The sequence below is a fragment of the Sphingobium sp. FW305-3-2-15-F-TSA7 genome, assembly GCF_058787155.1.
The window spans coordinates 71,109-113,093 of record NZ_JBYSZM010000023.1 but is presented as its reverse complement, the minus strand read 5'-3'; the positions used below and the strand labels follow the sequence as shown (position 1 = coordinate 113,093).

At 64.2% G+C, this 41,985-nt stretch carries 36 protein-coding genes; 20 read left to right on the top strand and 16 right to left on the bottom strand.

Going from position 1 to position 41,985, the window contains the following annotated elements; genetic code table 11:
- Positions 1–131: 131 nt before the first annotated feature.
- Entirely contained in the window at positions 132–326 is a 195-nt protein-coding gene (locus tag AC3WN8_RS18510; RefSeq protein ID WP_492670944.1) for a hypothetical protein, read from the bottom strand.
- Positions 323–730, bottom strand: a complete 408-nt coding sequence (locus AC3WN8_RS18505; protein WP_492670943.1) for a DUF983 domain-containing protein — start codon at positions 728–730, stop codon at positions 323–325. Before AC3WN8_RS18505 ends, AC3WN8_RS18510 begins: the two co-directional genes overlap by 4 nt.
- Before the next feature lie 93 nt (positions 731–823).
- On the opposite strand from AC3WN8_RS18505, the gene AC3WN8_RS18500 reads away from it, so the two are divergent.
- The 4 genes from AC3WN8_RS18500 to AC3WN8_RS18485 all read left to right on the top strand — a co-directional run bounded on the left by AC3WN8_RS18500 (position 824) and on the right by AC3WN8_RS18485 (position 5,983).
- A complete protein-coding gene (locus tag AC3WN8_RS18500; protein ID WP_492670942.1) occupies positions 824–2,203 on the top strand; it encodes an aminotransferase-like domain-containing protein in 1,380 nt (459 codons plus the stop codon).
- 352 nt (positions 2,204–2,555) lie between these two features.
- On the top strand, positions 2,556–4,115 hold the full coding sequence (gene guaA / locus AC3WN8_RS18495) for a glutamine-hydrolyzing GMP synthase (RefSeq protein WP_492670941.1): 1,560 nt from the start codon (positions 2,556–2,558) through the stop codon (positions 4,113–4,115).
- 254 nt (positions 4,116–4,369) lie between these two features.
- A complete protein-coding gene (locus tag AC3WN8_RS18490; protein WP_492670940.1) occupies positions 4,370–5,158 on the top strand; it encodes a hypothetical protein in 789 nt (262 codons plus the stop codon).
- Positions 5,159–5,323: 165 nt separating this feature from the next.
- Positions 5,324–5,983 (top strand): hypothetical protein, encoded by a 660-nt coding sequence (locus AC3WN8_RS18485; protein WP_492670939.1) that lies wholly within the window; start codon positions 5,324–5,326, stop codon positions 5,981–5,983.
- A 99-nt stretch (positions 5,984–6,082) separates the two neighbouring features.
- On the opposite strand, the gene AC3WN8_RS18480 is transcribed toward AC3WN8_RS18485, so the two are convergent.
- Complete coding sequence (locus tag AC3WN8_RS18480; RefSeq protein ID WP_492670938.1) at positions 6,083–6,673, bottom strand: hypothetical protein; 591 nt, start codon at positions 6,671–6,673, stop codon at positions 6,083–6,085.
- Between the two features lie 363 nt (positions 6,674–7,036).
- Here AC3WN8_RS18480 and AC3WN8_RS18475 point away from each other — a divergent pair, with 363 nt between their 5' ends.
- On the top strand, positions 7,037–8,350 hold the full coding sequence (locus tag AC3WN8_RS18475; RefSeq protein WP_492670937.1) for a DNA cytosine methyltransferase: 1,314 nt from the start codon (positions 7,037–7,039) through the stop codon (positions 8,348–8,350).
- Here AC3WN8_RS18475 and AC3WN8_RS18470 read toward each other — a convergent pair.
- The 3 genes from AC3WN8_RS18470 to AC3WN8_RS18460 form a co-directional block, all read right to left on the bottom strand.
- Positions 8,273–12,370, bottom strand: coding sequence for a bifunctional RecB family nuclease/DEAD/DEAH box helicase (locus AC3WN8_RS18470; RefSeq protein ID WP_492670936.1), 4,098 nt, complete (start codon positions 12,368–12,370; stop codon positions 8,273–8,275). The two genes, AC3WN8_RS18475 and AC3WN8_RS18470, sit on opposite strands and share 78 nt — an antisense overlap.
- A 247-nt stretch (positions 12,371–12,617) precedes the next feature.
- Positions 12,618–13,397 carry an SDR family oxidoreductase gene (locus tag AC3WN8_RS18465; protein WP_492670935.1) on the bottom strand — a complete coding sequence of 260 codons (780 nt, stop codon included), beginning with the start codon at positions 13,395–13,397 and terminating at the stop codon, positions 12,618–12,620.
- Positions 13,394–13,723, bottom strand: a complete 330-nt coding sequence (locus AC3WN8_RS18460) for a nuclear transport factor 2 family protein (protein WP_492670934.1) — start codon at positions 13,721–13,723, stop codon at positions 13,394–13,396. The genes AC3WN8_RS18465 and AC3WN8_RS18460 overlap by 4 nt, the downstream gene beginning before the upstream one ends.
- Before the next feature lie 110 nt (positions 13,724–13,833).
- On the opposite strand from AC3WN8_RS18460, the gene AC3WN8_RS18455 reads away from it, so the two are divergent.
- From AC3WN8_RS18455 to AC3WN8_RS18440, 4 genes are all read left to right on the top strand, one after another.
- Positions 13,834–14,745 carry a LysR family transcriptional regulator gene (locus AC3WN8_RS18455; protein WP_492670933.1) on the top strand — a complete coding sequence of 304 codons (912 nt, stop codon included), beginning with the start codon at positions 13,834–13,836 and terminating at the stop codon, positions 14,743–14,745.
- 115 nt (positions 14,746–14,860) lie between these two features.
- Positions 14,861–15,271, top strand: a complete 411-nt coding sequence (locus AC3WN8_RS18450) for a YciI family protein (RefSeq protein ID WP_492670932.1) — start codon at positions 14,861–14,863, stop codon at positions 15,269–15,271.
- Between the two features lie 256 nt (positions 15,272–15,527).
- Positions 15,528–16,208, top strand: coding sequence for a response regulator transcription factor (locus AC3WN8_RS18445; protein ID WP_492670931.1), 681 nt, complete (start codon positions 15,528–15,530; stop codon positions 16,206–16,208).
- Complete coding sequence (locus AC3WN8_RS18440; protein WP_492670930.1) at positions 16,205–17,584, top strand: sensor histidine kinase; 1,380 nt, start codon at positions 16,205–16,207, stop codon at positions 17,582–17,584. Before AC3WN8_RS18445 ends, AC3WN8_RS18440 begins: the two co-directional genes overlap by 4 nt.
- Here AC3WN8_RS18440 and AC3WN8_RS18435 read toward each other — a convergent pair.
- Both AC3WN8_RS18435 and AC3WN8_RS18430 read right to left on the bottom strand, forming a co-directional pair.
- On the bottom strand, positions 17,575–18,780 hold the full coding sequence (locus AC3WN8_RS18435; protein ID WP_492670929.1) for an MFS transporter: 1,206 nt from the start codon (positions 18,778–18,780) through the stop codon (positions 17,575–17,577). The genes AC3WN8_RS18440 and AC3WN8_RS18435 overlap by 10 nt on opposite strands.
- A complete protein-coding gene (locus AC3WN8_RS18430) occupies positions 18,777–19,520 on the bottom strand; it encodes a 3-oxoacyl-ACP reductase family protein (protein ID WP_492670928.1) in 744 nt (247 codons plus the stop codon). The genes AC3WN8_RS18435 and AC3WN8_RS18430 overlap by 4 nt, the downstream gene beginning before the upstream one ends.
- 103 nt (positions 19,521–19,623) lie before the next feature.
- Here AC3WN8_RS18430 and AC3WN8_RS18425 point away from each other — a divergent pair, with 103 nt between their 5' ends.
- Positions 19,624–20,244, top strand: coding sequence for a TetR/AcrR family transcriptional regulator (locus tag AC3WN8_RS18425; protein WP_492670927.1), 621 nt, complete (start codon positions 19,624–19,626; stop codon positions 20,242–20,244).
- 81 nt (positions 20,245–20,325) lie between these two features.
- Here the strand turns inward: AC3WN8_RS18425 and AC3WN8_RS18420 are convergent, their stop codons facing one another.
- Both AC3WN8_RS18420 and AC3WN8_RS18415 read right to left on the bottom strand, forming a co-directional pair.
- Positions 20,326–21,624 carry a metallophosphoesterase family protein gene (locus AC3WN8_RS18420; RefSeq protein ID WP_492670926.1) on the bottom strand — a complete coding sequence of 433 codons (1,299 nt, stop codon included), beginning with the start codon at positions 21,622–21,624 and terminating at the stop codon, positions 20,326–20,328.
- Between the two features lie 23 nt (positions 21,625–21,647).
- Positions 21,648–23,987, bottom strand: a complete 2,340-nt coding sequence (locus AC3WN8_RS18415) for a TonB-dependent receptor (RefSeq protein WP_492670925.1) — start codon at positions 23,985–23,987, stop codon at positions 21,648–21,650.
- 117 nt (positions 23,988–24,104) lie between these two features.
- On the opposite strand from AC3WN8_RS18415, the gene AC3WN8_RS18410 reads away from it, so the two are divergent.
- The gene (locus AC3WN8_RS18410; protein ID WP_492670924.1) at positions 24,105–24,713 is read left to right on the top strand and encodes a TetR/AcrR family transcriptional regulator; all 609 of its coding nucleotides are present in this window, start codon (positions 24,105–24,107) and stop codon (positions 24,711–24,713) included.
- Between the two features lie 9 nt (positions 24,714–24,722).
- Here AC3WN8_RS18410 and AC3WN8_RS18405 read toward each other — a convergent pair whose 3' ends face one another.
- The 4 genes from AC3WN8_RS18405 to AC3WN8_RS18390 all read right to left on the bottom strand — a co-directional run bounded on the left by AC3WN8_RS18405 (position 24,723) and on the right by AC3WN8_RS18390 (position 28,471).
- Entirely contained in the window at positions 24,723–25,373 is a 651-nt protein-coding gene (locus AC3WN8_RS18405; RefSeq protein WP_492670923.1) for a Vgb family protein, read from the bottom strand.
- Positions 25,374–25,403: 30 nt separating this feature from the next.
- Complete coding sequence (locus AC3WN8_RS18400) at positions 25,404–26,624, bottom strand: helix-turn-helix domain-containing protein (protein ID WP_492670922.1); 1,221 nt, start codon at positions 26,622–26,624, stop codon at positions 25,404–25,406.
- 542 nt (positions 26,625–27,166) lie between these two features.
- A complete protein-coding gene (locus AC3WN8_RS18395; RefSeq protein WP_492670921.1) occupies positions 27,167–27,382 on the bottom strand; it encodes a hypothetical protein in 216 nt (71 codons plus the stop codon).
- Positions 27,383–27,433: 51 nt separating this feature from the next.
- The gene (locus AC3WN8_RS18390) at positions 27,434–28,471 is read right to left on the bottom strand and encodes an AraC family transcriptional regulator (protein WP_492670920.1); all 1,038 of its coding nucleotides are present in this window, start codon (positions 28,469–28,471) and stop codon (positions 27,434–27,436) included.
- Between the two features lie 148 nt (positions 28,472–28,619).
- On the opposite strand from AC3WN8_RS18390, the gene AC3WN8_RS18385 reads away from it, so the two are divergent.
- The 9 genes from AC3WN8_RS18385 to AC3WN8_RS18345 all read left to right on the top strand — a co-directional run bounded on the left by AC3WN8_RS18385 (position 28,620) and on the right by AC3WN8_RS18345 (position 39,674).
- Positions 28,620–29,948 carry an acyl-CoA dehydrogenase family protein gene (locus AC3WN8_RS18385; protein WP_492670919.1) on the top strand — a complete coding sequence of 443 codons (1,329 nt, stop codon included), beginning with the start codon at positions 28,620–28,622 and terminating at the stop codon, positions 29,946–29,948.
- A 71-nt stretch (positions 29,949–30,019) separates the two neighbouring features.
- On the top strand, positions 30,020–31,231 hold the full coding sequence (locus AC3WN8_RS18380) for a thiolase family protein (protein WP_492670918.1): 1,212 nt from the start codon (positions 30,020–30,022) through the stop codon (positions 31,229–31,231).
- Positions 31,224–32,858, top strand: a complete 1,635-nt coding sequence (locus AC3WN8_RS18375) for an AMP-binding protein (protein WP_492670917.1) — start codon at positions 31,224–31,226, stop codon at positions 32,856–32,858. The genes AC3WN8_RS18380 and AC3WN8_RS18375 overlap by 8 nt, the downstream gene beginning before the upstream one ends.
- A 2-nt stretch (positions 32,859–32,860) precedes the next feature.
- Complete coding sequence (locus AC3WN8_RS18370) at positions 32,861–33,973, top strand: saccharopine dehydrogenase family protein (protein ID WP_492670916.1); 1,113 nt, start codon at positions 32,861–32,863, stop codon at positions 33,971–33,973.
- Between the two features lie 32 nt (positions 33,974–34,005).
- Positions 34,006–36,606, top strand: a complete 2,601-nt coding sequence (locus AC3WN8_RS18365) for a TonB-dependent receptor (protein ID WP_492670915.1) — start codon at positions 34,006–34,008, stop codon at positions 36,604–36,606.
- 24 nt (positions 36,607–36,630) lie between these two features.
- On the top strand, positions 36,631–37,401 hold the full coding sequence (locus AC3WN8_RS18360) for a glucose 1-dehydrogenase (RefSeq protein ID WP_492670914.1): 771 nt from the start codon (positions 36,631–36,633) through the stop codon (positions 37,399–37,401).
- The gene (locus AC3WN8_RS18355) at positions 37,398–37,862 is read left to right on the top strand and encodes a DUF3237 domain-containing protein (RefSeq protein WP_492670913.1); all 465 of its coding nucleotides are present in this window, start codon (positions 37,398–37,400) and stop codon (positions 37,860–37,862) included. Before AC3WN8_RS18360 ends, AC3WN8_RS18355 begins: the two co-directional genes overlap by 4 nt.
- A 10-nt stretch (positions 37,863–37,872) precedes the next feature.
- A complete protein-coding gene (locus AC3WN8_RS18350) occupies positions 37,873–38,661 on the top strand; it encodes a methyltransferase family protein (protein ID WP_492670912.1) in 789 nt (262 codons plus the stop codon).
- An 11-nt stretch (positions 38,662–38,672) separates the two neighbouring features.
- Positions 38,673–39,674, top strand: a complete 1,002-nt coding sequence (locus tag AC3WN8_RS18345; protein WP_492670911.1) for an MDR family oxidoreductase — start codon at positions 38,673–38,675, stop codon at positions 39,672–39,674.
- A 43-nt stretch (positions 39,675–39,717) separates the two neighbouring features.
- Here the strand turns inward: AC3WN8_RS18345 and AC3WN8_RS18340 are convergent, their stop codons facing one another.
- Both AC3WN8_RS18340 and AC3WN8_RS18335 read right to left on the bottom strand, forming a co-directional pair.
- Complete coding sequence (locus AC3WN8_RS18340; protein WP_492670910.1) at positions 39,718–39,903, bottom strand: hypothetical protein; 186 nt, start codon at positions 39,901–39,903, stop codon at positions 39,718–39,720.
- Positions 39,904–40,000: 97 nt separating this feature from the next.
- Positions 40,001–41,944: a lipoxygenase family protein gene (locus AC3WN8_RS18335; RefSeq protein ID WP_492670909.1), complete on the bottom strand. Its 1,944-nt coding sequence runs from the start codon at positions 41,942–41,944 to the stop codon at positions 40,001–40,003.
- Positions 41,945–41,985: the final 41 nt, after the last annotated feature.

The following is a 41,985-nucleotide window of genomic DNA, read 5'->3' as shown; positions in this document are numbered from 1 at the left end:
CCCCCCCCAAACGCTCCCCCTAAAGGGGGCGAGGGAATTCATGCTATCCAGCCTAAGCCAATCGAAGTCCCGGACACCAATGAGCGCTCGCGGGGATGGCAGGGTAGAGGTTTGCCAGGCCCGTGCGGTCCCTAGTCCCGATGCCATGCAACCGCGCCGCCGCGGCGGCGGGCGATTCGGTCTTCTTGTGCGATCAGGGCGAGGGCGATTCTGACTTCGGCGAAATCGTCGCCTTCGCCCGAAGCGGCGCGTTTCGCCTCGTCGCCATAGCCGCGCGACGCCAAATAGGCGGCCGCGGCGTCGCGGGCACGTTCGATCGGGGTCATCGTTCTGGAACGTGCCAGCCGATCTGCCGGGCTTCGCGCGCCTTGTAGAAGAACTGGCTGCACACCAGCCAGCCCTTGAGCGGCCTGAGCGGCAAGGTGCAGGTCAGGAGGAGGAAGGGCAGCGACGTGACGAGATGGACCCAGAAGGGCGGCTGGAACAGGATCTCGATCATCAGCGCGACGACCACGGCGGGGACGCAGCCGAAGCAGATCACGAAGAATGCCGGGCCGTCGGCCGGATCGGCGAAGCCGTAATCCAGGCCGCAATGGTCGCAGCTTTCGCGCAGCGTCAGCAGTCCCGTGAACAGCGCACCCTGGCCGCAACGCGGGCATTTGCCGCGAATGCCGGTCTCGACCGGCTTCAGCGCCGGCCACTCCACCGCTTGCGTGTTCCCGTCTGTCATGCTCGATCGTCCCGACTCGTCGGATGCGGCGGTTTGCCGCACGGCGTGGAATTATGTATGGTGTCGATACCATGCAAAGTCAAGGTTTGAGACATGCAAAGCTGGGTGCCCGATCTGGCGGCGGAAGCCGCGCCTATCTATATGGCGATCGCCGGCGCGCTCGCGCGCGATATCGAGGCCGGCGTGCTCAAGCCCGGCGACCGGCTGCCCCCGCAGCGGACGCTGGCCGAGCGGCTGGCGGTCGATCTCACCACCGTGACCAAGGCTTATAATGAAGTGCGGCGGCTGGGCCTGATCGAAGGCGGCGGGCGGCGCGGCAGTTTCGTGCGTGCCGGGGTGGGCGGACAGGCCGAGGCGACCGGGGCGGTGCTGACCGATACCGGCATGAACCTGCCCCCCGAACCGCTGGCCGGACGCTTTGCCGCGCGCTTTCGCGAAGGGGTGGCGGAATTGCTGGCCGGGCCGGGGGCGGCCGGACGCTTTCAATATCAGCCGAGCGGCGGGGCGCAGGCGGATCGCGCGGCCGGTGCGGCCCTGCTCGCGGCGCGGGGAATCGATGCGAGCGAGGATAATGTGCTGGTCGCGAGCGGCGGCCAGAATGCACTCCATGCGATCCTGGGCACCATCTTGTCTCCGGGCGACGTGATCTGCGCCGGACGCTTCACCTATCCCGGGCTGCTGGCGCTGGCGCGGCGATTCGGCCTGATCGTCCGCGCGATCGATGCGGATGGCGAAGGGCTCGACCCGGATGCGCTCGACCAGGCGTGTCGCGTCACGCGCGCGCGCGCGATCTATGTCGTGCCGACCAACGACAATCCGACCGCGGCAACGATGGGCGAGGCGCGCCGCCGCGCGATCGCCGAGGTCGCGCGCGCGCACGACCTGATCGTCATCGAGGACGATGCCTATGGACTGTTGCCCGCCAAGCCCCTGCCGCCGATCGCCGGTTTCGCGCCCGAGCGGACCTGGCATGTGACGAGCCTGTCCAAGATCATCTCACCCGCGTTGCGCATCGCCTATCTGCGGGCGCCGTCGGCGCGGGGCGCCTGGCGGCTGGCGGCGGAGCTGCATGAGACCGCGGTCATGCCGCCCCCGGTGAATGCCGCATTGGCAAGCCTGTGGTTGCGCAATGGCAGCTTTGCGGCGCTGGTCGACGAGGTCCGCGCCGAGGCGGTGGCGCGGCAGGCGATCGCGGCCGATATCCTGCGCGATCTGGATTATGCGACGCATCCGGAGGGTTATCATCTCTGGCTGGCGCTTCCCGCGGGCATTGTCGCGGCCGATCTTGTCGGCGGATTGCGCCCGGCGGGGCTGTCGGTGGTGACCTCGGATGCCTTTGCGGCGGACGCGGGGACTATGGAGCGGGCGCTGCGCATCTCGATCGGCGGTGGCCTGTCACGCGAACGCCTCGCGCGGACGCTGCACATGCTGGATGCGATGCTCCAGGGCGGGGGCGGGGCGGCGATCGTCTGACAATCCTGGGGCCGGCAGGGTCTTGAAGTCGAGGGTTCACGCGGAGCCGCGGAGGTGAGAATGCCGGCTCGTCCGGCCCAACCGTTCGGGCTGAGCTTGTCGAAGCCCTGTCCTTCTTCTCTGCTTCGGTGTCCAAAAAGGGCAGGGCTTCGACAAGCTCAGCCCGAACGGTGATCAGGCTCCCCGCCGATCTGACCTACGTCTTCTCTGTCATTGAGATCCCGAACGGTATGTCCGCGCGGGACGGGCGAAGGGGATTATGCGAAGGGCGGGATTTTGCGAAACTGGACAGCGCGCGCTGTGCCACCTAGTGCCGCGCGCATCCCTTTCTCGCACAGGAGCCGCCGACTCGATGTCCGCAGATCATCAGGATTCCATCCTTATCGTCGATTTCGGAAGCCAGGTGACCCAGCTCATCGCCCGGCGGGTGCGCGAGTCCGGCGTCTATAGCGAGATCGCACCCTTCAATAACGCCGCCGAAGCGTTCGAGCGGCTGAAGCCCAGGGGCATCATCCTGTCCGGCGGGCCATCGTCGGTGATGTGGGACGACAGCCCGCGCGCGCCGCAGCATTTCTTCGACGCCGGCCTGCCCATTCTCGCCATCTGCTATGGCCAGCAGACGATGGCGCATCAGCTGGGCGGCACCGTCGCGCCATCGGACAGTCGCGAATTCGGCCGCGCCTTTATCGAGGTGATCGACGATTCGGCGCTGTTCGACGGGCTGTGGAGCGTCGGCGACACGCATCAGGTGTGGATGAGCCATGGCGACCGCGTCGAGGCGCTGCCCGACGGTTTCAAGATCGTCGCGCGTTCGGAAGGCGCGCCCTTCGCGATCGCGACCGACGAGGCGCGGCGTTTCTATTCGATGATGTTCCACCCCGAAGTCGTGCACACGCCCGATGGCGGCAAGTTGCTGGCGAATTTCGTCCGCCATGTCTGCGGCCTGCCCGGCGACTGGACGATGGCCGAGTTCCGCGAGACCAAGATCCAGCAGATCCGCGACCAGGTGGGCAAGGGCAAGGTGATTTGCGGGCTTTCCGGCGGCGTCGACAGCGCGGTCGCCGCGGTGCTGATCCATGAGGCGATCGGCGAGCAGCTGACCTGCGTGTTCGTCGACCATGGCCTGATGCGCAGCGGAGAGGCCGACCAGGTCGTCAGCCTGTTCCGCAATCATTACAATATCCCGCTGGTCCATGTGAGCTGCGAGACGCTGTTCCTCAACGGCCTCGCGGGCGAGACCGATCCGGAGAAGAAGCGCAAGTTCATCGGCAAGACCTTTATCGACGTGTTCGAGGCGGAGGCGCGCAAGATCGGCGGCGCCGAATTCCTGGCGCAGGGCACGCTTTATCCCGACGTGATCGAAAGCGTCAGCTTCACCGGCGGGCCGAGCGTGACGATCAAGAGCCACCATAATGTCGGCGGCCTGCCCGAACGCATGAACATGAAGCTGGTCGAGCCGCTGCGCGAGCTGTTCAAGGACGAGGTCCGCGCGCTGGGCCGCGAACTGGGCCTGCCCGACATCTTTGTCGGCCGTCATCCCTTTCCGGGGCCGGGCCTGGCGATCCGCATTCCGGGCGAAGTCACCAAGGAACGCTGCGACATCCTGCGCAAGGCCGATGCGATCTATCTGGAAGAGATCCGCAATGCCGGGCTGTACGATGCGATCTGGCAGGCATTCGCCGTGCTGTTGCCGGTCCGCACGGTCGGTGTGATGGGCGATCATCGCACCTATGATTCGGTCTGCGCGCTGCGCGCCGTCACCTCCACCGACGGCATGACCGCCGACGTCTACCCCTTCGACGCCAGTTTCCTGACCCGCGTCGCGACGCGGATCGTGAACGAGGTGAAGGGGATTAATCGGGTGGTTTACGATTATACGTCGAAGCCGCCTGGGACGATCGAGTGGGAGTAAACCGGAATCAATGATCGTCCTGGGGACGATCATCCGGTTTACTCGGCTCCGCAAGGAGCCGCAGAACGCGAGATAGAGAACGTCCGGGGGACGTTCGCCCGGTTCACTCGGCGCTGCAAAGCATCGCAAGGCCGGAAATAGCAGACGTCAGCCACCGTCCGCCCGACGCAATCTGCTCCATTCCCGACCATTCCCTCTCGCTTTCCATACCCTCTCTCGCCACACTCACCCGGATCGAAAAGGGGAGTTTGGAAATGAGGCTGCTGCTGATTGGGCTTTTGCTCGCCCTTGCGGGGTGCTCGCTGTCCGACTGGAACGAGCGGGTCTCCTCACCCGAGGATCGCGCCCTGGCGCTTCGAACGATCGACAGCCTTCGTTCCGGCAAGCTGGACACGCTGAAGGCGCATATGGAGCCCACGGTGTTTGCCCAGACCGTTGCAGGCAGGGATCAACTCGCGGCGTCACTGTCCGCCCCCGGCACGCCCGAACTCGTCACGGTGAGTTCCAACACCGTCTCGGACAGCCACGGCACTGTCACCACCAAGGCGCTGAATTATGAATTCGGTGCCGGGAAAACCTGGGTGGTCATGCAGATCGTGTTGCGGACGACGGCGCAAAGGCTGGAGGTGATCGGCTGGAACGTGAGGCCTGCGAACGCGCGCCCGTCGACCATCGGGGATTTTTCGTTCAGCGGAAAAGCCCCGATCCATTTCGCCTGGATCGCCGCGATGATCGCTTCGGTGCTCGTGATCCTGACGGCTCTTGTCCAGGGCGCTCGCAGCAAAGGCATCAAGCGTCGTTGGCTCTGGATGCTCGGCAGTGCTTTCGGCCTCGGCCAGTTCAGTCTGGATTGGGCGACGGGCGCCTGGTCGATCAAGCCGATCTATGTGTCGCTGCTCGGTGCCGGCTTCTTCAGACCTTCACCGTTCGATGCGTGGATATTGAGCTTCTCGCTGCCGATCGTCGCGGTCATATTCCTGATACGGCGGCGGAGCCTGATGGCTCAATCAGGGGATGGTGCAATTGATCCGCTCGTTGCGTAAGGCGCTAAATCGCGGCGATTATGTTGCGAGCTTGTTAAATATATGATTGCGTTGGGTCAGATGTGTGCCACGCACCTCGCGCGTCAGAAGGCGAGGTCGGACACAAAATCTTGATCCGATTATTTAGTAAACTGGCACCATAATTCGGTGGAAGGAGCGTGCGAGTTGAATAGGACATTGCGCGATCAATGCCGCAACCTGCTCGAAATGTGGCTGGCGCAGATTAAGAGCGGTCAGCCGATGTCGCCCTTCTTCATGAATCGCGAGTTCGAAGCAACGCTTGAGCACGTCTGTACGAAGTTGCAGGCAGAGGACGAACTCGGCGCGAGCCTTGTAGAAGAGCCCGCAATGGTTCTCGAACTGATTGTATCGGGAAACCCCGATTCCGGCGGCGACGCCTTTTCGCTCCTGCGCAAGTGGCTGGCGGGCGCGGTGGAGGTCGCGATCTGCGATCCCTATTTATTTCAGTTCCGCCCCACGGGCATGTTCACCAATGTGGAGGCTTATGTTCGGTCGCTCAAGGGCATCTTCCCGCAGTCGGTCAAGCGGATCGACCTTTACACAAATGGCTGGGCTAATGCCGTCAAAACGCCCGTGCTCGATGCGCTCAAGGATGGACGTCGTGTTCGCCACTTTAGTTCTGATGATCTGCATGATCGCTTCATTATAAAGGATCGCCGAGAGGCGAAGGCGATGGGAACCTCTTTTGGTGGTTTCGGAGCCAAGTTTTTTACGCTGCTAGATCTATCGCCCCAGGATTCTGTTGAGGTTCGAGCGCAGCTCAGCAGGCTTTGCCGTTTTCCCACGCAGCTCAACCGAGGTTGAAAATATTCTGGGACTGCGGTGACGGATTGCGGTAGCAGTGCACTTGATCACCTGCCCAGCAAGGTGGTGCACATATTAAGTACACTGTTGACAAAATGCTTAAACCTGATCCGAAAATGGGGTCATTCCATTAAGCTCGGCAATCGCAACCTCGCACTCGCGGATGATATCAGCCGTCATCTGAGGAAAGCTTCGTTCATCTAAAGGGTCAAGGTCGCCCTCGGTATTCGCATCTGTCCAGAACCGTAGATATTGATCAATCGTGAATTGCACTCGTCGCACTGCGGCGCGATGAACGAACGAGAGAGCCTTCCCATGCGCGATGGCCTCTGCAGCTATTGTGTGTACGTTACCTGCGACTTCAGCGAGACTGTAAAGCAAGGGGCGGTATTCTTTTGGCCAAGCCATTCCCGTACCGGGTTCTATTTCTTGTGCCGCCAGTGCCTTCTTTAGCAGTTTGCCGTATTCTTTAACGAGCAACGAGACTTCCGCGTCTCTCTCGACGACACGGTTACGATCTGCTAGCCAAGCGGCGCCCGCGATTGTGGTGGCAGCGCCAATAATCGCTCCGACCAGCGCGAACAGAGCTTCCTGTTTGACTCCGAATTTCACCATGAAGGTCAGCGCAAATCCCGTGGCCGAGGCGCCGACTGCGATCACGCACGCCAGCACGATGTCATCTTTTTTCACGGTGCCTCCTCCTAGGGTTACGCACAAGTAGCTTTTACACGCCTTTGACGCTGGCCGCAGATCACACGATCACGGACCCAATGTAACCAACTCGGTAACATGCGTACTTCCACTATCAGGTTCGATCAGCGAAGTCGTGAACACCTGCAACTAGACCGCATTTTGACAGGCAGGCACTGGAGTCGGCTGCCGTCGAGCGGGCTCATCCACGAGGAGGCCCCTGACGATATCGATTCCTTCAAGTTTTCGTTCTATCTTGAGGGTTAGCAGATATCCAAGAGCATTTCTCGTCACGGTTCAGATTTCGCGAGCTCCGCCGGGAAGCCTGTGTTAGGCTTGACAAAAGGGAAAAGTGGGAACGCGATGAAAAGCCGGTCTAAGACCAGCGCGAAGCTGACACTGATTTCACTCTACACCGGCGCGGGCGGCCTCGATCTCGGCTTCGAGGCGGCGGGATTTTCGACGAAGGTCGCCGTCGAACTCGATGCGAACGCACGGGCAACCCTTCGGGACAACCGCCCCGCTTGGAAGCAGCCGGAGCAGGGCGACGCGCTGAAACTCGACGCGGGCGACCTGCTCAAGCTCGCCGGGCTGGAGCGGCGACAGGTCGACGCGCTGATTGGCGGACCGCCGTGCCAACCATTCTCGAAGTCCGCCTTCTGGGCCGCGGGCACCACCCGTCGGCTGGACGATCCGCGCGCGCGAACGCTTGGCGTCATGCTCGACTTGGCGGAGGCGATCCTTCCACGCGTGCTCGTGATTGAGAACGTTAGAGGAATAGCCTACCGGGAGAAGGACGAGGCGATGAAGCTCGTCGAGGAAAGGCTGGCGCAGATCAACGAGCTTCACGGCACCTCCTACATGACGACGGTCTGCTATCTCCAGGCCACAGATTTCGGCGTTCCGCAGATCAGGGAGAGGGCGTTCCTAGTCTCATTCCGCGATGGCGACAACTTCGAGCCGCCCGACCCCATCACCGGCGAGGGATTGACGCGTCCGGTCGCGACCGCATGGGACGCGATCGGCGACCTGGCGCCCGAACCTGAACTGGTCAAAAAGCTAGCGACGCGCGGAAAGTGGGCCAAGCTGCTGCCGTCGATCCCCGAAGGCCAGAACTACCTATGGCACACCGACCGGGGCGATGGCCTGCCGCTGTTCGGCTGGCGGACCCGCTTCTGGTCGTTCTTGCTCAAGCTTGCCAAGGACAGGCCCGCATGGACGATTCAGGCCGATCCCGGCCCGGCCACTGGCCCGTTCCACTGGGATAGCAGACTGCTCTCCATCGCTGAGATGGCAAGACTTCAGAGCTTTCCGTCAGGCTACCGGTTCACCGGGGAATACCGGGCGGCGCGCCGGCAGATAGGAAACGCCGTTCCGCCGGCGCTGGGCGAGGCCGTGGCGCGCCGTATTGCCGCAACGCTGCAGAAGAAGAAGTATTCGCCTAAGCTCACGCTCGCGATCGCCTCGCGCGGCAAGCCGCCCCCCGCCGTCAAGCCGGCCGTGGTGCCGCCCGAGTTCCGCGGCATGGTTGGCAAGCACGCGGCGCACCCAGGCACCGGCATGGGGCCAGCGGCCGTGCTCAGGCCGGCACCGGAAGCGTCAACCGCGGAGCGAGGGGGCAAGGACTCTGACCCGCATGCCAGCGACATCGGTCACGAAAAGCGTGCGGCTGCATAGGTTGCGCAGTGACTTCCAGAGCATCGCCGATTCATAGTCCTCGAGGTCAGACGGGACGTGGTCGAGCAGGGTTTCGGCACAGACGACGATGAGCCGCTCCTGCGTGCGCGAGAAAGCGACGTTCGCCCGGTTCAGGTTGAGGATGAAACTCGCGGCCGCGCCAATCGCGTGCGGGTCGCTCTCGGTGCCTGACACGATAATGACCGGGCGTTCGCCGCCCTGGACCTTCTCGACCGTGTCGATGATCGACGCCGCACGCGCGAACGGCTCTAGCCGCCCCTTAAGTAGCGCGCGCTGAGCTCGGTGAGGAGTGATGACCGCAACGGAGTTATCCGCGAGTTCGCCACGCGAGCGCAGGATCGTCTCGATGAGCTGGGCCTCGAGGGGATTGCTCTGCCGCGAACCACGCTCGTCATGAACCACCAGTATCAACCCCTCACCCTCGCGCCAGATGTCGTCCCAAGCGCCGACCACCGGTGAAGGGACGTGCGCGTGGTCACGGTCGGGGCCCTCGAGTTCGATGTTGTCCAGGCCGCCGTATATGCGTGAGATTAGCTCGCGAATGATCGGCGGCAGGCGGAACGTGTAGGTCAGGGGTGACTGGAGAGATTCCGTCCGCAACGGCCTGCTCTCGGTGATGATCCTCAGCACCGCCTCGTAGGCACTCTTGAACGGCTGGTAGTGCTGCGCCGGCGGGCGATCCTCGTTGTCCCAGTCGTGCGAGACTATTGGTGCGAGCTGCCGGTTGTCGCCCGCCAGCATGATCTCGCCATCCGGCTTCACCACAGTCGCGAGTGCCAGGAAGTGCGGGAAGACCATCATGCTCGCCTCATCGACGACAAGCGCATCTGCCATGAATCCACCCGCCTGCTCCACATACGGCTTTTTCTGCGAAAGCTCCCTGGCCATCTTCAGAATCGCGTTTGTAGTGCCACCGATCACGACCGCACCTTGTGCGCGCCAATTCTTTACGCGCGTCGCGCACGACGTTGCCGAGAAGTTGCTGATCGCGTCGATGTCGGTCGGGGCGGTGCTGCTATGAACGCGTGTCAAGGCAACCTCGGGCATCGAGATGCCTTGAAGCGCGGCCTCGGCACGGAATGAATCACGATATCGCAGCAGGCGCTGCATCAACGTCTCAACGGCCAGGTTCGTGTGGGCCGACACTAGGATCACGGATCCCGGACCCAGTCTCGCGGCAATCCGCGCGTAGATGGACGCGGCGGTGGTGACCGTCTTGCCTGTGCCCGGTGGTCCCTTGAGGAGCTGGACACGCGTCGAGATGCCGTCGCGAACCGCCTCGGCCTGGTCGGCGTTCAGCGATGACGAGGCGAGTGCGTGCGGGACCTGCCAAGACGAGAGCAGCGCGGTGATGCGCTCCATGCGTGCCGGAGGGATGGGTGGCAGGGCGGGGATGCGCGGGCGCGACGGCTCGAACCATTCGAAGACATGGCTGCCACGCGCACTCGACAATCGGTCCTCGACATTGCCGGCTACGAAGTCGGACGGGCTTTCGTCCACCGACGCAAAGTCGAACACCGCCTCCCCGGGGTTCGGACTTCTACTGGCGAGTACGTAGGTCCCGCCACGGCCGACGAGTGGCTTCATCCGGATGAAGCCGTTCACCCAATCGACGTCGTCGACCACGCAAGTCGAACCGCCGATGGTCAGTTGTCGAAGCGTCTGCCCACGCATCACGTCGCCGGAACGCGGGCTGAGACGCACGAACGAGCCGGCGTCTATCGACGTGCGCAGCGAGATCTCGCCCGGCGTCAGCCCGAACGGGGCCACGTCGAAGTCCGCTACGATCGTCCTGTCCCACTCGGTGCGGACGTCTCGGACGGCGATGGTGCGCCCTGACTGGACACGGGCGGACAGCGGCTTGATGTTGGCGGTGAGCCAGTCGGTCATCCCGACGTGGTGGTCGAGCTTGAGGAAGTCGATGCCGGCCCGCGCCGTCGTGTCGATGCCGAGTTCGAATTCTTGGAGGCGCGCGACCTCGAGCGGGGGCTTGTCGATCTCCTCATTCTTGAAGCGGATCCGCTCGTCGAGCCAACGTAGCGCATGAACGCGCGCGTGCAGGTAGCTGCGAATCACTCCAGGCGCCTCGGCCCGGCGATAGCGGTCGATCGCCGCGCGCGTGCGTTGATCCGCGACATTGGTTGGCAACGACCTCCAAACCGCGCGCCAATACGGAGCACTTAGCGTGTCGTGGAATCTGCTTCGGATCTCAAAGCGCCGACGCGTCGAGCCGGGCGCGTTCGCAGCTGTCCAGTTGCCGGCGGCGTCTACGTCTAGCGTGCTGCGGAAGTCGAAGATGTCCTGCTCGAACACGCGGTCGAGTTCGAGGGGCGCGCCGGTAACGGTCCGCGTCCAATGATACCGCTGACCGAACCAGGTGAGCGACGTTGCGACGGCTAGGCCTCGACCGGTCCATCCGAGCGCGAACCGGTCATCTACCTCGTCCTGGATGCAGGAAAATATCAGCTGCTCGAGGTTCTGCCGCGAACCGAGTAGCTCGCGCAGGTGCGACAGCAGCGTCGAGCCCGCCCGAGTGCACGCTTCGACGAGCTGCGTCATCTCCGAACGCGAGTAGACGTAGAAGTGGATCGGGACGGACGGTGCATCCGCTACCGTCGCGATCGCCTCGATGAGGTCGTATAGGAACTGCTGGATCATCTGGCGTTCGGCGCCGGTGTCTTGGTCGCCGATGCCGGACCACGGCGCCGTCTGGAAGTGCATGACGTCGCGCCCGCTGACCTCGGACAGGACAACGTCGCCGCCGCCCGGGCTCTCTACGGCCTCCGCGATCCCGGGCACTGGCCGGAAGTCTGCGCCCCACGGCGTATGGATCTGCCCGGTGCTGTTCGTCACGTGCGCCGCGAGCGCGCCAACGCGGTTCTCAGTGTAGTCGTAGTCAACCTCCATGTAGACGCGGACAAGCCGCTGCCCGTTCATGTCGTGCCTTGGTAGCTGGCCTTGGCCGGAGTGGGGCAGCGACTGGACCTGGTAGTCGCGCGGATCGTCGTCGCCGCGCGGCAGCGTGGAGCGCCGTGCACTGGCGAGCGCGACGAGCTGGTTGAGATCTGCGTCGAAGCCGGGAGCGCGCCTGACTTGCTCGCCCACCGATGAGGCCGGATCGAGATCCGCCAGCCTGTCGATGGTGGGTACGCCGACGCTCCGCAGAATCCGGCAGGTCGTTGGCGCGATGCCGACGAGTTCGAGCCGGCGCTGCCTCGCGCTCTCGGGCAAGCAATGCACGCTGAATACGCATCCGTCACACTTGGAATCGAGCTGAAAGTCGAGAATGTCGAGGTCGCGATCGACGACGGTGGCGAGGAGCCCCTCGTCGCTCAGCATCCGCTCGACATCGGCGAGTTCGGTGTCGAGGTTCAGGGCCTGCCGGGCAAGCATGTCCTGCGGTTCGTTCGTGGATTCATCGATGCGGACGACCGTTCCCTCCACTGCGTCGACATCGAGGACAAGGCCCGCGACCATAAGAGGCGCGGCCGAGAGACGCTGGCGGATAAGCAGCAGATATGCGGCGAGCTGGATGCGGTGATAGGTACGGTCCTTACGGCTCGCCTTGCCCTCGACGATCCTCAGCCGCGGCACGCCATCGTCCCAAAGCAGCACCACGAAGTCCATGCGGCCCTCAAGGTCGAAGCGTCCGACCCGTCCGGCCACCTGGACCTCGCGGCAGTAGACCGGAACGCCCGGCACGGCTGTCGCGACGGCGGCCTCGAACGCCGCCCATGGGACGACGTTAGTTTCCGGATGGGCCGCTGCTCCCAGTGCACCCACGCCCTGCGCGGCGAGGGCGCGCTCCCAGGCATGCTCAGCCTCCTCGCCGACCGCCTGAAGCACCGGATCCAGACTGTTGAAAAGACGCTCGGAGAAGGGAACAGCCCGGGCAAGGGTCCGATTGGAGAGCCCGAGCTTGAAGCGCCGCTCGCATGACTGGAAGCGGATGAACTCGCCGATCTCGCTGACGCGGATCGCAACTGGAGAAACCGGCACCCTTTACTCCCCCTACGCGCGCCATAAGGCGTTTGTGATTAGTTTTCTGCAATGTTCGCAGTGTGCAGGCGAACTAAGCGAGAGTCCAAGAAAACAAGCATCCAATTCGGAGAGTTGGGAATTTCGGTGACACTGCACTCAATAAGAAGGCAGCTTAAAATAGGCCATGCGCTGGACACCTCCGAGTTTAGTCCCCTCTCACCATAATTTAATAGACCTGCATCCACCAAGCCCTGGCTGCGCTCTATCAAACCGTCGGCACCGTCCCCCCGTCGATCACATATTCAGCACCCGTGATCGTCCCGGCACGATCCGACGCAAGGAAGGCGATCAGGCTGGCGACTTCCTCCGGCTTCGAGGGCCGGCCGATCGGGATTCCGCCGAGCGACTCCATGATCATCCTTTTGCCCTCTTCGATATCGGCGCCATGCTCCGCGGCCAGCCGGGTTGCCAAGCCCACCGACGCCTCGGTCTCGATCCAGCCGGGCGACACGCGCACGACGCGGACGCCCTTGGGCGATACCTCCTTGGAGAGGCTCTTGCTATAGGTCGACAGCGCCGCCTTGGCGGCCGCATAGGCCGTGGTCGCCTCGGGCAGGGGCAACTGGCGCTGGATCGAGCTCACATGGATCACGACGCCGTTGCCGCGCGCTGCCATATCCGGAACGAGTTCGCGATCGAGGCGCACCGCCGGCATCAGGTTGAGATCGAGTTCCCGCTGCCATTGCGCATCGTCGAGGGCGGCGAAGCCGCCGGCGGGCGAGGACGAGCCGCCGAGCATATGGACGATAATGTCGACGCCGCCCAGACGCTCGCGCACGGCGTCGGCCAGGATCGCGCAATCCTCGGCGCGGGTGAGGTCCGCGGCGACGAAGTGCGCCGCGTCCAGCGTGTCGGGCTTCGTCCGCGCCGTTGTCAGGATGTTGGCGCCCAGCTGCTGGAACAGCGCCACCGTGGCGGCGCCCGCGCCGCGCGTGCCCGACGTGATCAGCGCGCGCTTGCCGGTGAGATCGACGAACGGGGTCATGCCGTGATCTCCAGCTCGGCGATGCTGTCGCCATCGAGGACGAAGGCGTAGCGCAGGTCGAGGGGGCTGCCGGGGAAGTCGCCGACGCAATGGCTGGTGACGATCGTCCGGCCGCCGTCTTCGGCGATCGCGACCGGCTCGGCGGTGTAGCTGTATTTCGATGCGGTCTCGGTCTTCCACCGGCCGATCGCGTCGCGCCCCGCATAGGTGTGGCCATCGTCCCTGACGATCGCCGCCGGGGTGAAGCATGCGGCGAACGCCTCGGCGCCCTGCGCCTTGTCCGCCTCGAAATAGTCCGCGATTGGTTTTGGCAATTCGATCGCCATGTGCTGTCTCCTGACGAAGCGGGCTGCTCCGTGCTGTCACCAATCTAGCTATCGACAAGCACGCCGATAATCGGGACAAAGGTGGATGAAGCGTTGCGATTAGCGGGATAATGATGCGGCAGGGTCTGGTCGAACTGGATGCGGTTCTTGCGATCGCGCGACGCGGGTCGTTCCGCGCCGCGGCGCTGGAACTCGACATGTCGACGACCGCGCTCAGCAATGCGATCGGCAAGCTGGAGCGCGCGCTGGGCGTGCGCCTGTTCAACCGGACGACGCGCAGCGTTTCGCTGACCGATGCCGGGCGGCGCTTTGTCGGGCAGGTCGGGCCCGCGCTGCAGGACATTCACGACGCGATGAACGCCGCGCGGTCGCAGCAGGAGACGCCGTCGGGCGTGCTCAGGATCAATGCCTTTGCGACGGGCGCGCGCGAAATCCTGTCGCCGCTGATCCTGAAATATCTGCGGCTTTACCCGCAGGTGCATATCGATCTCGTCACCGAGGGGCGGCTGGTCGATGTCGTCGCCGACGGGTTCGATTTCGGCGTCCGGGCCGGGGATCTCGTGCCCAGCGACATGATCGCGGTGTCGCTGGGGCCGGCGCGGCGCAATAAGGTGGTCGGATCGCCGGCCTATTTCCGGAAACACGGCAAACCGCTGGTTCCGCCGGACCTTCTGCGTCACGCGTGCATCCGCGTCCGGCTGCCCAATGGCGCGCCCTATCGCTGGCAGTTCGAGAAGGATGGCCAGCCCGTGCAGATCGACGTCGCCGGGCCGATCACGCTCGACGAAGCGAGCCTGTCGCGGATCGCCGTGCTGGAGGCGATGGGCATCGGCTATGTCATGGAATCCGACGTGCGGGACGATCTTGCGGCCGGGCGGCTGGAGGCCGTGCTGGAGGACTGGACGCCGCCGCTCGCGCCGCTGTCGCTCTATTATCCCGGCAGGCGACATCCATCCGCCGCGTTCAAGGCCTTTATCGACCTTGCCCGCGATTTCTCGAAGGAAGCCACTGGAGCGAGATAGTCGGCTGGTGAAGGCCCCCCCGATTAAAATTTGCCCAACCCTGTCGATTTCCGACACACTGGTTCGTCGTCCCGATGCCAGGCCGATGCGGCCGGCTGAGACAAGGAGACAGACGATGCGGGTGATGGTGTTCGTGAAAGCGTCCGAGGACAGCGAAAAGGGCGCGGCGCCGACGATGGAGGCGTTCGAGGCGATGGAGCGGTTCAACGAGGAGCTGGCCAGTGCCGGCGTCCTGCTGGCCGGTGCGGGCCTCAAGTCCAGCGCCGAGGCGAAGCGCATCGTCTATGACGGGCCCGCCCGCACCGTCACCGACGGGCCGTTCGCCGAGACGCGCGAGCTGGTCGCCGGCTTCTCGATCTGGGAGGTCAAGGACATGGACGAGGCCGTGGCCTGGGCGAAGCGCTGCCCCAATCTGATGCCGGGGCGCAGCGAGGTGGAGATCCGGCCGTTCCTGGAGGAGACCGACATGGCCGAGCTTCTGGGCGCGCTCGGCGACGGGGCGCGCGAGACACTCGGCGTCGCCTGACGTCGCCGGCCGGGGCCGGCGCCGCCCGTGCGGCTCTGGCGGGGCCGGTAAGGCGGGCGCGCGCCTTTCTTACGGCCCGCGCGATGACAGTTTCGCTCAATGGAGATGTGTTAGGGATCGCCCGCGCCGGGACTGTGCGCTGGAGCATGCTGTGATCCGCCGGAAGCGGATCGCAGCATGCTCCAGGCTTTTGTTTTGTCGCGATTTTCGAGTCGTTCGATGAGTCCATCGAACTATAAATCGCTCTAGGAGAGGCATGTCCATGCGGGTGCTGCTGGTCGAGGATGAACGGGATCTCGCGGACGCCCTGAAGACCGTCCTGAACCAGCACAGGATGGTCGTGGATCATGCACGCGACCTGTCCGAAGCCGCATTCGTCCTGAACGACGCGGTCTATGACGTGGTCATCCTCGACCGGCGGCTGCCCGACGGGGACGGGCTCTCGCTGATTCCCGCCATACGATCGCGGGGCAATACCGTGCCCGTGCTGGTGCTGACGGCGCTGGACGATCTTGCGGATCGCGTCACCGGGCTGGATGGCGGCGCGGACGATTATATCGGCAAGCCCTTCGCATTCGAGGAGCTGCTGGCCAGGATCCGGGCGCTGTCCCGCCGGCCGGCGGCGTTGCAATCGGATATCGTGACCGCCGGCCGCCTGTCGTTCGACCTGGTGCATCGCGAAGCCAGTATTTCGGGCGTGTCGATGACATTGCCGCGTCGCGAATTGCTCGTGCTCGAGGCGCTGGTCCGCCGCATGGGGCGGATGGTGCTGCGGACGGTGTTGATGGAAGCGGTGTTCGGGCTCGACGACGAAATCCAGTCGAACGCGCTCGACACCCATATCTCGCGCGTCCGCCGCAAGCTGCTCGATGCCGAGGCGGGCGTGATCATCAACGGCATTCGCGGCGTGGGATATCTGTTGCGGGAAACGCCATGAGCGCGGGCGGCACCCCGTCCTTCAAATGGCGTCTCGTCCGCTGGCTGATGATCTTCGAGGCCGGGGCGATCACGCTGGTCGTCGCCGTCGCCGTCGCGCTGCTATGGGGGACGGGCTATCTCATCGACGGTTATGAGAATGGCAATATCGACGTTCTGAAGGACGCCATCATACGCGGTCCGCGCGGCGAGCTGGTCCTGAGCGAAACCCCGGAGCTCACGCGGCTGCGCAAGGAAGCGGGCGATATCTGGTTCATCGCGCGGGACGGCGCGGGCCATAGCCTGTCGGAAGGGACGGTGCCCGCCGCATTCGCGTTCGCGACCGCCGGGCTCGGCCGGATGAACGATGCGCGCTTCAGGCTTTCGCCCGACAAGAATGCGCGACCCGAGGCCATCGTCAAATGGGTGGAAGCGCCCGCAGGCAATGTCCAGATCTTCACCGGAACCGAAGGGCATCTGACTCTCGCCCGCCTGCTGCTCGGCACCTCGGGGGCCTTTCTTTCCATCTTCGTGCCGATGCTGTTGCTGCTGGCGCTGGCGACCGTCATCGTCACGCCGATCGTCGTCCGGCGCATGCTGGCCGGGCTGGCGCAGGCGGCATCCAATGCGGCGCGCATCGAATTCGACCGGCGCGGCGTGCAGATGCCGGTGGACGATATCCCCGGGGAATTCCTGCCGCTGGTCAGGGCGGTCAACGACGCCCTTATCCGCCTGGACGAAGGATATCGGCGTCACAAGCGCTTCCTGGCGCAGGCCGCGCATGAGCTGCGCACGCCGATCGCCATATTGAACACCAGAGTGGCAGCGCTGCCCTTCACCAGCGAGAAAGCGCGTCTGACCGAGGATGCGGCCCGGCTTGCCGTGCTCGCCGGGCAATTGCTCGATCTCCAGCGGCTCGACCAGCGAACCGATACATTCTCATCCATCGATCTGGGCGCATTGGCCCGGCGCGTCGTCGTCGATCTGGCGCCGCTCGCCTTTGCCGCGGGATATGACGTGTCGTTCGAACCCGGCGATGACGGTGTCGCGGTCCTCGGCGATCATTCCTCGCTGGAGCGGGCGCTGATGAATCTGGTGCAGAATGCGATCGAGCATGGCGGGCGGCAGGGGAAGATCACCGTTCGCGTGACGGCGCCGGCAAGGATGGAGGTCTGCGACGAAGGCAGCGGCATTCCGCCCGAACAGCGCGAACAGATTTTCGAGCCGTTCAGCCGGCTGCATCCGGAGGGCAGGGGGGCTGGCCTTGGCCTCAGCCTGGTCCGGGAAATCGTCCAGCTCCATGGCGGTCAGGTCGTCGCCGTCGACGGATCGTCGGGCGGCGCATGCCTGCGGATCGACCTTCCGCCGGCAACCGATGATGCGGATGGTCAGCGGTAACGTGCCGCCGGCCCGGCCTCGACGGGATCGCGCCGGCCGAGCCATATGACGATCATCGCCGCGCCGGCGGCCAGCATCGTGAACGCCGCGGTGCCGCCGCCCAGCGCGCTCAATCCCGAAACCTCGATCAGGGCGCCGCCCGCCAGCGCGCCGACGGCGATGCCGAGATTGCAGGCCGCGATGTTGAGCGACATCGCGAAGGCGGGTGCACGTTCGCCGGCGCCGAGGACGCGGATCTGGCAGAGAATGAAGCCGGCGGCATGCGCCGCGCCCCAGATCGCCAGCAGGGGCAGGAAGAGTCCGCTCCCGGCGCCCAGCAACGAGATCGCGCCGACCGCCAGAGTCACGATCAGCAATGCTCCGACAGTGCCGGCTATCGGCCAGCGGCCGGCGACGCGGCCGCCCAGATCGTTGCCGATCAGCCCGATGGCGCTGAACCCCATCAGGAGCAGCGCGACCTGAGCGCCATGATATCCGGCCCCGATTTCCAGGATCGCGGCCAGATAGGCATAGGATGCGAACATGGCGGCGAAGCCGGCTGCCGACAGGACGAGATGGCCGATAAAGACCGGCGACCGCAGGATCGCGGCTTGCCGGCCGATGCCGGAATCCCGGCGCGGTGCGATCACGGGGAATTTGAGCGACAGGACCGCCGCACCCGCCAGCGCGAGCAGGCCGAGACCGGCAAAGACCGCGCGCCAGTCCGCCGCGGCGCCCAGCGCGACGCCGGCGGGAACGGCGACCACCAGTCCGGCGATGGTGCCGATATTCACCCGGGCGATTGCCCGGGCCTGGCGGCGGGGGCCCGCCAGGCCGGCAATCGCTCCGGCGCCGACGCTGATGAAGACCGGAAGCGCCGCCCCCTCGACGATGCGGACGACCCAGAGCAGATCGTGGCGGGCGACGGCCGCCGCGACAAGATTGCCGACGCCGAAGATCGCGGCGACCAGCGCCAAGATGCGGCGCGGTTCGAAGCGTGCCACGGCCAAAGTGAGTGGCGGGCCGAGCAAGGCGGCGGAGAAGGCGAAGGCGGAGACGAGACCGCCCGCACCCGCCAGGCCGATCCCGAGGTCGTGCGCCATGGACGGCAGCAGGCCGACGACCACGAACTCGATCGCCACCACGATGGCGGTGACCGCCGCCAGAAGCGGGACGGCGAGTCCGAGGGCATCACGGCCGGCTGCCACCTGCGTCATGCATTCGCCCCGCCATCGATGGTGAAGCCCGCGCCGTTGGCGAACCGGCCTTCCTCGCCGGCCAGCCATGCGACCATGCCGGCGATATTCTCCGGCTTGCCATATTCGGGGATAGGCATCCGGCCCCGCTGCGCGTCGGCGGCTTCGCCCGTTGCCGGGTTCATGTCGGTGTCGGTCGATCCCGGATGCACCAGGTTCACGGTGATCCCGCGCGGCCCCAGATCATGTGCCAGGCCGCGCGTGAAGCTGAGCAAAGCCGATTTGGACGCCGAATAGAGCGTCAGGTCAGGCATCGGCACGCGATCCGCCAGATTGCTTCCGATCGTGATGATCCGTCCGCCCCTCGGCAGATGAGCGACCGCCGCCTGGGTTGCGAGGAAAACGCCGCGGACGTTGACCGCCAGCGTCTGGTCGATGTCCGCGAGCGTCCAGCCCTCGATCGGGCCGTAGCCGCGAACGATCCCGGCATTGTTGACCAGGATGTCGAGGCCGCCCAGCCCGGCGGCGGCGCGATCGACGGCGGACTTCACCGCAGCCGGGTCCGCGCTGTCCGCTGCGATGGCGAGGCCCTTGCGGCCCAGCGCTTCGATCTGCGCGACCACGGCCTGGGCCAGATCGGCCGACTTCTCATAGGTGATGGCGACGTCCGCTCCGTCGCGGGCGAGCCGCAGGGCGATGGCGGCGCCGATTCCGCGACTGCCGCCGGTGACGAGTGCGCGCTTTCCTTCGAGATGCAACATTGGCGTTCCTTTCTGTGTCGATCGATACAGAATTACTGCCTGTCCGCGTGGACAGGCATTGTCAAATGAATTATCTAATGATCGATACAAAAGGGATTGCGACATGGCCGATCGTGGCCGACCTCGAAATTTCGACCGGGAGGAAGCGCTGTCCCGTGCGATGCAGCTATTCTGGGCGCGCGGCTATGACGGCAGCTCGATCTCGGACCTGACGCGCGCAATGGGGATAGGGTCGCCCAGCCTCTATGCCGCCTTCGGCTCCAAGGAAGCGCTCTTCAAGGAGGCGCTGCTCCATTACGAGGCGACGGAAGGCCCCGAAATCCGGACGGCCATGGATGCCGCGCCGACGGTTCGTGCGGCGGTGGACGCCTATCTGACGGCCAGCGCCCTGAGCTTCTCACGGCCCGGCAAGCCCCGCGGCTGCATGGTCGTGCTGTCCGGCCTCACGCCCGGCGAGGCGAGCAAAGGCTTTGGCGATATCCTGCGGCGGGATCGCGCGGCGAGCATCGACGATCTGGAGGCGCGGCTGACAAAGGCCGTGTCGATCGGCGACCTGCCGGCCACGATCGACGCGCGCGCGGTGGCGACCTTCTACGTGACCGTCCAGCAGGGAATGGCGATCCAGGCGCGCGATGGGGCGAGCCGCGAAACGCTGATGGGTATTGCGCAGAACGCGATGAAAGCCTGGCCGGCATTGACGGGCGCATCGCAGGCGTCCGTCTGATCCGGGGCCGGCGGTTCGGGGCGGATCGTTCGGGATCGTGCCGGCCCCGGGCGATCATCGCCCGGAACCGGCGCCGAGCCTCTATTTCGCGACCTTGGCGGTCTTGTCGAAACGCTTGCGGAAATCGGCGAGCGAGATCGTGAAATCATCCTCGGCGTGGAAGGCCTCGTCGCTCAGCTTCGGTTTCTCCTGGGTCTTGTACCATTTGGCATAATCGGGCGTGTCGACGCTCAGTGACTTGTAGTGCGTCGAATAGGTGCGGACCTTGATCGTCGGCACGGCGGCGGCCATGTCGAAGGTCATCAGCCGCATCCAGCCGTCGCCGATCCCGACGGGATAGTCGGATTTGACGCCGGCTGCGATCGCGGTCTGGCCGCGGTCCTGATAATCGGCGAGCACCTGATGCACGCTGTTGCCGAAGCGGTTGGCGTCGGTGCGCAGCGCCTGGCCATGTTCGTGGCCGCACAGCAGCAGGAAGATCTGGTCGTGCTGGCTCACCAGCTTCTGCCAGACCATCTCGGGATTATTGTCCTTGGGGTCGGCGGCATGGCCGTCGATCATCGGATTGGGAATGCGGCGTCCTTCCTTGTCCATATAATCGTGCGTCGAGATGATCGTCGGCAGGCCGGGATAGCGTTTGATGATCGACGCGGCCCATTCCAACGATGCGTCGGGCGCGTCGAACTGCAGGCCGATATGCAGGAAGCGATAGCCGCCGGCGGTGAAGATCTGGGCGCTGTCCGCGCCGCCGTCATGCGCGCCGACATACCAGGGCTTGTCCTTGAAAAACGGCGTGTCGCTGCCGAACACCGACCTGAAATTGGTCAAGCCGCCGGGATGGAGCATGCCCAGCGTCGAAAGATCCTTGGGGTCGAACTTCGCGGCGGGCGGGAATTTGGAATCGGTCCACATCGCGTCATAGTCGTGATTGCCGGGCACGACGGAGAAGGGCACCTTGCCCATCAGTTTCTCGAACCCCTTTTTCGCGGTCGGCATCTCGACGCTGTGGACCTTGGGCGTCGGCGCGAAATGCGCGTCGAGGATCGGATTGGGCGCGACCTTGAAACCGCGCGCTTCATGATCGGGATCGATCCTGAGCGTCTGGTGTTGCCACACGTCGCCGAGCGAGGTGACGAAGGCGATATCGCCGCCCCGGCTTTCGAGATTGTCAGCGACATATTGCATCTGTTCGAGGAACATCGCGCTCGCGTCGAAGGGGAAGCCCTCGGCGGTCTGGTGGGTGTAATCGGTGTAATTCTGCGTGTCGGGCAGCACTGCGATGGTGAAGCTGTCGTCGCGCGCGATGGCGGGCACGGCGATGGCGAGCGCGAGCAGCGAGGTGAGGGCTGCGCGACGCGCAAGCGGAATGAACCATGTCATGGCGTGTCTCCTGAAAAGGGGGGTCAGAATTTGATGCCGAATTCGGCGCGCAGCGTGCGGCGGGTGCCGGCGATGAAGGTGGGAATGCCGAAATAGTCGCCGGTATTGCCGGCATCGACGATGAACGTCTTGTCGGCCAGATTGTCGCCGATCACCGCGAACGACCAGCGCTCGCCCTTGGGCGTGAACGACAGCCGTGCGCTCAACAGGCCGAAGCCGTTCTGATACTCGTCGACGACCTTGTCCGAATAGGCGACCGGAACGCGCTGCTGAAGGTCGAGCCGGTCATTGTCGTCGAAGAAGAACATCTTCGACTGCCAGCTATAGACCGGCGCGAAGCTGACGATGCCGTCGGCCAGCGGCAGATCGACATTGCCGCCGATCGCGAATTTGTGATCGGGGCTGTTGCGGAAGCGGTTGCCGGCATAGGCGCCCGAACGGAAACGCGCCTTGTTGTAGCCATAGCTGCCGAAGATCGAGACGCCGGGCACGATCGTCCAGTTGAGCTGGGTCTCGAAGCCGGTGGCGTTCGCCTTGCCGGCATTGATCGTCGCCAGCACGCCGTTCCGGAAACCCAGTGTCTGGAAATTGTCGTAATCATAATGGAACACGGACGCGTCGCCGACCAGGCGGCCGCCCATCAGGCGGAACTTCACGCCGCCCTCGACCGAGGCGAGCTTTTCGGTCGGGATGATCTCGGCTGGCTTGTTGGCGTTGACCTGAAGCACTTCGGGCCGCTTGCCGACGCCATAGACCGCATAAAGATTGACGTTGGGCGAGACGGCGTAGCGCACGCCCGCGCGGCCGGTGAGCGTGGTCGAGCTGTTGGTGCCTTCGAGCACCGCGCCGCCGGGCGTCGGCGCCAGCAGCAATCCGCCCTTGGTGAGCGTCGAGACGCCGTTGGGTGTCAGCCCCTGCAACGAGACCTGCTTCTTGTCCCAGGTCGCGCGGCCGCCCGCGAAGATGTCCAGCCGGTCGGTCGCGTGCAGCGTGACGTCGGCGAAGACATCATAGGTGGTGACGTCGGCGCGGGTGAGCTGGCGGTCGAGATGGAAGGGCTTGAGCGCGGCAGCACCCGCGCCGAGGATACCGTTGATCTGCGCGTTGGTCAGGCCCTTGGGCGCGAAGCCCTGCAGCACGCCGCCGAGCAGCAGCGCCATTGCGCGCTCGTCATAGCCGAGATCGAAATTCATGCCGTTCCTGGCCTTGAACGCGCTCGCGCCGACAAAGCCCTCCAGCGGCCCGACATCCTTGAAGTTGAGGCGCAGCTCCTCCGAATATTGGTCGCCGAAATTGCATTGCTCATAGGCGATGATGTTGGTCGGCGTGCCGTCATTGTCGCCGCTCTGGCAGGCGTCGAACCAGCGATAGCCGGTGATCGAGGTCAGGCTGAACCGGTCGTTCAGCGTGATGTCCGCCGTGCCGCTCAGACCCAGTATCTCGCGGTGGAAATAGGCCGACGGGATATCGCCGAAGCTGCCCAGGTGTGTGGGCGTCCAGAAGCGGAGGTCGCCGACCACCGCGCCCGTGGCCTGGTCGAGCGGCAGGAAGGTGCGCGACTTGAAGGGGACGCCGCCCTTGGTGTCGTCGACGTCATAGGTCGCGATCAGGTTGAACTTGAAGCTGTCGCCCGGTTCCCAGCGGGCGACGAAGCGATAGGCCTGGGCGTCGAGCGCATTGTAGCTGCCCGAACCGTCGCTGTCCTTGACGAAGCCGTCGCGCTTGCGCGTGAGCGCGCCGAAACGGATCGCCAGCGTGTCGCTGACCGGCACATTGGCGACACCCTGGAGATGGACATAGTCGTAATTGCCGAGCCCGCCCTTGATCTCGATCCCGAAGCTGTCGGTCGGCCGCTTCTGGAAGATCGAGACGCCGCCGTTGAGCGCCGAGCGGCCGTGCAGCGTCGATTGGGGGCCTTTCTCGACCTCGACCCGGTCGACGTCGAACATCTCGCCATAGGCGGCGGTCGCCTGGGTGACGGCGACGCCGTCCTGGAAGACGGCGACGCGCTGCTCGCTCTGCGGCGTGAAATCGTTCGAGGTGATGCCGCGGATCGAGAAGCCGGGCGCGAACTTGTCCTGGAGCTGGATCACGAAACCCGGCGTGATCGCCGAGACCCTGGAAAGCTCGCTGCCGCCGATCTGTTCGAGGAAGTCCGCGCCATAGGCACTGATCGCCATCGGCACATCGGTGATGCGCTGTTCGCGCTTCTGCGCGGTGACGACGATGTCGCCGCCGCTGTCGCCCGTATCCGCCGCCGCGTCGGCCGCCGGCGCGACATTGTCGGCGGGCGCCGAATCACTGGCCCACGCATTGGCGGTGCCAAGCGCGAACAGGCTCGAAAAAAGGAGGATTTTGTACATCGCGACCACGCTCCGAAAGGGAAAGACTATTTACGAGGCGGACGCGTATCGATATTCTGTGACAGATTTATGTGATGGCGGGATCGCGCCGGAGGGGATGTTCGAATGGAGCAGGCAATGTTGGAACAGCCGGCGCGGGGGCGCGGCCGTCCGCGCGACCTGGAAAAGGACGCGGCGATCCGCGATGCCGCGTGGGAGGTTCTGGCCGACAAGGGTTATGAGGGGCTGACCTTCGAGGCGGTCGCGGAGATGACCGGATGCAGCCGCGCGACGCTTTACCGGCGTTTCGCGTCGAAGCTCGAACTGGTCGAGACGATCCTGTTCGAAACCTCGCGCGCGGTGGAGCCGGAGATCGCGTCCGGCGAACCGCCGCGCGACATCCTGATGGCCCATGCCTCGGCCTGCGCCGAATATATGTCGGGCAGCCGGGGACGGGCGATATTGAGCATCACCGAAAGCGCGGCGCGCCTGCCCGAGCTCGATCGTGCGACGCTGCGGCACAAGGCCGGCGAACAGGAATATTATTATCGCGAGTTCCGCCGCCTGGTGCCGGGCGCGGATGCCGAGGCGCTGGACTTCGCATTCGACACGCTGGTCGGCAACATCATCTATCACGTCGCCATCCGTCGGCGCGCGCTGGCCGCATCGGATATTGCGCTGCTGGTCGATCAGGCGATTGCGGTGCTGCGCGCGCGATATGCCGCGGAAAAGCTCGATAGACGGTAGCAGCGTCGGTTATCTGATCGCAGAATCCGGCCGGGGACGGCGGACGACCCGCACTTTCCCGCTCGGTCCGCCGCCGCAGAAGAAGCGATCGCCGCCGTCGGACTCGAGGCCGGATACGCCGGTCCCTGCCGGCATTTCGAGGCTTTCGATCACCGCGCCGGTCTGGGGATCGATCCGCCGCACATCGCTTTCGTCACCCTCCCAGGTGCCGTGCCAAAGCTCGCCATCGACCCAGGTCACGCCGGTGACGACGCGCTTCGATTCGATGGTCTTGAGAATCTCGCCGGTTTCGGGGTCGATCTGATGGATCTTGCGATCCCGATACTGACCGACCCACAGCGTGCCTTCCGCCCAGGTCAGCCCCGAGTCGCCGCCCTTGCCGGGCGCCGGGATGGTGGCGAGCACGTTGCCGGTCTTCGGATCGACCTTCTGGATCCGATCCTCTGCGATCTGGAACAGATGCTCGCCGTCAAAGGCGGTGCCGGCATGCGCGGCGACGTCGATCCTGCGCGTCGTCTCCCCGGTCGCGGGATCGAGGGCATTCAGCGTGCCGCCCGCGGCATACCAGACCTGCCGGCCGTCGAACGTGACTCCGTGGACCTGATCGACGCCCGGGAAGGGGCCATATTCACGGATGATGTCGGCAGCGGATCGTTTCATGGTTCCATCCTTAAATGGTGCGAGACCATTCTAATCACTGGGCAGTGGCCCCGGGAGTAACAAGCTTGTCGTGAATCCCGGCACGGGCGCCGCCACCCAGCGCCGCGCGCGGCCATGGCCGAAAGGCTGGACCTTGCCGCTTTCCGCAAGCGCGTCGAGGGCGCGTTGCACGGTGCGCTGGCTGGTGGCCAGCGCCAGGGCCAGCGCCGAACTCGACCAGGATTCACCGTCGGCGAGCAAGGCCAGCACCGATCCGTGCGCCGCGTCGGCCGGAGGCGCCAATATGGCGACCTCGGCTGCGCCGCGTGGCACCAGCGCAAAACCCGCTTTGGTCGCGCTGATGCCGGCCAGCGTGCGCAGCGCTGCGCGCAGCCGCCCGATCTCGACGCGCAGCCGCGCCCGATGCGATTCATCGGCGTGCTTCGCCCGGAAGACGCGCGCGATCAAACTGTCTCTCGCGACATCTCCGGGCCAGGCTTCACCGAGCGCGCGGGCAAGCGCGAACAGGATCGGCCGCGTCGCGAGCGGGACCGTCACGCCCGCGCCGCGCACGACATGGCGGCATGCGTCGACGACCAGCGCATCGGATGCCAGCAGCGCCTCGACCGCGTCGAGCAGGAGAGGGCGTTCTTCACCGCGCAGGATCAGGCGTGCCGCCGGGGTGTTCAGGGCGAGGTGCGCGCTTTCCACCTCCGCCGTCAGCGCGGGCATGTCCGCTTCCCGCGCGGCATGGCGCGCGTGCGCGAGCGCGTCATGCGCGGCGCCGGATTGCAGGCGCCTGATTGCGATGCCGGCGGCGGCCAGCGCATGGGCGGCGCGCAGCGCGGGCGGCAGGGCCGCCGCGTCGAGCGCGTCCAGCCCATGCCCGGCCTGATTGAGGCGGCCGATCAGCAGCAGGCGCCGGATTTCGAGAATGCGCGCATGCGCCGCATTGATGCGATCGCCATGGGCTTCGAGCGTCGCCCGTGCCGCATCGAGCGCCCCGGGGGACCAGCTCAGGTCGCGCGAGACGAGCGCGATCTCGGCTTCGGCGACGATGCAGCGTGCGCGGGCGACCGCCTCTTTCGGGCGGAAGGCCCGTGCCGCGCTGCGGAGCAATGCCCGGGCGCGGACGAACTCGCCGAGCTGCGCCATCGCGATCCCGCGCAGTGCGAGCGCCGGGGCGTCGTCGCGCAGCGCGACCCGGTTCAATGCCCCGAGCGGATCCCCCGCGGCGAGCGCACGCGCCGCGGCAGTGATCAACGAGTCCATCGCACGCCCGCCACTCGCTCCTTGATGTCCGGCCCCAGGGTTTGATCCATCTGAGTCGAAACACCAACCATCTTGTCGTTCCGGCGAAAGCGGACTGGCGCCGGGGGATTTATTTCGGGTGTTTAATGCGAGGCGGGAATTCCTGGCGCTGAGCCGCTTGTCCCGTTGTTGAGACATGATCTGGGCCGATGCGGTCGGCCTCTCCTCCCTATGCCGAAGGCATGGGGAGGGGGACCGCCGACCGCAGGTCGGTGGTGGAGGGGAAATGCGATGGCTCATTCTCCTCGAAGCCGGTGGGAATCCCACGAGAATCTTGCTCGAAAGTCCCGCAGGGCGGCTGCATCCTCTTTCCCCTCCACCACCAGCCTCTGGCTGGCGGTCCCCCTCCCCATCGCTTCGCGATAGGGAGGAGAGGGGCTTGCCGTCTCGGGCTCCGAATAGAGCCCCGGACACCGGTGCACGAACGCGGGAATGACAAGATGCGTTAATCCAGCTGGATCAGCCTCCAACCTATCTCACGACAGGGCAACAGGAGGCCGCGATCAGATGTTGATGCTGGTCGGGATCAGGCTGGGCTGCAGATAGGGATAGGGCGCCTGGCGTTCGCCGTTACGGGCGACGATCCGGGCCTCGACGGCCTGCAGCGCCGCCTGGAAACGCGACAGGGCGCAATCCGCGCCGATGATCGCGGGATCGCGGAACCAGGCGGGATAGGGGAAGTCGTTGCTGAGATAGGTGCCGAGCGGGCGGTAGAGCACCGAGCCGAGTGCGCGATGTGCCGCGGAAGATGTCGATCGACCGTAGCGGCGTCAGACATTGCCCGATTTGCGTTGGGCGCGATAGCGAAGCGGGGACAGGCCGGTCCAGCGTTTGAACGCGCGCGAGAAGCTGGCCGTCTCCGCGAAATCGACCATTTCGGCGACACGCTCGATCGAGAGATTCGAGTGATCGAGCAGCGATCGCGCGCGCTGTTCGCGCACTTGATCGAGGATCGTGCTGAAACTCAAATTCTGTTCCGCCAGCCGTCGGTAGAAACTCCGCTCGGACATGCCGAGGTGGCTGGCGGCTTCGGTCGCGGATGGAAAGCTGCGCGCGGAGCGCACCAGCAGCGCATAAAGCTGGCTGACCATATCGTCGCTGACGCGCGCTTCCTCCAGAAGGCGTGCGCATATCGATCCATAGGTTTCCTCGAGAAGCGGGCTGGCCATCGGCAGGCTCGCCTTGCCCGCGCCGGGCACGAATACCCAGCGGGTCGATACTGCGTTGAAGGTGACCGGAACGCCGAGGGTCGTTTCGATATCGAGCCATCCCTGGGGGCGGTCGAGGACGCTTTCGATGTGCGAGAGCAGTCGTGATTGCGGATGCATGTCGTTCAGGAATCGCGTGACCGACCCAAGCGCACGTTCCTGACAGAATTCCCGAAGATCCGGCGGTGCAAGATTGTCATGGGCGCCAAGGCCGATCATCTCGCCATCCTCGTACAGCGGCGTATATTGCATCAAGGAATAGGTCAGCGCCTGAAACGCCGCGAGAACCTTGAATCCCTCTTCCACCGTATTGGCCGCCAGCACGGCAAGCCCAAGCGGGCCGTAGGTCATCAGCCTGTAGCGCAGACCGGTGCGGAGCCATGCGCCGGGCAGGCCACGGGTTGCGTCGGCAAAGGCCTGTTGCAGGCGCAATTCCTGGATGCCGGACACTTCGGCATTGGGGTCGTCGAGCAAAGCGGCTGGAATGCTGGCCGTTGCCAGTATCGGTTGCCATGCCAGCCCTTCTTCCTCGACCGAGGACCGCATGATCCGCAGGCTGTGGTTGGAGTATTTGAGTGTGGCCAGCGACTCCGGTTTCAAAGCACCCCTCCATTTTTGGAGGACGCTAGTTCGCGTGGCAGGATAAGTCAAAAAATAGTCAGTTTGGAACATTGTTGCGGCGAAGGGCACGTGTTCTATTCATCGTCGCAGAGTGCCATCGGGCATCAGGACTGACAGGAGAGCGAGCATGAGCCAATTGGCACCAATGACGGTCGCGCCCGCGAATGACGTTGCCACGCCGCGCGCATTTTCAGCCTGGGATAGCGCGCCGCGCGTCAAGCTTGGTCCCCTGGGCGCCGAGCCGCCGCTGCCGGGCATTGTCGGAGATCTGCACGGATCGCTTCACAGCTTCGCCGAACGCACGATGCGGCCGATCGGCAAAGTGCTCGACCGGATGAGCGCGGCGGACGGGATCGCGACGGGATCGCCATTGTGGGATTTCTGGCGCGACTATCAGGCACTCGGCATCGATATGGCGACACTGGCGTCGTTCACGCCCGAAGAAATGCCGGTCGTTTTCGCCGTGCTGTTCGAGGAACTTGGCTGGGGCGATGCCGGTCTCGCCATTTCGGCGGGCGCCGGCATTCTGCCGCACTATATGGCCGCCAAATTCGGCAATGATTTCGTTGCCAGAACCTATCCCGAACCGATGATCGGATGCTGGGGCATCACAGAGCCCGATCATGGCAGTGACTCGATCGATCCGGGGCAGCAGGTGTTCCATGCGAACGGGCAATATGGCCGTCCGAACTGCGTTGCGAAGATCACCGACGGCAAGCTGATCATCAACGGACAGAAATCGGCCTGGGTCTCGAACGGTCCGATCGCCCAACTCTGCATCCTGTATTGCGCGGCGCAGACCGGAGACGGCGCCGCCGATCCGAAGCGCGGCGCGGTCGTTGTCATACCGCTCGATGCGGATGGGGTATCGCGCGGCAAGCCGCTGGAAAAATTGGGGCAGCGCGCATTGCCGCAGGGCGAGATCTTCTTCGACAATGTCACGCTCGATATCGACCATCTTCTGGTCGCGCCGGAGGATTTCAAGAAGGGCGTCTACGCCATTCATGCGGAGGCGAATGCGCTGATGGGCGCAACCTTCACGGGGTGCGCGCGTGCCGCCTATGAACACGCCTATGCTTATGCGCATGAACGCAAGCAGGGCGGGGTGCCGATTATCCGGCATCAGGATGTCGCGCGCCGGCTGTTCCACATGGCCCGCAAGGTGGAGGTGTCGCGGGCGATTTCGCGCCGGGTGACGACCTTCAACATGGCGAACGACATGCCGTCATTGCCCGTCGCCATGTTCGCCAAGACGACATCGACGCAGAATGCCTTCGAAGTGGCGAGCGATGCCGTCCAGATGTTCGGCGGCAATGGGCTGACGCTCGAATATCCGGTGGAAAAACTGCTGCGCGACGCGCGTGCGTCGATGATCGAGGATGGATGCAATGAGGTTCTTGCACTGAAGGGTGGAGTGGGTCTGATCGACCCGGATTTGCTGCCGCCCAGCGCCTGACCAACCGGTCAAACGGAAACTGAAATCTTGGGAGAGGCCGGATGCGGCTTTTCCCGACGGGGAGGATGTGCGTGAAACAAACAGCCCTCATTGCGGGTGTCGGGATGACGCGGTTCGGGAAACATCTCGATCGCAGCCTGTCGAGCCTGGCGCATGAAGCGATCGGGCAGGCGGTGGCGGATGCGGGCATCGAGATTGGCGATATCCAGGCCGCATGGGCGGGCAATGCGGCCGCCCCCGTCATCACCGGGCAGGTGTGCATTGCCGGGCAGATGATCCTGCGTGGCCTTGGCATCGGCCGCATCCCGGTGATCAATGTCGAGAATGCCTGCGCCACGGCGTCCACAGCATTCCAGCAAGCCTGCACGATGGTGACGCTTGGCATCTACGATGTCGTTCTCGCATTCGGGGTCGAGAAACTTTATCATGCCGACAAGGCGCGCACCTTCGCGGTGTTTTCCGGCAGCATCGATACCGAGCATGCCGACGCGTTGCAGGCCTATGTCGATGCGGGGCGGTCCGAAACGGGCGAGGATCGCCAGCGATCGCTGTTCATGGACATCTATGCGCGGATGACGCGCGATTACATGGCGCGCAGCCCGGCAACATCCGAGCATTTCGCGATGGTGTCGGCGAAGAACTCCTTTCACGGAAGCCTCAACCCCCGGGCACAATTCCGTGACGTCGTGAGCGCGGCGGAGGTGCTTGCCGCACCGATGGTTTCACCCCCGCTGACGCTCACCATGTGTTCTCCGATCGGCGACGGTGCGGCGGCGGCGGTGATCGTATCGGAACGCTTTGCGCGCCGGCACGGAATTGCGGCGCCGGTGCGGGTGCTCAGCTCGCTGGTCGCAAGCGGATATGACGAAGTGGATGGCGAACCCGGCCTGCCGGAATGGGCGGCGGCGCAAAGCCGGGAATATTCGGGCGTCGGGGCGGAAGACATTGATTGTGTCGAACTGCACGATGCGACCTCGCCCGCTGAGCTGATCTATTACGAGGCGCTTGGCCTGTGCGCGAAGGGCGAAGGCCCTGCGCTGCTTGAAAGCGGCGCAACCAGACTGGGTGGCCGGGTGCCGGTCAACACGTCGGGCGGCCTGGTCCGCAAGGGGCATCCGATCGGCGCAACCGGCCTCGCGCAGATTTTCGAACTGACCGAGCAGCTGCGTGGCCGGGCGGGTGCGCGCCAGGTGGCCGGCGCGCGCGTGGCGCTGGCCGAAAATGGCGGTGGTTTCCTTGGCACCGATGCAGCCGCGATGGCGATGACGGTGCTCAGTGTCTGACCCGCTGAAAACCCCCCTGCAGATGGTGCTGGACGGTGTCGAACGGCATGCCGATCTGGATGTGCTGACCTTTGTCGAAGTCGGCCCCGACGGGACGCTGATCGAGGACGTCAGGACCTATGCCGATCTGCTGCTGAACGGCCGCCGGATCGCCGGCGCATTGTCTGCCGAAAATATGGGCGACGGCGCCGCGTTCGCGATCATCATGCGCAATCACGCCGAATTCGTGGATGCAATGATCGGGTCCGAGATTGCGGGCACGATATTCGTCCCCATCGATCCACGGACGCGCGGCGAGAAGCTGCTCTACATGCTGCGCTTCGCCGGGTGCCGGGGCGCGTTCGTTGCCGATTACGCGCTGTCATATCTGCTGGATGTCCTGGCGGACTTGCCCGAGCTGGAATGGATCTGGGTGCTGGGCGATACCCAGCAGACGGTCACCGGACCGGTCAGGATGGCCCGTTTCACGGATGTGATCGGCCGGGCCGTGGCGGTCGAGGATCTGCCGAAACCGGATCCGACCAGGCCGATGCAGCTTCTCTATACGTCCGGCACGACAGGCGATCCCAAGGCGATCGTATCGCCCTATGCCCGCTTCGCGGCGGTGGGCACATTGGGGCACGCGATCGGGTTGCGGCCCGATGACCGGCCTTATACCGGCCTGTCCCTGACCCATGCCAATGCGCAGCTGATCACACTCGGCAATGCGCTGTCGGGCGGTTTGCGGCTGGTCATCAGCCAGCAATTCACCAAGTCGCGCCTGTGGGAAATCCTCGCCCATTATGATTGCACCATGTTCAGCCTGCTCGGCGGCATGGCCATCGCCATCTATGCTGAACCGCCGGCACCGCACGATCGCGGGCACAAGGTTCGCTATGTGTTGAGTGCCGGCATGCCGGAAGCATTGTGGCACCCCTTTGCTGAGCGCTTCGGTGTCGAGATATTCGAATTCTTCGGTGCGGCCGAAGGCGGGCTGACGCTCAACCCTCCGGGGGCGGGGCCGGCGGGATCGGTCGGCAAGCCGCCCGCCGATACGATCTGCACGATCTTCGACGAGCAGGATCGCGAATGCCCGCCGGGCACGATCGGTGAAATCTGCTTCCGTCCGGTCACTGGCGATCAGCCGCCCGTTGTCTATCTCCGCAATCCGGAAGCCTCGAAATCCAAGGTCCGCGATGGCTGGTTCCGCACGGGCGACGCGGGATACAAGGATGAACAGGGGTGGCTGTATTTCGCCCACAGGATCAGCAACTCGATCCGCCGCAATGGTGATTTCGTCAGCGCCAGCCATATCGAGGCGGAGATCTCCGCGCTCGACGGCGTGGCCGACGTGCATGTCTATGGGGTGACGACGCCGGAGAATGCGCCGGGCGAAAAGGAAGTGATCGCCGCGATCGTTCCCCAATCCGGCCGGACTTTCGAGCCTGCGGGAATATTCGAAAGATGCCGCGCCCGGATCGGCGCCAATGCGGTGCCGAGTTTCGTGCAGATCGTCGAAGAAATTCCAAAGACTGCTTCGGAAAAGCCGCAGGAGCGGTTCCTCATCCAGATGCTGGCTGACGGCCGCAGTACGATATTGAACGCATCAGGAGCCGTTGTGACGGTTACGCCAAAGGGAGGACAATGATCATGAAGGAACCCGTCGTCGTATATGGCGCCAGCGGATATACCGGAAAGCTGATTTCCTGGCATCTCGCCGAAGCCAGGATCCCGTTCATTGCCGCGGGACGCAATCGCAAGCGGCTCGAAGAGCAGATGGCGCTTGTGCCGGAACTCGACGGTGCGGCGTACAGTATTGCCGAAGCACCGAGCGAGGAGGGGGCGCTGACCGAACTCTTCAGGGGTTCGAAGGTCGTCTATAACGTCACCGGCCCGTTCATGAAGATGGGGGAGCCTGTCGTGCGGGCCGCGCTCGCGGCGGGATGCCATTATCTGGATACGACGGGCGAGGCGGATTGGATGCGCCACATCCGGGATCGTTATGGCGCCGAATTCGCCAAGGCCGGCCTGCTGCTGGCGCCGGCCACCTCCTATATGTGGGCCGCCGGCGTGCTGGCCACCGAGATCGCGCTGGAAACGCCGGGGATCGACACGCTCGACGTGCTGTATCTCGCGGATTCCGCGACCAGCGTCGCCTCCACCCAGTCCTTCCTGCGGATGTGCACCGTTCCCCAATATTATCTGGAGCACAACCAGCTCGTCATGTGGCCATTCGCCACGGCCTATCCTGCGATTTCACCGGACTCCCATCGCATCTTTCGTGCGCTGCCCTGGTCCGGCGCGGGGGAACCCGTGTGGTACGAACAGGACGATCGCGTCCGCAACTGCGCGACGCTTGTGGCTTTCCGCAGCGAAGCGATGTTCGGTGCGGTCATCAATGCGCTCGAGGAATTCGAACGGCGCGCCAGGCACCTGTCCACCGCCGAACAGGAACAGGTATCCGACGAAATGGCGGCCGCGCTGGTTTCGGAAGAACCGGGCCGGGAAAATCCGGATCTCAATCGATCGGTGATCTCCTGCATCGGGCGCGGAAATTGCGGCGGCGTGAAGGTCATCCTGCGCGGCAATTCGCCCTATATCCAGACGGGCCTGCTCGCCGCCGAAGCGTGTCGCCGTATCCTGAGCGGGCAATTGCTGGCGACCGGATTTCAATCCCCCGCAAAGGCCTTCGGCGCGCGCAACCTGCTCTCCGCCATGGCGGCCGGTGGCTACCACTCATGGGACGCGCAGATCACCCCGTAACACAGCAGGACAAGACAAAAGGGAGAGAGATTATGCCTATGAAGTTCGCAACGATCCTGCTGGTGACGGCATCGATCGTGCCGCTGACCGCGATGCCGGCCTTCGCCCAATCGGACCCTGCGCCCCCTGCCGCCGACGAAGCTGCCGCCAGCGATGTCGGCCTGGCGGACATCGTCGTCACGGCGCAGAAGCGGTCCCAGAATCTCCAGGACGTGCCCGTCGCGGTTTCCGCGCTGGCCGGGGAGGAATTGCAGTCACGTGGCGTCAGCGAGACGTCGGACCTTCAGGGTTTTGTCCCCAGTCTTCAGATCACCACACCTTATGGCCGCACCCAGCCCAATTTCTCCCTGCGCGGCGTATCGGTGGCCAACGAGTTCTCGGCGTCGACCGCGTCGCCGGTGGGTGTGTATGTCGATGAGGTCTATCAGAGTTTTCGGGCCAGCCACGGCCAGCAGCTCTATGATCTCGATCGCGTCGAGGTGCTGCGCGGGCCGCAGGGCACGCTCTATGGCCGCAACACCACCGGTGGCGCGATCAGCTTTTTCAGCAACAAGCCGCGACTGGGCGACAGCAACGCCACCATCACCGCCGGCTATGGCAATTTCAACACCAGGACGCTCGAGGGCGCGGTGGAAGCGACGCTGATCCCGGATGTGCTGGGGATCCGCTTTGCCGGCACCTATGCCAAGGGCGATGGCTGGCAGTACAACCCCGTTCAGGATCGGCATGTCGGCACGACCAACACCGTGGCCGGTCGCGTTTCCGTCCGCTGGAAACCTTCGAGCGATCTCGACATCAATCTGAAGGGCTATTTCGCACGCGACAATCCGCTGGCGCCCAATCCCTATGCGCTGGGCCAATTGGCCGGCGGGCGTGATGTGCTGGGCTATTCGCGCTTCGATCCTGCGCAAAATGGTGGCCGCGCACTTAAAGGGAATGAGGTCGCCGCCGATACCGGCGGTCGCTATTACACATCGTCGAAGGGGCTTGCGCTCAACATCGCGCTGAACCTGAGCGATCACGTCTCGGTCACGTCGATCACGGGGTACGACACCGGAAAATATCGCAACTCGCCCTTTGATTGCGATGGCTCACCCAACAGCGTGTGCGCGTTGCGCTACAATTCGAAGAGCAAGAATTTCAACCAGGATCTGCGTTTCAACTACAAGAGCGACAAGCTCAATCTTGTGGCCGGCCTCTATTATGGCGTCGACAAGATCGACACGCGCAACGAAATCGATTTCTTCGGCGTCCTGAAGCCGCTGCTGCTCAGCGCGGGGGCACCCAGTTCCTTCTTCAATGCGCCCGTTTCAGCGCCGCAGGCGGCGGCGTTCGTCCCCGCCTTTGCGGTCAATCCGGCGCTGAACCCGACCGATCCGGCAAGCTGTGCGCCGGTCGCGACAGGCAACCCCAATGGTTTCCTCGATGCACGCTCGCTCATCGCCCTGCTGACCGATATCCAGGTCAACAATTCGGGCGGCGGCGGATTTGGCGGGGCGATATCGGCCGCCTGTCGCGCGGCGGGCGCACCGCCCTTCGGGCCGATCAGCGGGGAACAACGCTACACCGTGAAGCGCCCCTCGGCTGCGATCTATTTCGACGGCAGCTATGATTTCACCGATGCGCTGACCGTAAGTGTCGGCCTGCGTTACACGATGGACAAGGTGAAATATCTGAACGGGCGGACGGTGCTTTACGATCTGGGCGGCACGATCCGCGCCAGCACCATCCCCTATACCTTCCCCTATAATGCAAACGCCCCGGCGCTGGAGCAGAAGGAAAAGGCCAATCGCCTGACCGGGCGCATCAACGTCGCCTATAAATTCGCCGACGATGTCATGGGCTATGTGAATTACAGCCGCGGCTATCGCAGCGGCAGTTTCAACGGCCTTGCCTATCAGGGCACCAATCAGGTCTATTATATCCAGCCCGAGCAGATCAACGCCTATGAAGGCGGCCTGAAAACCCGCTTCTTCGATCGGCGCGTCCAGCTCAACCTGGCGGGCTTCTATTACGACTATAAGAACCATCAGGTAACGCAGGTGATCGGCGCAACGACCTTCACCAGAAGCGCGAACGGTCGCCTTTATGGTGGCGAGGCGGAGCTCAGCTTCCAGGCGCTGCACAATCTGCGCTTCGATGCGTCGATGAGCCTGTTGCGCAGCAAATATTCGGGCAATGTGATGGATCCGACCAATCCGTCGAGCCCGACACGCAATGTGAACGGCAATCCCTTTCCCAATGCGCCGCGCTCCACCTTCTCGGCCGGGTTCGACTGGGATGTGCTGGACAATGATGTCGGCAAGCTGACGCTGCGCGGCGACGCCGCCTATACGGGCAAATATTATTTCGATCCGTTCGGCGATTATGGTCAGTCGCCCTGCGATCGCGCCGGCGTTCCCGGCAACATCCGCCCCGCCGGTCCCGCGATCACCTGCGGCAATCCGGGTTACTGGCTCGCCAATAGCCGTCTGACATTTCAGAAAGGAGACTATTCGGCGAGCCTCTGGGTGAAGAACCTGACCAACAAATATTATTATACCTATGGGCTCAACATCGACATCTTCGGGCTGGACTATCTCAATCGCGGCACGCCGCGAACCTATGGCATCGAACTCAGTGCGAAATTCTGAACCAGTGGGAAGGGGATCCGGATCATGAACCGATTTGACGGGCGTGTCGTGCTCCTGACGGGGGCGGCACGCGGCATCGGCGGCGCTGCGGCCGAACTGTTTGCCCGCGAGGGCGCCCAGGTGATCGTGACCGATCGCGATGCGCAGGATGCGCAATCTTCGGTGACCGCGCTGGCCGCCGAGGGGCTGGCGATCGAGGGCCAGGCGCTCGATGCGGCCGACGAAGCCGCATGGGAACAGGTGATCGACGATATCGTCCGGCGCTTTGGCCGGCTCGATGTCCTGGTCAACAATGCCGGGGTCGGCTGGGCCGGAACGGCGGAGGATTGCACGCTCGATATCTGGCGGCGGACGATGGCGGTCAACATGGAGGGCGTGTTCCTGGGCACGCGCAAGGCGATCGCGGTGATGAAGGAGCGCGGCGGCAATATCGTCAATGTCGCCTCGATCGCCGGCAATGTGGGCGAACCTTTGCTGGCGGCCTATAACGCCTCCAAAGGCGGGGTGCGCATCTTCACAAAGGCTGCCGCGCTGCATTGCGCCAACAGCGGCTATCCGATCCGCGTCAACTCGATCCATCCGGGCTATACGACGACGAAACTCGTCAACACGCTGATCGAGGATCTGGGGCAGGACGGTGCGGCCTATGCCGATCACGTCGTCGGCATGATCCCGATGAAGCGCCTTGCCGATCCGATGGAGATCGCCCGGCCATTGCTGTTCCTGGCGAGCGACGATGCCAGCTACATGACCGGCAGCGAACTGGTCGTCGATGGCGGATATATCGCGGCATGACGCTCTCGGGCACGCTGCTTTACGAGGCGCATTTCGACCTGGCCGCACCCGTCGGTGTCGGCGCCACGCCCGAAGGGTTCCGGGCAATCTATCCGGTGAGCGGCGGACGGTTCGAGGGCGATCGGATGCGCGGGCGTTTTCTGCCTTCGGGCGCGGACTGGGCGCGGATCCGCAGCGACGGATCGATCGCGATCGATGTGCGGACCTGCGCGGAAACCGACGATGGTGCGCTGATCTATATCACCTATCTCGGCCGTCTGGTCATTCCGCCCGCATTGCAGGGCCAGGTGCTCGATCTCGATGCCGATGAGCGTCCCGATCCATCCAGCTATTATTTCCGTGTCACGCCGCTCTTCGAAACCGCGAGCGAGACATATGCCTGGCTCAACGGCCTGTGTGCCGTGGGGATCGGACGCATCGTCAAGGGTGGTGCGGCTTACAGCGTTTACGCAATCGATTGAGGAGGTGACCATGGCGACGCAGGCATCGACCATCCCGATTGAAGCCGGCCGCGAACCCGTTCCGGCATGGGCGCGCTTCATGCTGTTCATTCACGCGCACCTGATCTTCGAGGCCAAGGGGCGGCCGCGTATCAAGATTGCGACCGCGGTGAATTTCCACAAGATTTTCACGGTTTTCATCATCTACGCCATGATGGTTCGCACCAATAATTTCTCCGACGCCGCATGGGTCTATCTCGCGCTGCACGGCGTCTATGGCTATTGCTGGCTGATCAAGGATCTGGGCTTTCGCGATCATCAGCTCGATCGCACGACGGCCTGGTGGGGCGCGATCAACATGTATGTCATGCTGGTTGCCTGGTACTGGATCATCCCCTGGCTGTTCCTGTCACGCCATATCGTGCCGAGCGGTCCCGAACTGGCCGGTGCCATTGCACTGTTCTGTATCGGGCTGGTCACGATGATCGCCGCGGACGGCCAGCGTCATTTCACATTGCTCAACAAGCGCGGGCTCTTCACGGGCGGGCTCTATGCCTACACCCGCAATCCCAACTATCTGGGTGAGATATTGCTCTACAGCGCCTTTGCCTGGCTGGCGCAGCATTGGCTTGCATGGGCAATCGTCGGCTATGCCACGATCTCCACATTTCTGCCGCGCATGTATCAAAAGGATCATGCGATTTCCCGGCATCCCGGCTGGGCCGCCTACAAGGCCCAAACCGGCCTGCTGATCCCTTGGGGCCTGATCAATGGCCGCGCCATCGTCGAACGGCTTCGCCGTCCCGCAACCACCGATTAAGAGGAAAACCCATGACCGAAACATTCAGGGCGATCGTTGCCGACGAGATTGACGGCAAGCGGGCGGGGCGGCTGGTCGAATTGCCGGTCGGCAGCCTTCCCGACGAGAAGATACTGGTCGACGTCGCCTATTCGACGGTGAACTACAAGGATGGCCTTGCGGTCTCGGCGCATAGCCCGATTCCGATTGCGCAGACTTTGCCGATGGTCTGCGGGATCGATCTTGCAGGGACGGTCAACCAGTCCGACGATCCGGCATTCAAGCCCGGCGATCGCGTGCTGGTCAATGGCTATGGCCTGTCCGAACGTCATTGGGGCGGCTATGCGCAAAAGGCGCGGCTGAAACCAGAATGGCTGGTGCGTGTGCCCGATAATTTGTCGCTCGAACAGGCAATGGCCATCGGCACCGCGGGCTATACGGCGATGTTGTGCGTGCTGGCCATCGAGGATCATGGGGTGAAGCCGGGCGACGGGCCGATCCTGGTGACCGGAGCATCGGGAGGGGTCGGATCGGTCGCCGTCATGCTGCTGTCGGCGCTTGGCCACGAGGTGGTCGCATCCAGCGGCCGTGCGGAGGAAAGCGGCCCGTTTCTGAAAGGACTTGGCGCCAGCCGGATCATCGGGCGCGAGGAACTGGCGCGCGATGCCGCGCCGCTGGAAGCGGAGATATGGGCGGGTGTCGTCGACTGTGTCGGCGCCCAGGTGCTTGCCACCGCGCTCGCGCAAACACGCTATGACGGCATTGTGGCCATGACTGGTCTCGCCGGTGGCGTTGGGCTTGCGACGACCGTGATGCCCTTCATCCTTCGGAGCGTAACGTTGAAGGGAATAGATTCGGTCCTGGCCCCCTCCGCGCGCCGCCAGCGTGCGTGGGACAGGCTGTCCGAACTTGTCGACAAGGACAAGCTGTCAGCGATTTACGCGGTCGAACCGCTGGAAAACGTGCCGTCGCTGGCGGACAAGATCCTGTCGGGGCAGGTGCGCGGCAGGATCGTCATCGACGTGAACGCATGATGGTGGGTGACGGACGCGCGCCAGGGGCTGGCGCTGGATGCGATCATGCTTCCGCCAGCGCCTTGGCCACGTCCTCCAGATTGCCGTTCACAACGATATAATTGCCCTTTTCGAAATTCAGGGCGCTTGCCGTGTTGCTGCCCCTGAACCGTCGAATGAAACTGACGCGATCGGCGTTCACGAAAACCGGCTCGCCATCGGGCGTTTCCAACCGCACATATCCGTTCATAAATCTCCTTGTCGGCTGGACCTTGCGATAGCTCGGCCGTCTTTTGCCAAGGCGCTTGATTGCCGTCTATCGCAAGACCGCTGAATTTACCGCCAGATCAGATGTTGATGCTGGTCGGGATCAGGCTGGGCTGCAGATAGGGATAGGGCGCCTGGCGTTCGCCGTTGCGGGTGACGATCCGGGCCTCGACGGCCTGCAGCGCCGCCTGGAAACGCGACAGGGCGCAATCCGCGCCGATGATCGCGGGATCGCGGAACCAGGCGGGATAGGGGAAGTCGTTGCTGAGATAGGTGCCGAGCGGGCGGTAGAGCACCGAGCCGAGCAGATAGAGCGTGTTGAGCTGTTCGAGGGCCAGCGAGACCGGCGGCATGTAGCCGAGCCAGTCCTGCTTGCCATGGCCCGCCTGTTCGGTGGGGGCGGCCGCCCATCCCGCGCCGGTGATCGCGGGCGCGAAATCCATCAGGTTCTTTTGCGGGAAATTGACCGCGGCATGCTGTGCGCTCGCGGTGAAGATGATCATCGTGCAGACATCGGCGAGATGGCCGCGCGTCGCGATCGGCGTGAAGCCCTTCACCAGCCCTTCCGCCGTCACCGACGCGACCCAGGCGGCAAGCTCGGTATCGCCCGTCACTGCGTCATCATCGGCATAATAGATGGCGACATATTGGGTGGCCCATTCGTGGATCGCCTGCCACACCAGCAGCGCGTCGTCGCGATAGGGATAGTCGGGAAGCTTGCCCGGATCGGCCACATTGCGCGCGGCCAGATCGTTGGGCAGCATCTTGCCGTGGAAATCGAATGCCAGGCGATCGCTCGCCGACGCCTGCTCGCTGGAAACGATGGTGCCGGCGAAGATATGGTCGATCGGGCCGCCCGCGGCGATGAGCGTGGTCGCCGCCTGGTTGTTGATGAAGAGCAGTCCTTCGAAATGCGGGACGAGCAATGCCCAGATCGGATGGACGTCGGCCAGATGGCGGTGGGTCGCGACCGCGAATGCCTCCATCACCAGATGCGTGCGCGCCAGATGCGCGAACAATTCGTGATAATTGCCGTCGGCCACCTGGACGACGAGCTTCGCGATTTCCCAGCCCCATGCGTCGGCAGCGGCGACCGTCGGCGTGAAGATCGGATGGAGGCTGCTATCCTGTCCGCACTGGATCGCCACGGGCACGAGCGACGATCCGCCCGGCGGCACCGCGAACAGCGCCATGGGCAGGTAGATATATTTGGGCAGGCCGTCCCACATGCCCGGCACCAGAATGTCGAGCTCGGCATAGTCGGACAGATAGATGCGCCCTTCGGCGAGCGCGGCCGTCAGGGTGTCGCCGTTCACGACCGCCGCATAAGCCGCGTCCGAGAGCGGGAAATTGCCTGGAAGCGTGTCGATGCCCTTGATCAGCACCGAATTCGGGCCCGCGACCCGCATCCGCGCGAAGACGTCGTCTTCCTGGAATTGATAGGCGATGCCTGGCGCGCGGAGCGTGTCGAACAGCGCGAGATAGGCGTCGAGCGACAGCGGATCGGTCGTGCCGATGCCGTGGCGTTCCGCATCGGTCATCTCGATCATCGCGCGGAGTTCGGACGCATGCTGCCGCAGCAAGGCGAGATGCGCGTCATGCTCGACATAGTCGATGCCGGTTTCCAGATCGGCGGCGATGCGGCCGAGGATGCCGGCGCCGGCATGTTCGGCATGCTGGGCATGGATGCGCGCCGCCGAAGCCTCGATCTCGTCGCATCGCGCCTGCGCCGCGACCAAAGCTGCCGGCGGCGTGGCGATCTCACCCTTGGCGCTGCTCGACAATTTGACCGAGAGCTGGTTGCGGGCGATCTTGAGACCGACGCCGATCAGGATGAGGAACCAGGACAAGGTCGGCGTGTCGTTTTCCGGCACCTTGGTGGCCAGCGGTACGCCGGGCAGCGTCGCAACCTCGGTCGTCCATTGATAGTCGGCGCAGGTGGCGGCGATCTGCGCGGCGCGCTTCGCCTGTTCCGCGGGGGTGTCGTTCTGAGGCAAAGTGGGGTTGACCGCGGCGCGTGACATTGCTTGCTCCCGATGAAATTCCGGAGCGGCCGATCCGCTTG

Coding starts and splice junctions, on each gene's coding strand:
- AC3WN8_RS18425 (WP_492670927.1), top strand. CDS start 19,624: ATGGCCGATCGTGGCCGACCTCGAAATTTCGACCGGGAGGAAGCGCTG.
- AC3WN8_RS18500 (WP_492670942.1), top strand. CDS start 824: ATGCAAAGCTGGGTGCCCGATCTGGCGGCGGAAGCCGCGCCTATCTAT.
- AC3WN8_RS18455 (WP_492670933.1), top strand. CDS start 13,834: ATGATGCGGCAGGGTCTGGTCGAACTGGATGCGGTTCTTGCGATCGCG.
- AC3WN8_RS18510 (WP_492670944.1), bottom strand. CDS start 326: ATGACCCCGATCGAACGTGCCCGCGACGCCGCGGCCGCCTATTTGGCG.
- AC3WN8_RS18445 (WP_492670931.1), top strand. CDS start 15,528: ATGTCCATGCGGGTGCTGCTGGTCGAGGATGAACGGGATCTCGCGGAC.
- AC3WN8_RS18435 (WP_492670929.1), bottom strand. CDS start 18,780: ATGACGCAGGTGGCAGCCGGCCGTGATGCCCTCGGACTCGCCGTCCCG.
- AC3WN8_RS18410 (WP_492670924.1), top strand. CDS start 24,105: ATGTTGGAACAGCCGGCGCGGGGGCGCGGCCGTCCGCGCGACCTGGAA.
- guaA (WP_492670941.1), top strand. CDS start 2,556: ATGTCCGCAGATCATCAGGATTCCATCCTTATCGTCGATTTCGGAAGC.
- AC3WN8_RS18450 (WP_492670932.1), top strand. CDS start 14,861: ATGCGGGTGATGGTGTTCGTGAAAGCGTCCGAGGACAGCGAAAAGGGC.
- AC3WN8_RS18420 (WP_492670926.1), bottom strand. CDS start 21,624: ATGACATGGTTCATTCCGCTTGCGCGTCGCGCAGCCCTCACCTCGCTG.
- AC3WN8_RS18345 (WP_492670911.1), top strand. CDS start 38,673: ATGACCGAAACATTCAGGGCGATCGTTGCCGACGAGATTGACGGCAAG.
- AC3WN8_RS18370 (WP_492670916.1), top strand. CDS start 32,861: ATGAAGGAACCCGTCGTCGTATATGGCGCCAGCGGATATACCGGAAAG.
- AC3WN8_RS18415 (WP_492670925.1), bottom strand. CDS start 23,987: ATGTACAAAATCCTCCTTTTTTCGAGCCTGTTCGCGCTTGGCACCGCC.
- AC3WN8_RS18365 (WP_492670915.1), top strand. CDS start 34,006: ATGCCTATGAAGTTCGCAACGATCCTGCTGGTGACGGCATCGATCGTG.
- AC3WN8_RS18460 (WP_492670934.1), bottom strand. CDS start 13,723: ATGGCGATCGAATTGCCAAAACCAATCGCGGACTATTTCGAGGCGGAC.
- AC3WN8_RS18465 (WP_492670935.1), bottom strand. CDS start 13,397: ATGACCCCGTTCGTCGATCTCACCGGCAAGCGCGCGCTGATCACGTCG.
- AC3WN8_RS18385 (WP_492670919.1), top strand. CDS start 28,620: ATGAGCCAATTGGCACCAATGACGGTCGCGCCCGCGAATGACGTTGCC.
- AC3WN8_RS18405 (WP_492670923.1), bottom strand. CDS start 25,373: ATGAAACGATCCGCTGCCGACATCATCCGTGAATATGGCCCCTTCCCG.
- AC3WN8_RS18490 (WP_492670940.1), top strand. CDS start 4,370: ATGAGGCTGCTGCTGATTGGGCTTTTGCTCGCCCTTGCGGGGTGCTCG.
- AC3WN8_RS18355 (WP_492670913.1), top strand. CDS start 37,398: ATGACGCTCTCGGGCACGCTGCTTTACGAGGCGCATTTCGACCTGGCC.
- AC3WN8_RS18350 (WP_492670912.1), top strand. CDS start 37,873: ATGGCGACGCAGGCATCGACCATCCCGATTGAAGCCGGCCGCGAACCC.
- AC3WN8_RS18335 (WP_492670909.1), bottom strand. CDS start 41,944: ATGTCACGCGCCGCGGTCAACCCCACTTTGCCTCAGAACGACACCCCC.
- AC3WN8_RS18340 (WP_492670910.1), bottom strand. CDS start 39,903: ATGAACGGATATGTGCGGTTGGAAACGCCCGATGGCGAGCCGGTTTTC.
- AC3WN8_RS18360 (WP_492670914.1), top strand. CDS start 36,631: ATGAACCGATTTGACGGGCGTGTCGTGCTCCTGACGGGGGCGGCACGC.
- AC3WN8_RS18475 (WP_492670937.1), top strand. CDS start 7,037: ATGAAAAGCCGGTCTAAGACCAGCGCGAAGCTGACACTGATTTCACTC.
- AC3WN8_RS18505 (WP_492670943.1), bottom strand. CDS start 730: ATGACAGACGGGAACACGCAAGCGGTGGAGTGGCCGGCGCTGAAGCCG.
- AC3WN8_RS18440 (WP_492670930.1), top strand. CDS start 16,205: ATGAGCGCGGGCGGCACCCCGTCCTTCAAATGGCGTCTCGTCCGCTGG.
- AC3WN8_RS18400 (WP_492670922.1), bottom strand. CDS start 26,624: ATGGACTCGTTGATCACTGCCGCGGCGCGTGCGCTCGCCGCGGGGGAT.
- AC3WN8_RS18430 (WP_492670928.1), bottom strand. CDS start 19,520: ATGTTGCATCTCGAAGGAAAGCGCGCACTCGTCACCGGCGGCAGTCGC.